Origin of the sequence: Streptomyces sp. NBRC 110028, assembly GCF_001417735.1 — a bacterium.
GTDB lineage: Bacteria > Actinomycetota > Actinomycetes > Streptomycetales > Streptomycetaceae > Streptomyces.
The window spans coordinates 57,672-115,342 of record NZ_BBUZ01000038.1 but is presented as its reverse complement, the minus strand read 5'-3'; the positions used below and the strand labels follow the sequence as shown (position 1 = coordinate 115,342).

The window sequence follows — 57,671 nt, the reverse complement described above, 5'->3', positions numbered from 1 at the left end:
CGCCGTGCACCTTCTCCACCACGCCCATCCGGGCCAGCGCGTCCAGATCGCGACGGACCGTCATGTCCGACACGTTGAGCTTGCGTGTCAGCTCGTTGACCCGCACTCCACCGCGCCGTCTGACCTCGTCGAGGATCAGGGCGCGCCGCTGCTCGGCGAGGAGGTTCTGGTTGTCGCTCACCCTGCCCGTTCCCTTCCGGTCGGCGCGTGTCGCCCGCGCGGCCATCTTCGCACGGGGGACGGACAGCAGGTCCCCGGAGGACCGGGGGTTACGATTTCGCCACGCCCGGCCTGTCATGGTCCTGGTCCCACCCCGCTGGGCACAATCCTGGAGCGAACACCGGGACGGAACGACCGCACGGACACCGGGATCGGGGGACACGGTGGCATCGACCACGGGTACCAGGGCATCGGCAGCGGGGGTGGAGCGGACGCTGGGGGTGTCGCCGCCGCCCCCGGACAGCGGACCGCCCCCCGATCTGGAGCTGCTGGTCCACGGCGTCGGCGGCGCCACCCCCCAGGAGATGCTCAGCGACCCGCGCACCACCCCGCTCACCGGCGACGAGACCGCCGCGGTCTACCGGCGCATCGACGACATGGACGCCGAGTCCCGGCCGGAGGACTACCAGGACGCCCCGGTCCGCGAGGCGTACGTCTGGTCCAACCTCACCTCCGGCAACGGCGCCCGCGCCCTGTGGCTGCTCCTGCTGCCCTTCATGGTCGTCAACCTGGCGCACTGGATGCGCCCTGCGGCCGACCGGCGGGAGCGGACCGTGCGCACCTACGGCCTGCTGGTGCGCCTGGTCGCGCTCAGCCTGACCGTGCTGCTGATCGCCGGGGCCTGCGAGGTGGCCCTCGACCTGGTCGCCTGGCAGTGCGCGGGCACGCCCGACTGCTCCGACGGCACCTGGCTCGGCTTCCTGTCCGCCGGTGACGACGGCTGGTGGAGCCAGCCCGGCCGCCGGCTCGCCCTCGCAGCCGTCGTACCGGCGGCCCTGGTCGGCCTGCTGTGGTACCTGTCCAACCGCACCTGGAGCGCGTACGAGTCGCAGGCGCCGCTGGAGCTGCCGGTGGACGAGACCTGCCCCGAGTCGGAAAACCGCCCCGCGCTGTGCCTGCCGGGCTTCTGGTACGGCCGCCGGATCGTCGCCCGGCTGCGCGCCGCCCACACCGCCGCCGGATTCCTGACGATCGCCGCGGCCGTCACCGCGGCCACCGCCGGGTACGACCGCGGAAGCGTCGGCGGCGCCCCGTCGGCCGCCCTGGGCGGGACGCTGCTGACCCTGGTGGTGGCCGGTGGCTGCGTGGTGGTGTACGTGGTGTGCCGCCGCGGCCGCAGCGAGACCAAGACCGACAGCGGACTGGACCGCCTCACCATCACCGCGCTGCCCGGCGCCGCGCTCGGCGTGCTGGTGCTCGCCCTGCTGTACGCGGGCTGGTCCCGCCCCCGCTGGGTCTCCCACGGAAGGCTCCCCGGGGACCAGACGTTCTCCGTGATCGCGATCGCGCAGGGCGCGCTCATCGTGGCCATCGCGGTGTGCGCCGTGGTCCTGTACCGGGAGGGGCCCACCCCGCGCACCCCGCTGCGCGGGCTGGCCGGTCCCGCCGTCGCCACGCTCGCCTGCGGACTCGGCTCGGTGCTCGCGGGCGGCCTCGCACAGCGCATCGCCGACTGGCTGGACGGCGGCGCCACCCCGGGCGAGGGCGGCACCATCGCGCCTCCCATCCTGCTGTCCTGGTGGGCCACGGCCATACCGGTGTTACTGCTGATGATCCTGCTGCTGGCCGTGATCTTCGCCCTGCGGGCCTGGCGGATCCGCGAACGCCTCATCCCCGACGTCCTGGACAGCTATCCGGGGGAAACGGCCGACGCGGTGCGCACCCGCCGGATCGCCGGCACGATCGCCCGCGCCGGGCTCACCGACTCCGCCCCCTGGCTCGTCGGCCCCGTCGCCCTGCTCGCCCTGCTGCTCGGAGGGCTCGCGGTCGCCGGGGCCCTGGCCACCAACGAGGTGCCGGGGCGGGCCGCCGACGACACCCCGAGCATCGTGGACGCGGCCACCCAGACCGCACAGGCGCTCGGCTCCTGGATGATGGGCTTCGCCGTACTGATGCTGGTCACCTGGGCCCGCCGCGCCTACCGCAGCCCGTCCGCCCGGCGCACCATCGGCATCCTGTGGGACGTCGGCACCTTCTGGCCGCGCGCCGCGCACCCCTTCGCCCCGCCCTGCTACGCCGAGCGCGCCGTCCCCGACCTGACCTGGCGGATGGAGACCTGGACCCGCACCTACGGCGGCCGCCTCGTCATCTCCGGGCACTCCCAGGGCAGCGTGCTGGCCGCCGCCGCGGTCTGGCAGGTCGACCTGCGCACCCGCGCCCAGATCGCGCTGCTCACCTACGGCTCACCGCTGGAGCGGCTGTACGGACGCTGGTTCCCCGCCTACTTCGGCCCCGCCCAACTCCGCTCGCTCCACGGCGAGGTGCGGTGCTGGCGCAACCTGTGGCGCCGCACCGACCCCATCGGCGGCCCGATCCGGCTGCCCGACGGCACCGGGCCCGAGGTGGACTGCGACGCCTTCAAGGACCCGCTCGCCTACGGCCGCACCGCCGAACACCCGCTGCCCGCACCGATCCTGGGGCACTCCGAGTACCAGGCGGACCCGGCCTTCGACCAGGAGCGGGCCGAACTGCTCGCCCGGATCCCCGAGGGAACACCCTGCGGCTGCGCGGCCGTACCGCAACCGGCCCGGAGCGATTCCGGACCGGCCCACGGCGACACCGAATCCGCTCAGAGCAGTTCGGGCAGATCCTCCGGGTAGAGCAGGGTGAGGTCATCGGTGGTCGGGTCGCTCAGCTGGGCGACCCGGCCCGCGTGCCGCTCCACCATCGCCTCGAAGGTCTGCCGGGCGGTGCGGCCGTTGCCGAACGCCGGGCCCTTCGGGAGCGCCGTGAAGTACTTCAGCAGCGCCTCCGAGGCGCCCTCGCCGATCCGGTACTCCTGGTCGTCGGCCTGCTGCTCCACGATCCGCAGCAGCTCCTCGGGCGCGTAGTCGCCGAAGGTGATGGTGCGGGAGAAGCGGGACGCCACCCCGGGGTTGACGGACAGGAAGCGCTCCATCTCCGCGGTGTACCCGGCGACGATGACCACCACCGAGTCCCGGTGGTCCTCCATCAGCTTCACCAGGGTGTCGATCGCCTCGCGCCCGAAGTCCCGGCCGGAGTCCTCGGGCGAGAGCGCGTACGCCTCGTCGATGAACAGCACCCCGCCGCGCGCCCGGTCGAACGCCTCCTGGGTGCGGATCGCCGTCGAGCCGATGTGCTCGCCGACCAGGTCCACCCGGGAGACCTCCACCAGGTGGCCGCGCTCCAGCACCCCCAGGGAGGCCAGGATCTCGCCGTAGAGCCGGGCGACCGTCGTCTTGCCGGTGCCGGGGGAGCCGGTGAAGACCAGGTGGCGGCGGACCGAGGCGGCCTTCAGCCCGGCCTCCTGCCGCCGCCGGCCGACCTCGATCATGTCGGTGAGGGCGCGCACCTCGCGCTTGACGCTCTCCAGACCGACCAGCGCGTCCAGTTCGCCCAGCACCGTCGTGGAGGGCCGCACCGACACCGGCTCGGCGGCGGGAGCGCCGGACGCGGCCGTCACGGCCGGGGGCTGGGTCGCGCGCTGCGCCGGGATGCCGCCCAGCAGCCCGCCCGTCGAGGCGGCGGTCTCCACGGCGGGCGCCGCCGGGAGGGCGGGGGCGGTCGCCGGGGTGGTGACGGCGGTGGTGGCGCTCTCGTCGCTCGTGCAGTCCTCGACGGCCGGGCCCGCCTCGGAGAACTCGTAACCGCCGCGCGCGCACCGCTCGGTGCGGCACCGGGTCAGGGTGGTGCGGCAGCCGTCGATGATGTGGAAGCCGTAGCCGCTGCTGCCCGTCACCCGGCAGCCGGTGAAGGTGCCGCGTCCCTCGGCGGACACATAGAACCCGGCCTCCGTCGGCGAGGAGACCGTGGTGCGCTCGACCGTCGGATCGGCGCCCTTGGTGACGATCACCCCGGTCGAGGCGCCGTCGATGGTGCAGTTCGCCAGGGTGCCGCCGCTGCCGTGGTCGCGGAACCAGGCGCCGGTGGCCGTCTCCCGGATCCGGCAGTCGTCCAGCTGCGCGGTCGCCCCGTCGCTCACCGACACCGCCGTGTTGCGCACCTGCGACAGATCGCTGTCGACGACGTCCACGCGCGAGCCGCGGTCCAGCACGAACAGCGCGTCCGGCACGTCCCGCACCCGGCACGAGTCGAGCACGGCCGTGGCGCCGTCGCTCACCCACACGGCCGGATAGTCGCCCGTGCTCTCGTGCAGCTCGCACTGGTTGGCGTCCACCCGGGTGCCCGGATCCCACACCGACAGTCCGTTGCGCCCGAACCGGCGCACCGTCGAGCGGGTCATCGTCAGCACCGAACGGGACCGCAGGTCGACCGCGTTCTCCGGGACGTCGTGGATCTCGCAGTCCGCGAGCGTGAGCACGGCGTCGGTGTCCAGGTTGACGCCGTCGCCCGTCGTGCGGTGCACCCGGCAGTCGGTGAGGTGCCCGGTCGCCCGCGAGGAGACCGTCACCCCGGCGCCCCGGATCTCGTACACCTCGCAGCCGACGGCCTCCAGCGAGCTGCCCTCGCCGGTGAGGGTGACCCCGGCGCCCGAGGAGTGGTGGATCCGGCACCGCTCCAGGCGCGGGCGGGCGCCGCCGCGCACCGCGACCCCGGACTGCCCGGCCGCCATCACCTCGCACTCCTCGAACACCCCGCCCGCGCCGTCCAGCACGCTCAGGCCCACGCCCGCCGGGTTGTCCACGGTGCAGCGCCGCACGGTCGGCCGGGCGCCGCCGCGCACCTCGATGCCGACGGCGGAGCGGGTCGCGACCCGTACGTCCGTCAGCTCCGGGGTGCCCTCCTCGACCAGCAGCGCGGGCGACGCCGAGTCCATGCCCTCGACATGCAGATCCTGGACCACCGCGGACGCGCGTATCGTCAGCGCGACGCCGTCGGCGGGAGCGATCCGCACCGAGCCGCGCGAGGAGCCCTCGGGGCCGCGCAGGGTGACGGCCCGCCCCACCACCAGATTCTCGCGGTAGGTGCCGGGCGAGATGGAGAGCACGTCACCGTCCCCGGCGGCCTCCAGGGCCGCGGCGAGGGAGGCGTACTCTCCGGTGCGGCGTCGCCACCGCGACGTTCCGCTGTGCGTCACCTGGACGACCGAGCCCTGTGCCATGGTGCTGCTGTGCCCCCACCTCGTGCGTATGCCGGATGTGCGCGACTGTGCCGCTGTTCACGTGAAGGCCCCACCGTAGCGTGCGCGGAGCACGCCGAGTTGACCTGCCCGGAAGGACCGGCGCACGAGGTGTTGTGGTGACACGGCGCGAGCCGGGACGATGCCCGGCTCGCGCCGTACTGTCCGCGTCAACTGCCCGCGTCGGCCCGGCCCCAGTCCTGACCGGCCCGCGCCCATGCGATGTCCCACTGGGCGTACCGCCGGCGCACCAGCCGCCATACGAACAGCCGCCGCACACCGTCGACCAGCCCGGCGATCGCCGCGCCCGCGCCGATCCCGGCCAGCACAGCGTGGGTGGTCGTGGTGGCCGAGTCCAGCGGACGGCTCCTCAGCCGGCCCTGGTCGTCCGTCCAGATACGGAACGTCTCGCCCGCGTCGGCGCCCGGGTGGGCGCCGAGCGTGCCCTGGTGCCTGCTGCCGTCCGGGCCCGTCCAGCTGGCGAGGACCCGGCGGTGGGCGTCACGCGCGGAGGCGGTCTCGGGGTCGGAGTCGATGGGTGGCTGCGGCAGCACCTTGGTCACGGTCGCCGTCACGACATGGCGCTCGGCGCGCTGCTCCTGCGCGGTTCTCTCCAGAGCCCCATGCGCCAGGGAACCCGCCGCCCAGCCCGTGGCCGGGGCCGCGAGCACGATCAGCACCGCGGCGACCAGCGCCGCGTACGCCTCCGCGACATCGGTCCTACGGCGCAGCGGGTTACGCCGCCAACGCCACAAGCCCTTGATCATTCGTATCATCCGCACGTCTTTCGACAACCCCCTTCCCCGTTCGTGGATACCGCATGGCAGGCCGGATATGCGCGAATTCGGTGAAGAGAGAGCCATATCACGGGCTGAACCCATTCGCCGCGCCCGCGGGGCCGGGCGCGGCCCGTGGCACGCGCCACACCACCCGGGTGCCGCCCGCCTCGGGCGCCTCGATGCTCGGCGTGCCGCCCAGCAGCTCGGCCCGCGACCGCGTGTTGACCAGCCCGCCGCTGGGGGCCGCGCCGCCGATGCCCACCCCATTGTCGGTGACGGTGAGAACGACATCCGCGCCGACCGTGAACCGTACGTCGACCCGCTGGGCGTGCGCGTGCCGGACGGTGTTGCTCAGCGCCTCGGCGAGCACCGCCGGCGCCTGATCGCCGGTCTCGTCCGGCACATCGGTGTCGACCGGTCCGTCCATCGGAAGCGACGGCGTGAAGCCTGTCCGACGCCGACCGCACGGCCTTCACCAGCCGCCGCCGCGGGGTGGCCGGTTCACCGTCCTCGTCCCCGACCGCCCGCAGCGCGAAGATCGTCGATCGGATGATCTTGATCGTCCCGTCCAGGTCGTCCACCGCCCTGCCGACCCGCTCACCCGCCTCCGGATGCTCGATCAGCCGACTCGCGCCCTGCAGCGTCAGACCCGTCGCGAACAGCCGCTGGATCGCCAGATCGTGCAGGTCACGGGCGATCCGGTCGCGGTCGTGCAGCAGCGCCAGATGCTCGGACTCGGCACGGTGCCGGGCCAGTTCGAGCGTGAGCGCCGCCTGCGCGGCGAAGCCCGACAGCAGCTCCACCTCGTGGTCGTCGAACGCGGGCCGCCCCGCCAGCCGGCACAGCCGCAGCGCCCCGGTGGACCGCTCGTGGGCGACCAGCGGTACGGCCACCAGCGGGCCGAACTCGCGCTCCTGGTCCGGCAGCGGCCGGGCCCGCGCCCGGGAATCGGTCCGTACGTCGCTCGCCACCGCGGGCCGCCCGGTGCGCACCGCGAGACCGGCCAGCGAGCCGCCGGACGGCACCACCAGACTGCTGATGCGCTCCGCGTCATGTCCCTCGGCGACCTCCACCATCAGGCTGTCCGTGCCCGGAGCGGGCAGCAGGATGGCCGCCGAATCGGCCAGCGAGACCTGGAGGGCCGGCCGGGCGACCAGACTCAGCACCTCGGCCGCCGGAGTGCCCGCCGACAGTGTGCGGGTGATCACCCCCAGCGCCTCCAGCCACTGCTCCCGGCGGCGGCTCTCGTGGTACAGCCGGGCGTTGTCGATGGCCACCCCGGCGGGGGCCGACAAGGTGGTCAGCACCGCCTCGTCATCGGGGTCGAACCGCGCGCCACCGCGCTTCTCCGTGAGGTACAGATTGCCGAACACCTGATCCCGGGACCCGGATCGGCACCCCCAGGGACGAGCGCGTCGGCGGATGGTGCGCCGGGAAGCCATGGCTCGCCGGATGCTCGGATAAATCGGTCAGCCGCAGCGGCTGCGGATGGCGGATCAGCTCGCCCAGCAGGCCGTGGCCGCTCGGCAGCGGGCCGATCCGGTGCGCGAGATCCTCCGCTGTGCCCACCGGCAGGAACTGCGACAGCCGGTGGCGGTCGACCACGCCCAGCGCCCCGTACTCCGCGTCCGCCAGCAGCACCGCCGCCTCCACGATCCTCCGCAGCACCTGCTTCAGGTCCCGCTCACGGCCCACGCTGAGCACGGCCTCCAGCAGGCTGTGCGTCCGCCCCCGCGTGGCCCGCGCGGCGTCCAGCCGCGCCTGCAGCTCGTCCAGGAGCTGATCCAGCCGGAGTTGAGGCAGCGCGGGATGACGCCCCTGATCCGCCGTGCCCGACACGCCGTTCCCCCCTTTGGTCCCCCACCGTCGTCACCGCGCGGCACAGCGTATCGAGGGGGGACCATCAGGGCTGCGGGACCACGGCCACCGGGCAGCGGGCGTGGTGCAGTACGGCGTGGTTGACCAGGCCCAGCTGCATGCCGAAGTGCCCCTGCCGCCGCCGGGCGCCCACCACCAGCAGATCGGCGAGGTCCGACGCCTCCAGCAGCGCCTTGCGGGCCGGGCCCTCGACCGCGCGGTAGGCCACGGGGACGGGCGGCCGTGCCATCTCCGTCACCCCGCCCAGCGCCTCGTCCAGCAGCTCGGCGGCGTGCCCGGCGTGGTCCTCGTGCGGCCCGTGGTCCTCCGGCCCCGCGCAGCGCCAGGCGTGCACCGCCGCCAGCTCACAGCCGCGCAGCCGGGCCTCCCGGAGCGCGAAGGCGACGGCGGGGGAGGGCGGCGTTTGGTCGTGCTCGCCCGGGCGCTCGCGCTCGGCGATGCCCACCGCGACGCGGTTCATCCGGCCCCGCACGCCCTCCGGACGGCCCCGGACGACGATCACCGGGCAGGACGCCCGGGCCGCGATGCCCAGCCCGACCGAGCCCAGCAGCAGGGACGCGAACTCGCCGCGCCCGCGCGACCCGACGACCACCGCCTCCGCGCTCTGCCCGGCGCGCAGCAGGGCGGTCACCGCGTCCTCGGCCGCGAGGTCGGTCATCACCTTCAGCGCCGGGGCGCGCCGCCCGGCCCGCTCGGCGGCGGTGGCCAGCACGGTCTCGCTGTACAGACGCTCGGTGGGGCGGTCGGCGGCCGTCGCGGGCACGTAGCCCTCGTACCGCTCCCACAGGGAGGCGTGCACGATGCGCAGGGGGAGCCGCCGCCGGGCCGCCATCTCGGCGGCCCAGTCCAGCGCGTCGGAGGCGGCGTCCGAACCGTCGACCCCGACGACCACGGGAAGCTCCACCGCGCCCACCGCCTCTCCTGCCCGCACCTGGCTGTATGCCCGCTCATTGTCCCGCCGAAGCGGTGGTCATGACGCGCTGTGCGGCGCGCCCGGGGGACCCGCTGGGCCGGCACGCCCTAGCGCAGCCGCATGGCCAGTGTCACGACGGCGCCCATGGCCCCGGCGCTGATCGCCAGCCGGTCGGTGACCAGGCGGGTCAGCCACAGTCCGCGGCCGCTGGTCGCGCCGTCCAGCCCCGGCAGGATCTGCGGGATGACGTCCTCGGAGAAGCCGGGGCCGGAATCGCTGATCCGGCACTCCAGCTCGTCGCCCACCCGCCGCAGCAGCAGGGAGCCCTTCCCGCCCGCGTGTTCGATCGCGTTGCTGGCGATCTCGTCGACGGCGAGGACGAAGTCACCGCGGCGGGTCTCGCTGAGCCCGGCCCAGGCGGCGCACTCCTCGACGAGTACGCGCAGCCGGGGCAGCTCCCCGGCGGTGAAGCGGCGGTGCAGGAGATGTTCCAGGTGTGCTCCGGCTCGGTTGGCGGACCGACGACGACAGTCGGCTGGCACCAGGGCCTCCCGTGTGACGAGGGTGAGCGACATCAGGGTCGGTGAAGCAGCCGAGGGTATGGGGTGTGGGGCGCCCATTGGGGGGTGTGACCACAAAAGGCATGTCATATCGGCAGCGCGACTGGAAATGACTAAGAGAGAGTCGGTACGTGCTCATCCACGTATCGCTTCGGATCGGCCGGCAGGGCGGTGGCCCCTCGCACGCACGGTCACCGCCGAGGGGCGAGGCGGGGGAGGAGACGGCAGAGTGAGGCCATGAAGGGACTTCTGGGCGCACTGAAGACCGAGCACCGCGAGCGGCTGATGGCGCTCGCCCACGATGTGTCCTTCCCCGCGGGCGGCCGCATCTTCGAGGAGGGCCGGAAGGCGGACCACTTCTGGGTCATCCGCACCGGCGCGATCACCCTCGACCTGCGGGTCCCGGGCCGCCGGGCCGCGGTGATCGAGACGCTGGGCCCGGGTGAGCTGATCGGCTGGTCGTGGCTGTTCCCGCCGGAGACCTGGCACCTGGGCGCGGAGGCGCTCAGCCCGGTGCGCGCGTACGAGTTCGACGCGGAGGCGGTGCGCCGACTGTGCGACGACGACCCGGAGCTGGGCTACGCGCTCGCGCTGGCTTGCGCACAGGTGATCGGACGGCGGCTGCAGGCCGCCCGGGGCCGGCTGCTGGACCTGTACGGGCCGTACGCGGGCGGCATGTCCCCCTGACGGGGCCGGGGCCGCCCGCTGACGCCGCCGGACGGGCCCGGACTGCGTAGGGTCGTCGTCCACACCGCTGACCGCTAAGAGGCGCGCCTGAGGGCCGAATGGCCCCTTACCCCTTCCCGCGGCAGGACGTAAGCGCGGGCAGCCGGATCACGACCGGCGCCCCGCGCGCCACGGAGGAGAGGCAGTGCCCGAGACAGCCGACACCGCCGATGCCGGGGGAGTCGTCGACCCGACCGCCGAGCCCATCGGGGTCTTCCTGCTCGACGACCACGAGGTGGTGCGACGGGGCTTGCGCGATCTGCTCGACGCGGAGCCCGATCTCGCGGTCGTCGGCGAGGCGGCGAGCGCCCGCGAGGCCATCGCCCGCGCCCCCGCCGTACGGCCCCATGTGGCGGTGCTCGACGTGCGGCTGGGCGGGTCGGGGGAGAACGCCGACCACGAAGGGATCGCGGTCTGCCGGGAGTTGCGGGCCCGGATGCCGGATCTCGCCTGCCTGATGCTCACGTCCTTCGACGACGACGAAGCGCTCTTCGACGCCATCATGGCGGGGGCCGCGGGCTATGTGCTCAAGCAGATCAACGGCTCCGACCTGGTGTCCGCCGTACGCACCGTGGCGGGCGGCCGGTCCATGCCCGACCCGGGGGCGACCGCCCGCGTCATGGCGCGGCTCCGCGGGACCCAGCCCAGCACGCCCGATGAGCTGGAGCGGCTGTCCCCGCGGGAACGGGAGATCCTGGAGCTGATCGGTGACGGGCTGACCAACCGGCAGCTCGCCGAGCGGCTGTTCCTCGCCGAGAAGACGGTCAAGAACCGGATCTCCTCGATCCTGTCCAAGCTGGGGGTGAGCCGGCGGATCCAGGCGGCGGTGATCGCCGAGCGGATCAGGGAGCGCGAGACGGGCCGGTGAGCCCCGGGCGGGGTGAGGCGCCGGGCGGGTGAGGCGGGCGCCGGTGCCGGAGTCGCGTGGGGCACGAGGCCGGCTCCCCATCCGGCCCCGCACCCCACGCCGAGCGGGGCCGGCCGGTCGTGGTCGCTCATCACCGCGGTGGAGTGAGAGCCCGGCCGCCCCGTGGTCAACCGGTTCACACCGCCCCCGTCAGAGTCCCGCGTCCCGCTCCGGCGGGCGAGGGCCGAACGGCCCTGGGCCCGGGGCCGGTTGGGCCGCCGAGCCGCCCGCCGCCCTGCCCCTCGCCGCCACGGCGCCCGTGGGACTACTCCAGGATCTCGACCGGATCGCCCGGCCGCAGCGTGCCCGTGCCCTCCGGCACCAGGTTCTGCCCGAAGAGCAGGGCGTCCCCCACCCGCCGGTGCCGCGCCAGGGTCCGCAGCGGCTCCTTGCCGCGCTCGCCGGTGCTCTGGTCGGTCGTGGTGATGACGCAGCGGGAGCACGGCTTGCACACCCGGAAGACGACCTCGCCGATCCTTATCCGCCGCCAGTCGTCCTCGGCCCACGGCGCGGTGCCGTCGATCACGACATTCGGCCGGAAACGGTTCATCGGCAAGGGACCCTCATCGGGGTGATCCCCCTGGGCGATGAGCGAGTTGAGCGCGTGCAGCGACGCGGTGGTGGTGAGCAGCAGCGGAAACTCGTCGGCGAGGCTCACGGTCTCCCCGTCGCGAGCGTACTCCGGGGTCAGGGGCCGCCGCCGCGCGGGATCGTCGAGGTGGACCAGCCGCGCCTCGGTGCCCAGGAAGTCGCTGAACCAGGCGTCGGCCTCGGCTCCCGCCGGCACCACCTCGACCTCCGTCCGCGCCATCATCACGGGGAAGGCGGCCGGCGACGGCGCCGACGGATCCCTGGGCCCGGGCGCGGTCACCCGCAGCGGCTCCCGGCCCTCGGCGCTGAGCCGGACACCGCCGCCCGGCAGCAGCTCGGCCGAGGCGAGCGCCAGCCTCGGCTGCTGGCGCTGGGTCACATAGCGCCCGCTGGGCTCGACGACCATCCATCTGCGGTCACCGGCCAGCCCCCACCGCTCCACGACCGCGGCACCGGGCGTCAGGCCCGCTATGGACTTGACGGGGTAGACGTGGAGGGCGCTCAGCTCTGGGTTGACCATGCCGAACATCCTGCCAGCAGGGTCCGACAGACCAAGATGGCCGCGGGGTGAACACCAGCCGGGGCCCGGCGTTCCGTGGAACGGAACGCCGGGCCCCGGCCGCGTTGCGAAGGGTGCGCGAGGAGAGCGCTGGGGTCAGTAGCCGCCCCCCGGCTGCTGGGGACGCCCCGGGTACTGCTGCTGGCGGCCGTACGGGTCGTCGTACGGGGACGGCGCGGGAGCCGCCGGGCGGGGCGCCGCGGGACGCGGCATCGCCGGGCGCATCGCCTCGTACCCGTTCGGCGCCGCCGGGCGCGGCTGCTGCGCCCCCGGGTAACCGCGCGGACCCGCCTGCGGCGGGATGTACGGGGAGGGCGCCTGCTGGAGTCCGCCCGGCTGCATGCCACCGGGCTGCATGCCGCCCTGCTGGGGCGCCTGCTGCTGGTAGCCCTGCTGCGGCGTCTGCTGCGAGGGGGCGGCCGGGAGCGCGGGAAGCGCCGAGGGCAGTGCCGGAAGGTGGCTTCCGCTGTCATACGCGGAAGGCACCCGGATGGGTGCGATCTGAGGCGTTCCCCGCTCGGCGACAAGGCTGTCGTAGATGGGGGTGTCCGGGAAGGACGGCGAGGAGTAGTAGCCGCCGCCGTAGGTGCTGCGGGGGGAGGTCATAGACCATAAGTTAAGCCCACCATGTGCTGATTGGGGAGCCCGGTAGGTGGGTTGTTTTCAGTGTTCGGAGCGGTCGTGGACCCCCAATCGGACCGAACTCGGGAAAAACGGTCGTCAGGGTACGTTGAGATCCTGTAAAGGGCGCGTTTTCAGAGGGTCACACGCCCGTCCAGAAGATGAAGCGAACAGAAAGACAGGGGGACCGCATGGCGATGCGCAAAGGCAGCAACATCCAGGTCGCGGCAGGGGCGGTGCGCGTCGAACTCGGCTGGCGCTCCGGCCCCGGAGTGCCGGACGTGGACGCCTCCGCGCTGCTGCTGATGGCCGGAAAGGTTCGCTCCGACGCGGACTTCGTGTTCTACAACCAGGCGGTGCACGCCTCGGGTGCCGTGCGGCACGAGGGCAAGCGGACGGCCGGTGACACCGTGACCGACACCCTCGCGGTCGATCTGGGCCGTGTGGAGCCCGCGATCGAGACCGTGGTGCTCGCCGCCTCCGCGGATGGCGGAACGTTTGGCCGGGTGCCCGGTCTGCACATCCGGGTCCTCGACGCGTCCGGCGGCGCGGAGATCGCCCGCTTCGACAGTGAAGACGCCTCCGTGGAGACCGCGTTCGTCCTCGGCGAGCTGTACCGCAGGCAGGGCGGCTGGAAGTTCCGCGCGGTCGGCCAGGGGTACGACAGCGGGCTCGCGGGCCTCGCCACCGACTTCGGCATCAGCGTCGACGAACCGCGGTACGCGCCCGCGCCCGCTCCCGCCTCCGTCCCCGCGCCCCCGCCCGCCCCGCCCGCCGCGCCCCCCGCCCCGCCGTCGGGGCCCCCGGTCGCCGGCTTCCCGCCGCCGCCCGCGGCCGTCCCCGCGCCCTTCCCGCCGCCCGCGCCCGCACCGGGTCCGGGCCCCGGCTCTCCGGGCGCGCCGGTGAGCCTCAGCAAGGTCACGCTGACCAAGGAGGCGCCCGCCGTCTCGCTCACCAAGCAGGGCGGCACCTCCGGCGCCCTGCGGGTCAACCTCAACTGGCAGGTGCACAAGCAGTTCCAGGGGTGGGGCCAGAAACTCGGCCGGGCCCTGGCCCTGCACGGCGACCTCGACCTCGACCTGGGCGCGCTGTTCGAACTCGCCGACGGCAGCAAGGGCGTGGTGCAGGCGCTCGGCAACTCGTTCGGGTCGCTGCACCAGCCGCCGTTCATCCAACTCGACGCCGACGACCGGACCGGTTCCCGGGCGGCCGGCGAAAACCTCACCGTCAACCTCGACCACAAGGACGCGTTCCGTCGCATCCTCGTCTTCGTCACCATTTACGAAGGTGCGCGCAGCTTCGCGAACCTGCACGCCACCGTCACTCTTCAGCCACAATTCGGCGCGCCGGTCGACTTCTCCCTCGACGAGTGCACCGTCCCGTCCACGGTCTGCGCGCTCGCGCTCATCACCAACAACGGCGGCGACCTCGTCGTCCAGCGCGAGGCCCGCTATCTGGTGCCGGACCGCGGCGTCAGCCCGCAGCGCACCCTCGACCACGCCTACGGCTGGGGCATGAACTGGACCCCCGGCCGCAAGTGAGAATCCGGCCGGCTTCTTGTCGGCCACACCCCTGTCAGGGCGTGGCGCTGGGGCGGGCGTAGGTGCGCCCCTTCCAGGCCGCGCCCCGCCCCATCCAGTGCCGCGCCGCCGAGTCGACGGTCATCAGCAGATAGAGAAACGCCGTCAGCGGCAGCAGCGGCGCCAGCCAGAGGGTCTGCCGGTAGTAGCACAGCATCGGGACGTACGTGGCGGCCATCAGCACCCACGCGGCGGCGCCCGCCGCGAGAAGAGCCGGGCGCCCGGTGGCCACGCCCGCGCACAGCGCGACGGGCGGCGTGAGATACACCACCGCGAGCCCCGCGACCGTCGCCGTCAGCAGCAGCGGATTGTGCCGCAGCTGGGCGTACGCGCTGCGCGACACCATCCGCCACAGCTCGCCGAGCCCCGGATACGGCCGCACGCTGTCGACCCGGTCGGCGAGCCCCAGCCAGATCGTCCCGCCGGAACGCTTGACCGCCCGGGCGAGCGCCACGTCGTCGATGACCGCCTGCCGGATGGCCTCCGGGACCCCGGCCCGCTCGGCCGCCTCCCGGCGCAGCAGCACACAGCCGCCCGCGGCGGCCGCCCAGCGCCCCCGGCGCCGGTTGACCCAGCGGAACGGATACAGCTGGGCGAAGAAGTACACGAACGCCGGGACGATCAGCCGCTCCCAGCCGGTGGCCACCCGCAGCCGCGCCATCTGCGACACCAGGTCCAGGCCGTGGGCCCGGGCGGCCCGCACCAACTCCCGCAGCGAATCCGGTTCATGGGCGATGTCGGCGTCCGTCAGCAGCAGGAACTCGGCCTTGTCGCCGGCCGTGGCGAGCGCGATGCCGTGCCGCACCGCCCACAGCTTCCCGGTCCAGCCGGGCTCCGGCTCGCCCGGCGAGCCGACGGTCAGCGGCAGCCCGCCGTAGGTGTCGGCGAGTTCACGGGCCAGCTTCCCGGTGCCGTCACGGCTGCCGTCGTCGACGAGGAAGACCTCGGCCCATCCCGGATAGTCCTGGGCGAGCAGCGACGGCAGGCTCGCCGGCAGGACGGCGGCCTCGTCCCGGGCGGGCACCACGATGGCCACCGAGGGCCAGTCGCCGGGCTCCTCACCGCCCGGAGCCCCGGGGGCGCCGGGCGGCGTCCGGGGCAACCGGATGTCCGTACGCCAGAAGAACCCCTGGCCCAGCAGCAGCCACAACCATGCCACCAGGGCCCCGACGGCGATCCACGTCAGCGCGCTCACCCGCCGCAGTCTGCCCGAACCCGCGCCCGGGTGCGGGGGACTCGGGGGCGATCCTCTAAAGTGACCGGGTGAAGATCGCGCTCATGGACTCCGGATTCGGCCTGCTGCCCGCCGCGGCCGCGATGCACCGCCTTCGACCCGACGCCGATCTCGTCCTCTCCTCCGACCCCGACGGCATGCCGTGGGGTCCGCGTACGTCCGAGGACGTCACCGAACACGCCCTGGCCTGCGCCCGCGCCGCCGCCGCGCACCGGCCCGACGCGCTGATCGTCGCCTGCAACACCGCCTCCGTGCACGCCCTGCCCGCGCTGCGGGCCGAGCTGGAGCCCGGTCTGCCGGTCATCGGGACCGTACCCGCGATCAAGCCCGCGGCGGCCGGCGGCGGCCCCATCGCGATCTGGGCGACGCCCGCCACCACCGGCAGTCCGTATCAGCGCGAGCTGATCCGGGACTTCGCGGACGGCGTCGAGGTGACGGCCGTGGCCTGCCCCGGTCTCGCCGACGCCGTCCAGCACGTCGACGACGCGGCGATCGACGCCGCGGTGGCCGCCGCGGCGGCCCGTACCCCGGACGACGTCCGGGCCGTCGTCCTCGGCTGCACCCACTACGAGCTGGTCGCCGAACGCATCCGGGCCGCCGTCCAGCCCGCCGGCGCCCCGCCCATCGCCCTCCACGGGTCGGCCGGGGCCGTCGCCGCGCAGGCCCTGCGCCGGATCGGCGCCGAGCCCTCCCTGCCGCCCGGCTCGGCCGCGTCCGCCCGCGGTACGCTCACGGTCATCCTCAGCGGCCGCGAGGGAGCGCTCCCGGAAGCCGCGCTCCGCTACGCCGAGGGCCATCTGCTGGCCCCCGCCGCCCCCGCGCGGGGCTGACCCGCACCCCTCCCACCGGCCCGAACGGTCCGTCGGCTGCCGTGGTACCGGATTCTGAGTACCCTGCCAGTCATGAGGCCCCACGCCGAGGACCCCGACCACCACGGCGAGCAGACCCCGGGCCAGGGCACGCCCGCGGTCTGGACCGGTCGTGCCCACAACCGGGTGCAGTGGGTGCTGGCGACCGTGGGCGCCGCCTGTGTGGCGCTCGGCATCGACCTCGCCGTCGCCTCCCCCTGGACCACGGGGCTCGCCCCGCTCCTGATGTCCGTCATCGGCTGCCTCGCCGCCGGACTGCTGATGCTCTTCGGCACCCTCGCCTTCGTCCACGTCGCGGTGCGGGTCGACGAGGAGTGCCTGGAGGTCCGCTGCGGCCACATGGGGCTGCCCCGCCGCCGTATCCCCCTCAGCGACGTGGTCCACGCCGATGTCGCCCCTCGCGTCACCCCTTGCCAGTGGGGCGGCTGGGGCTACCGGTGGCGCCCCGAGAAGGGCACCGCGGTGGTGGTGCGGCGCGGTGAGGGGCTGGTGCTGCGGCTGGGGGACGGGCGGGTCTTCACGGTGACGGTGGACGACGCGGAGGCGGCGGTCCGGGTCATCCGCGACCGGTTGCGGCTGATCGCGACCCGCACGTCCCAGGTCTAGTGCCGCGTCAGCCAAGGTTTGCCCGGTAGCGAGGCGTCCTGGTGCGGTCAGATGCAAGGCGCCGGATCGGCCTCGTAGTGGGCCTACTCGGTCGATTCGGCAACGCCGCAGATGGCCGTGCCAGGGCGGCGAGCGGGGTGAACCTTGGCTGACGCGGCACTAGCTAGCGGGACCCTCTCCCCGACCCCGCCCCTTCCCGGATCCGGGGACACCCCGGGCTCCGATGGCCGCCCCGCCCGGCGCGCGGGGCCGGGTCGCCGGGGTCGTCAGGCGGGGCGCGACGGGATGGGCGTACGGGCCCCTCGGCGGCGGCTCGTGCGGTGGTCACTGCCCCTTGACGCCGCGCGTGGCGTCAAGGGGCGGCTTGCGGGTGGCGGGCCGTCGCCAGGCCCGCCAGGAGGCCCGCTCCGGCCGTCACCTGCGGAAAGCTGAGCGCGTTGCCCAGGGAGGCCTCCACGGCCAGGGCCGTCAGCGCGGCCGCCGCCGTCAGGGCGACCGGTGTGGCGCGGGGTGAGCGCCACAGCGCGTACAGCATCCACGCGAAGGCCGCGCCCAGGAGGGCCACGCCCGGCAGGCCCTGACCGGCGGCCTGCTGGAGCGGGGCGGAGTGCGGCGTGATCTCCGGTTCCGGTGATGCGGCGGCCGCCGGGCTCAGCTCGGCGAAGAGGTCGGGCCCCGCGCCGCGCAGCGGGTCCGCCGCGGCGAGGTGGGCCGCGTCCTGCCACAGACGGATCCGGTGCTCGGTGAGGTGGGACCGCAGCGAGGACGGCACACCGCCGGGCACCGTGCCCGCCGCGACCGCCCAGCATCCGCCGGCGGCGATCGCGGCGACCAGGCCGAGCGCGGCCAGTCCCGCGAGCCGCCGCAGCCGGGCCGCGGCCAGGGAGCACAGCAGGACCGCGCCGCTCGCGGCGCCGCCCGCCGGTGGGCCGCTCACCACGGCGGTGAGCGTGATCGTCAGGGCCAGCAGCCACAGGGCCGACCGGAGCGCGGCCCCGCGGGCGGCCCACGCGGCGCAGCAGGCCGCGCCGGTGGCCAGGGTGAGCTGGGCCGCGTCCAGCCCCTGGTGGCCGCTCGGGCCCGTGCCGGTGGACAGGGCCAGGCCGAGCCCCGCGAGTCCGGCGGCGGCCGCGCAGGCGACCGGCAGGAGCGACCCGGCGATGCGGCCGCAGGCGTACCCGGCGGCCACGGCCAATACGGCGAGCAGCACCCCCTCGGGACGCGCGGTGCGCCCCATGCCGGAGACGAGCGCCCAGAGGGCGCAGGAAGCGAGGATCGCCACGCCCGCGACATCGGGCGCACTGCCCGGGGCCCGGCTTCGGTGTTCGCTGTCGTGGTCCCGGTCGTGTTCCTGTACGACCGGTCCCAGCGCTGATGACGTCATCCCGTCGACCCCCCGTCGTGACGGGCATCGCGCAGCGACGGTGAGCCGCGTCGCGAGCCATGCACCGGGAACGGTAGCGCTTGGCATGAGGTATGTGTATATGTTGCGCAGAAACGATGTGTCAGTGGTGAAACGCACCCTGAGCGCGCGGAACGGGCGCCCGGCGCGGGCCACCGGCGCACCCGCGGGCCCGGCCGATACCCTCACCGCATGGCGACCCCCGACTTCATCCGCGGCCTGCGGGCCTCCATCGGCCATGAACTTCTCTACCTGCCGGGCGTGAGCGCCGTCGTCTTCGACGACGAGGGCAGAGTGCTGCTGGGCCGTCGTGCCGACAACGGCCGCTGGGCGATCATCTGCGGCATCCCCGAACCGGGCGAGCAGCCCGCCACGGCGGTGGTGCGCGAGGTGCGGGAGGAGACGGCGGTGCGGTGCGTTCCGGAGCGCATCGTGCTCGTACGGACGTTGGCGCCGGTGACGTATCCCAACGACGACCGGTGCCAGTTCATGGACGTGTGCTTCCGCTGCCGCGCGGTGGGCGGCGAGGCGCGGGTGAACGACGACGAGTCGCTGGACGTGGGCTGGTTCCCGCTCGACGGGCTGCCGGAGCTGGAGGACTTCTCGCTCACCCGGATCAAGCAGGCGCTCGGCGAGGGGCCGACGTGGTTCGAACCCACCCCGGCGGAGTGAAGAGTGTGCCGGGGCCCCATGGGGCCGGGTGCGGGCGCCGCCTAGGGTGCCCCTCATGAGCGCGTCCCCTGTGCCCGGTCACACTCCGGGCTCCGCCCCCCGGCCCGCCGACGCCGGTCTCTCCGGCCGTACCGCAGTCGTCACCGGCGCCGCCGGGGGCATCGGGCGGGCGTGCACCCTGCGGCTGGCGGCCGCCGGGGCACGGGTCCGGGCGGTCGACCTGGACGCCGAGGGCCTGGCCGATCTGGTCGCCTCCGCCGAGCGGACGGCCCGCCCGCCGGGCGCCGTCGAGGCGTACGCCCTGGACCTGATGGACCTGGACGCGGCCGAACGGGCCGCCGAGGGCGCCGACATCCTGGTCAACAACGCGGGAATCCAGCTCGTCCGCCCGATCGAGGACTTCCCGCCGGAGGTGTTCTCCCGGGTGCTGACGGTGATGCTGGAGGCCCCGTTCCGGCTGGTGCGCGGCGCGCTGCCGGGGATGTACGAGCGGGGCTGGGGGCGGATCGTGAACATCTCCTCCGTGCACGGGCTGCGCGCCTCCGCGTACAAGTCCGCGTATGTGGCCGCCAAACACGGCCTTGAGGGGCTTTCCAAGGTCGCCGCCCTGGAGGGCGCGCCCCACGGGGTCACGTCCAACTGTGTCAACCCCGGCTATGTGCGCACCCCCCTGGTCGAGCGTCAGACCGCCGACCAGGCCGCCGCGCACGGCATCTCCCCGGAGCGCGTCGTCTCCGAGGTGCTGCTGGCCGATTCGGCGGTCAAGCGGCTCGTCGAACCGGAGGAGGTGGCGGAGGCCGTGGCGTATCTGTGCGGTCCGCACTCCTCGTTCATCACCGGTGCCTCGCTCACCATGGACGGCGGATGGACGGCCCACTGAACGGCCCGCTGAACTACCGACGGGACGGCCCGCTGAACGACCGGCCGGACGGTCCGCTGCCCGGCCGGCCCGCGGACCGCCCACCGCGCCGTACGACGCCCGGCGCCGCCGCGGCCGCTCCCGGCGATCCGCCGGAGACCCCGTACCTGGAACTGCTCGCGCGCGGCGCGCCTCCCGAGGCGTACGAGCGCCCTGGGCTGCTGGCGCGCGCCGAGAAGGCCCCGGCCGAGCGGCTGGCAGCCCTGGAGCGCGCCAAACTGCTCGCCCTGCGGGTGCGCGGCGAACTGGAGGGGCGCAGGCGCCGCGAGGCCGAGCTGTCCGCGCTCTTCGAGACCGCCCACGACCTCGCCGGGCTGCGCGATCTGGACGCGGTCCTCCAGGCCATCGTGCAGCGCGCCCGTTCGCTCCTGGGGACCGAGGTCGCGTATCTGACCCTCAACGACCCGACCGCCGGAGACACCCATATGCGGGTCACCGACGGTTCGGTCTCGGCGCGCTTCCAGCAACTGCGGCTCGGCATGGGGGAGGGGCTGGGCGGGCTCGTCGCCCAGACCGCGCGCCCCTATGTGACCGACAGCTACTTCGACGACCCCCGCTTCCAGCACACCCGGACCATCGACGCGGGCGTCAGCGACGAGGGCCTGGTCGCGATCCTCGGTGTGCCGCTGCTGCTCGGCAGCGGTGTCATCGGGGTGCTGTTCGCGGCCGACCGTCGGGTCCGCGTCTTCGAGCGCGAGCAGATCGCCCTGCTCGCCTCCTTCGCCGCGCACGCGGCCGTCGCCATCGACACGGCCAATCTGCTCGCCGAGACGCGGACGGCACTGGCCGAACTGGAGGCCGCCAACGAGATCATCCGCGACCGCAGCGGTGTCATCGAGCGCGCCTCCGAGGTCCATGACCGGCTCACCGAACTGGTGCTGCGCGGTGGCGGGGTGCGGGACGTGGCCGCCGCCGTGGCCGAGGTGCTGAGCGGTTCGGTGGAGTTCCTGGAGACGCACGAGGCGTCCGCGGACGCCCTCGACCGGTCGCGGGCCGACGGCCACGCCGTACGCCACGGCGACGACTGGATCGCGGCCGTCTCCGCGGGCGGCGAACTCCTCGGCGCGCTCGTCCTGCACGGCCACCCCCGGCTCGACCCCGTGGACCAGCGCACCCTGGAGCGCGCCGCCATGGTCACCTCGCTGCTGCAGCTCGCCCGCCGCTCGGCGGGCGAGGCCGAACAGCGGGTGCGCGGCGAGCTGCTGGACGATCTGCTCGACGCGCCCGACCGGGAGCCGCGGCTGCTGCGGGAGCGTGCCGCACGCCTGCGCGCGGACCTGGACGCGCCCCATGTGGTCCTCGCCGCGGGCATAGACGCGCCCCGCGCCGCGCCGGGCGGCGAGCCCGCGGCCGAAACCGCCGTCGCGCCGGGCCCGGGCGCCGCCGAGGACGCCGCCGACCGGATGCGCCTGTGGTCCGCCGCGTCCCATCTGGCCGCCACCCGGCAGGGTCTGGCCGCGGCGCGCGACGGCGGCACGGTGCTGCTGCTGCCGCTCGCCGAGGGGGACACCGCCGACGCCCTGGCCCGCCGCGCCGCCCGGCAGCTGGGCACCGCCGTGCACGCGCCCGTCACCGTCGGCGCCTCCGCACCCGTCGCCGCGCCCGCCGCCCGCCCCGCCGAGGTCGCCGCCTCGTACGCCGAGGCCCGGCGCTGCCTGGCCGCGCTGCGGGTGCTGGGCCGGGCCGGCGAGGGGGCCGCCGCCGAGGACTTCGGCTTCCTCGGCCTGCTCCTGGCCGGTACGCGGGACGGCGCCCCGGACGGCACCCGGGTGCGGGACTTCGTCACGCGCACCATCGGGGCGGTCGTGGAGTACGACGCCCGGCGCGGCACCGGGCTGGTGCGCACGCTGGACGCGTACTTCGCCGGCGGGATGAGCCCGGCGCGCACCAAGGACGAGCTGCATGTGCATGTGAACACGGTGGCGCAGCGGCTGGAGCGGGTGGGGCGGCTGCTCGGCGCCGACTGGCAGTCGCCCGCGCGGTCGCTGGAGATACAGCTCGCGCTGCGGCTGCACCGGCTGATGGGGGCCGTGGAGCGCTGACCCGGCCTCCTCCACACGATCAGGCCGAGGCGGAACGGGAGGACTCCCGGGCCTCATCGGCTTCGCCCGGCTCGATGGCCGCCAGGTCGCGTTCGCGGGTCTCCTTCGCCGCGCCGACCGCCACCACCGTGAGCAGCGCCGCCGCGATGACGTACAGGGCGATCGGGGTGGCGCTGCCGTAGTCGGCGAGCAGCGCGGTGGCGATCAGCGGTGCGGGCGCCCCGGCCGCGACCGAGGAGAACTGGGCGCCGATCGAGGCGCCCGAGTACCGCATCCGCGTCGCGAACATCTCCGAGAAGAACGCCGCCTGGGGCGCGTACATCGCGCCGTGGAAGACCAGCCCGACCGTGACCGCGAGGACCAGCGCCCCGAAGTGCTCCGAGTCGATGAGGGCGAAGAAGGGGAACGCCCACGCGCCGACGCCCACGGCGCCCAGCAGATAGACCGGGCGGCGGCCGACGCGGTCCGACAGCGCGCCCCAGGCCGGGATCGTCGCGAAGTGCACTGCGGAGGCGATGAGTACGGCGTTCAGCGCGGTCTGCTTGCCGAGGCCCACATGGTCGGAGGTGGCGTAGACGAGGACGAAGGCCGTGATGACGTAGTAGCTGATGTTCTCGGCCATCCGCGCGCCCATCGCGACCAGGACGTCCCGCCAGTGGTGGCGCAGGACGGCCACCAGCGGCATCCGCTCCGCCACATCGTCGGTCTTCCGCGCCTCGGCCCGGGCCAGCGCGGCCTTGAAGACGGGGGATTCATCGACGGACAGACGAATCCACAAGCCGACCAGCACCAGCACGCCCGAGAGCAGGAACGGCACCCGCCACCCCCAGGACTCGAACGCGCCCTCCGACAGCAGTCCGGTCAGCGCGGACAGCACGCCGGTGGCCAGCAACTGCCCGGCGGGGGCGCCGGTCTGCGGCCAGGACGCCCAGAATCCGCGCCGCCGGGCGTCCCCGTGCTCGGACACCAGCAGCACCGCCCCGCCCCATTCGCCGCCGAGCGCGAAGCCCTGCACCAGCCGCAGCGCGGTGAGCAGAACGGGCGCCGCCGAGCCGACGGTGGCGTGCGTCGGCAGCAGACCGATCGCACAGGTCGCCCCGCCCATCAGCAGCAGGCTCAGGATCAGCAGCTTCTTGCGGCCGAGCCGGTCGCCGTAGTGCCCGAACACCAGGGCGCCGATCGGCCGGGCGGCGAAGCCGACCGCGTACGTCAGGAACGACAGCAGGGTGCCGACGAGCGGATCGGAGTCGGGGAAGAAGAGCTTGTTGAAGACGAGCGCGGCGGCCGACCCGTAGAGGAAGAAGTCGTACCACTCGATGGTGGTGCCGATGAGGCTCGCCGCGACGATGCGGCGCAGCGATCCGGGACTGGTCGGAGGAGCCATGGTTACCACTTCCGAGCGGGTGCGGGGACGGATTCGTGTGCCACACCGTAGAAATGCGCACGTCAGCTCGGATATGTACGCGGGCTACACACTTCCGCCGCCCGCTGCGGGCTCCGCACCCATGCGCACGGGCCCGGGGGTTCCGGCGTCCCCGGGCCCGTGCGGACCGTTTCACACCTTGCGGTAGTCGTACGCCTCCGCCGCGGCTCCGGCGACCGTGTCCACGTCCGCTCCGGTGGACGCGGTGACCACGGCCGCCACCGCGCCCTCCACGAGCGGCGCGTCCACCAGCCGGGAGCCCTCCGGCAGCTCGTCCTCCTCGGCCAGCAGTGCCTTGACGGTCAGTACGGCGCTGCCGAGGTCGACCAGTATGGCCACCCCGGCGCCCTGGTCGACCGCGTACGCCGCGTCGCGTATCAGCTCCTCGCTGGTGCCGAATCCGCCGTCCGGGGTGCCGCCCGCGGCGCGCACGGGCGCGGTGCCGCCCCCGGCCAGCGCGGTGGCCAGCCGGGCGACCGACTCGGCGACCTCCCCGCTGTGCGACACGACGACGACCCCGACCAGCTTCTCGCCGCCGCTCCCGGTCATCGGAGGGCCTCCGCCAGCGCCGCGACGATCAGCGCGGACGAGGTGGCGCCGGGGTCCTGATGGCCGACGCTGCGCTCGCCCAGATAGCTGGCCCGGCCCTTGCGCGCGAGCATCGGTACGGTCGCCAGCGCGCCCTTGTCGGCGGCCTCGCCCGCCGCGGTGAACGAGGCGGTGTCGCCGCCCAGCGCCTCCACCGCGGGGAGCAGCGCGTCCAGCATGGTCTTGTCGCCCGGCGCGGCCCCGCCGAGCTGGGCCACCGCGTCCACCCCGGCCCGCAGCGCGTCCGCCAGCTGCCGGGGCGTGACCTCCGCCGCGTCCCCCAGCGCCTTGCCCGCGCGCCGCAGCAGCGTCCCGTACAGCGGCCCGGAGGCGCCGCCCACCTTCGAGATCAGCTGGCGCCCGGCCAGGATGAGCGCGGCGCCGGGCGATCCCGGTGGCTCCTTCTCCAGCGCGTCGGTGACGGCCGCGAAGCCGCGCTGCATGTTGATGCCGTGGTCGGCGTCGCCGATCGCGGAGTCCAGTTCGGTGAGCCGGGCCGCCTCGTGGTGCACGGACTCGGCCGCGGCGGTGAGCCAGCGTTGGAAGAAAGAGGTGTCGAGCGCGTGTTCGACTGCGGATTCACTGCTGGACACAGACGCCTCCTCATGACGGTAACCGACGGCGACAGCGTACGTATCGGGCCAGGTGGCGGGATGGTCCGGGTCAGCAGCCCCAGCGCAGCCCGGCGGTCCGTACGGGCGCGTCCCACAGCCGCAGCAGGTCCTCGTCGACCTGGCACAGCGTGACCGAGGCACCCGCCATGTCGAGTGATGTGACGTAGTTGCCGACGAGCGTACGTGCCACCGTCACACGGCGCTCGCCGAGCACCCGGTGCACCTCGGCCGCGAAGCCGTACAGCTCCAGCTGCGGGGTCGCGCCCATTCCGTTGACCAGGACGAGCACCGGACTGTCCGGGCGCAGGTCGTCCAGCACCGCGTCCACCGCGTAGTCGGCGATCTCGCGCGAGGTCATCATGGCCCGCCGCTCCCGCCCCGGCTCGCCGTGGATGCCCACACCCAACTCCAGCTCCCCGGCGGGCAGATCGAAGGTGGGGCCGCCCTTGGCGGGCGTCGTGCAGGGGGACAGCGCCACGCCGAAGCTGCGGGAGGACGCGTTGACCCGGCGGGCGATCGCCTCCACCCGCTCCAGTGGCGCCCCCTCCTCGGCCGCCGCGCCCGCGATCTTCTCCACGAACAGTGTCGCGCCGGTGCCGCGCCGGCCCGCCGTGTGGGTGCTGTCGGTCACCGCCACATCGTCGTCGACGAGCACCTTGGCGACCTGGATGCCCTCGTCCTCGGCCAGTTCGGCGGCCATCTCGAAGTTGAGCACGTCGCCGGTGTAGTTCTTGACGACGAACAGCACCCCCTTGCCGCTGTCCACGGCGGCCGCCGCCCGCACCATCTGGTCGGGCACGGGGGAGGTGAAGACCTCGCCGGGGCAGGCCGCGTCGAGCATGCCGACACCGACGAACCCGCCGTGCAGCGGCTCGTGGCCGGAGCCGCCGCCGGAGAGCAGGGCCACCTTGTCGGGCACCGGCGCGTCCCGCCGGACGATCACCCGGTTCTCGACATCCACCGTCAGTTCGGGGTGGGAGGCGGCCAGCCCGCGCAGTGCGTCGGCGACTACGGTCTCGGCCACGTTGATGAGCATCTTCATGGGAGTGTTCGTCCTCCACCGGGTGGGAGCTGTGCACCGCTGCAACAGCGTACGGATCCGGCGCGGTCATGGCACCCCTGGGGCGCTGAGCCGAACAGCCTAATAAGCAGAAAAAGGTACATAGGCATCATATGGTGCGCGCATGGAGAACACTGCCGCACCGGCGGCCGCCGCCGCGCGCCCGCGCCCGCATCCACCCCGGCCGCCGCTCCACCGGCGCCGCGCTCCGTGGCTCGCGGTGGTCGCCGTCGGCTATGCGATGGTCCAGCTCGCCGTGGTCGTCCCGCACGTCGGACACGCGCTGGGCTGGGACGAGTCCGTGTACGTCTCCCAGGTGGACCCGCGCACCCCGGCCGCGTACTTCAGCGCGCCGCGCTCGCGCGGCATCAGCATGCTCGTCTCCCCGGTGGTGGCCGCCACGTCCTCCATCACGGCGCTCCGGGTCGTCCTCACGGTGCTTTCCGCGGGCGCCCTCTACACCGCCTTCCGCGTCTGGAACAGGTTGCTGCCCCGCGGTCCCGTGGCGCTCGCCGCGCTGCTCTTCGCCGGGCTGTGGATCACCACGATCAGCGGCCCCGCCGTGATGCCCAACCTCTGGGTCGCGCTCGGCGCGGTGGCCGCGGTCGGCTGGTTCCTGCGCCTGCCCGCCGAGCCGGGCGCCCGCTGGTGGCTCGCCGCCCTCGTCGCCGGTGTCACGCTCGTCCGCACCCCCGACGGCGGCTGGCTGGCCGTTCCGCTGCTGGCCGTCGCCCTCCGGCTGCGGACGTGGCGGCCGGCTCTGCTCCCGCTGGTGGGCGGGCTCCTGCTGGGCGCCGCGCAGTGGATCGGCGAGGCCTACGACCGCTTCGGCGGCATCGGCGGGCGGCTGGACGTCTCCAGCGACGTCGAGGGCGGCATGGGCCTCCACTTCGCCGTGGGCGCCGCGCTGCGCAGCCTCAACGGGCCCCAGCTGTGCCGCCCGTGCGAGGTGCCGCTGCGCCATCCGGAGCTGACCCTGTGGTGGCTTTCGCTGCCGCTGCTGACCCTGGCCGCCGTCGCCCTCGTCCTGCGGGACCGTCAGGCACGGCGGAACCGGGTGCGCGTCGGGCTCGGCCGGCCGCACACCCACCGGGAGCCCGGTGTGCCGGTCACCGTGCTGCCCGTCGTCTGCGCTGCCTCCCTCGCCGTGCCCTACCTGCTGCTCATCGACTACTCCGCGCCGCGCTTCCTGATGCCGTCCTACGCGCTGCTCGCCCTGCCCATCGCCGCGCTGGGCTTCCGCGCCGTACGCGCCGCACGCTCGTCCCGCCACATGGCCACCGCGCTCGGGGTCGTCGTCCTGCTCCATCTGGGCAGCCAGTTCGCCGTCCTCGCCCACACCTCGGCGGTGTCCGAGAAGACCACCGGGCGCTACCGCACCGCCGCCGACGGGCTGAAGCGGCTGGGGCTGCGGCCGCCGTGCCTGGTGGCCGGCGACCGGGCCCTGCCCGTCGCGTACCACGCGGGCTGCGGCTCCGCCCAGACCAGCGGCAACAACCGCTCCACCACCGTGTCCGGGCTGCTGCGGCGGGCCGCGCGCGAACCCACCGCGCTGCTCGTCCGGCGCGCCCACGGCGCCCGACCGCCGTCCTATGCCCGCACCTGGATCGGGTTTCCGCTGGCGGGGACGGAGTGGAGCGCCTATCTGCCGCCGGACCAGGCGCGCCAGGCAGCGTCGCGGGGCGCGGAAGAGTTGCTTCAGTCCCGGAAATCCGGACAGGAGGCGTCGGGCAATCCCGCGAGCATGGGTGCCATGACGACGCGACCGATCACCAGTTGGGCCGGATTCCAGGCGGCGGAGCCCGGCTTCGCCACGGCCGTCCGGGAGCGCTTTGAGCGCTACCGCACCCATGTCCTGGCCACCGTGCGGCAGGACGGCTCCCCGCGGCTGACACCCCTGGAGGTCACCTTCCGCTTCGGGGAACTGTGGCTCGGCATGATGCCCGACTCGCGCAAGGCCATCGATCTGCGCCGCGACCAGCGCTTCTCGATCCAGGCCAACCCGGGCCCGGGCGACGGCACCCCCGGCGGCGACGTGCGGATCAGCGGCCGGGCCGTCGAGGTGACCGAGCCGGACTCGCTCGCCCGCTTCGCCGCCGAGGTCCATCCGCCCGAGCCCTTCCACCTCTTCCGCGCCGAGGTGACCGAGGTCGTGCACACCGAGGCCGGGGAATCCGGCCTGGTGCTGCGGACCTGGCGCCCCGGCCAACCGGTCCGGGTCGTACGGCCCGGACCGGACGACAGCCCGCCCCCGGTGGACGAGGCGGGTTGAGCCGCCGGGTGCTCCGCGGCCCTTCCGTATTTCTGGAACGCGTTCTACCGTGCCCCTCGATCCCAGGACGCTCCCAGACCGCCGTCGTGGCGCACGCGAGACTCCAGGAGGGGCCGTGGACCTCGAATACACCCATGAGCAGCGGCAGTTACGAACCGAGCTGCGCACCTACTTCGCCGAGCTGGTCCCCGATGACGCCTACGCCCGCTACGCCGACCCCGCCGGGCAGAAGCGGTTCTACCGCGAGACCATCCGCCGCCTCGGCACCGACGGCTGGCTGGGCGTGGGCTGGCCCCGGGAGTACGGCGGGCGGGGACTGGGCCCGGTCGAACAGTTCATCTTCTTCGACGAGGCCGCCCAGGCGGGAGTACCGCTGCCGCTGATGGCCCTCAACACGGTCGGCCCCACGCTCACGCGCCACGGCACCGACGAGCAGAAGCGGTACTTCCTGCCGCGCATCCTCTCCGGCGAGATCGACTTCGCGATCGGCTACAGCGAGCCCGACGCCGGAACCGACCTCGCCGCCCTCACGACCCGCGCCGTACGGGACGGCGACGACTACGTGGTGAACGGCCAGAAGACCTGGACCACCAACGGGGACACCGCCGACTGGGTCTGGCTCGCCGTCCGCACCGACCCCGACGCGAAGCCCCACCACGGCATCAGCATCCTGCTCGTCCCCACCACCGACCCCGGCTACTCCCGCACCGTCATCACCACTCTCGCCTCCCACGACACCACCGCCAGCTACTACGAGGACATCCGGGTCCCGGCCACCCGCCGCGTCGGCGCCGAGAACGAGGGCTGGCGCATGATCACCACCCAGCTCAACTACGAACGCGTCACCCTCGCCGCCCACGGCACCATGGCCATCCGCGCCCTGCGCGGCGTCCGGCAGTGGGCCGCCGAAACCAAGCTCCCGGACGGCCGCCGGGTCATCGACCTGGCGTGGGTACGCGCCCGGCTGGCCCGCACCCACGCCCGGCTGGACGCCATGAAGCTGCTCAACTGGCAGATGGTGGACGCCCTCCAGCGCGACACCCTGACCCCGCAGGACGCCTCCGCCGTCAAGGTCTACGGCTCCGAGGCGCGCCGCGACGCCTACGCCTGGCTCATGGAGGTCGTCGGCGCCGCGGGCCCGCTCAAGGAGGGCTCGGCCGGTGCGGTCCTCCACGGCGAGCTGGAACGCGGCTACCGCAGCGCGGTCGTCTTCACCTTCGGCGGCGGCAACAACGAGATCCAGCGGGAGATCATCTCCTGGATCGGCCTGGGCATGCCACGGGTGCGCCGCTGACCGGCTGGTTCTGGAATTGACCGACCCCATGGCCGGAAACTCCTTGCAGTCCGCCTCGGCTGTTGATGCCCTCGCGGCAGATTTTCCGGGCGAGGCGGGCCGGCCGGCTGTTGTCCGCGAGGGAAGCGGTCGCCGACAAGCAGTACCCGATGCGGAGGGGAACCGGCGCGGCAGTCATGTCAGGCGCCGCTTCCGGCGCGCTGGGCGAGGAGTTGCATCTCCCAGGCGAAGGCCACACCGGAGGCGCCGCCGTGCTGCGCTTGGACCTCGGCGGCGCCCGGCACGGTCTTCTCGCGGGCCCAGTCGCGCTGCCACTCGCCCATCACGGCCTGCCAGGTGATCGGAACCACGCCCGCCTGGATCATGCGGCGCACGGCCATGTCGTGCGCCTCCTTCGAGGCACTGCCCGAGGCGTCGGTGACGGCGAAGACCTCGAAGCCCTCGCCCGCTGCCTGTATGGCCGGCATCGCCAGGCAGATCTCCGTCCAGAGGCCAGCGATGATCAGCTTCTTGCGCCCGGTCGCCTTGACGGCATCCACGACGCGCTCGTCCTGCCAGGTGTTGATGAAGGTCCTGTTGATCGGCTTCTGCTCCGGGAACACGTCCCGCAGTCCCTGGATGAGGTGGCCGCCGCGCTCCTCCAGCACGGTGGTCAGGATGGTCGGCACGTCGAACACTTTGGCGATCTTGGCGAGTCCAACGACGTTGTTCACGATCATCGTCGGGTCGTGGCTGTTCAGGTTGGCGAACTGGAACGGCTGGTGGTCGATCAGTACGAGCACGCTCTCCTCGGGCGTCAGCAGGGCGTCGAGTCCGGCCTTGTTCTCGGTGCTCATGGGATTCCCCTTCCGGGGCTTCGTGTCCGGGGGTGCCGGGCGGTACGCCGAAGGCTCGTTGCCTGCGGCGTACCCCGTGCGGGCTGACCGCCTGACGGCCCCGCGGCATGTAGTTGATGTGACAACTAAGCTAAGCGCATGTGCTTGATGTGTCAACTAGCTGTCGTGGAAGGCGACTTCCGGGTACGTGCCGGGTGGGCGGACACCCGTCCGAGTCGCACCGTTACGCTCCCTCCATGAACGCAACGCCTCGCTGGCTGACGTCGCAGCAGAAGGCCGCCTGGGACAGCTTCATCCACATGCAGGAGAAGCTCATCGGACGGCTTTCCCGCCGAGTCCAGGCCGACTCCGGGATGTCCGCCTCCGACTACATCGTGTTGGCCAAGCTCACCGAAACCGGCGGCGGGCGGACGCGCTTCATGGACCTGGCGAAGCTGCTGGAGTGGGAGAAGAGCCGCATGTCCCACCAGGTCAGGCGGATGGCGAAGCGCGGACTGGTGACCAAGGAAGATTGTCCCGACGACGGGCGCGGGGCGTTCATCGTCGCCACCGCGGCCGGCTGCAAGGCGATCGAGGACGCCGCGCCCCTGCACGTCGAGCACGTTCGCCGACTGTTCATCGACGCCCTCACCCCTGAAGACCTCGACGCGCTCGCCCGGATCTCGAACCGTGTCCTCGCGCATATGGAGAAGCAGCCCGACTGACCGAGCGTGTGAAGTGAACTCACCGCACCGGGGAAGCCGCCCGTGTCCCGCGCGCCATGTCCCCGCAACGGGCCCGGCTGCTCGTGTGGTGCTGGTCGGGCTGTTCGGCGCGCACAGCGCCGCACCGATGGCGGCGGTCATGGCCGTCCGTCTCGTCCCGGCCACTCTCGCCCCGGCGGCCACCAGGGCCGCCTAGGCTGGCCGCAGGAGGTGGTCGGCCATGGCGGCGATCGTACGGCGGGGCATACCGGACCCCGACCCGGGGCTGTACGGTCCGGCATCCGTGACGTGGCAGATGCACGGCGACCCGATGATGTGGATCGCCGGGGTCCGCGCGCTCTATCTGCAGGCCCTGCATCCGCTCGCGGTGCGCGGTGTCCTCCAGAACTCCGACTTCCGCCAGGACGCCTGGGGCCGTCTGCTGCGCACCGCCCGGTTCGTCGCGACCATCACCTACGGCACCACCGAGGCCGCCGAGCGGGCCGGTGCCCGGGTGCGGGGCATTCACCGCGGGCTCTCCGTGACCGACCCCGGCACCGGCGCCCGGCACGCCGTGGACGAGCCCGGCCTGCTGCTGTGGGTGCACTGCGCCGAGGTCGCCTCGTACCTCCATGTCGTACGCCGCTCCGGCTATCCCCTCACCGACGCCCAGGCGGACGCCTATGTGGCCGAGAACCGGGAATCCGCCCGCCTGGTCGGGCTCGATCCCGCCGGGGTGCCTGCCGATACGGCGGAACTGCGCGCGTACTTCGCGACGGTGCGCCCCGGACTCGCCGTCACCCCCGAGGCCCGCGAGGTCGACGCCTTTCTGCGCAGGCCCCCGGTCCCGCCCCTGCTCGTCCCGGCGCGCGATCTGGTCTGGGGGCGCTTCGCCGCACTGGCCTACGCCTCCCTGCCGCGTTACGCCCACGCGCTGTACGGGCGGCCCGCGCCCGCCCCCGCGACCGTCACCCGGCGGCTGCGGGCGACGGGCCGGGCGCTGCGGCGCATCCCGGCCACGGTGCGCTGGCAGCTGCCGCCGAAGCACATCCTGCGGGCGGTGGAACGGCTCGGCCCGGGCACCCGCCCCTCGCCCCGCGCCCTCCGCCACGACACGGCCGCGGCCAGGAAGGCCGGGTAGCCGCGGCGATCACCCCGTGCTACGCAGGGGGCATGTCTGACAGCGATGCCTACGACGTCGTCATCGTCGGCGGCGGCCACAACGCCCTGGTCGCCGCCGCCTATCTGGGCCGGGCGGGCCGTAGCGTGCGGGTGCTGGAGCGGCTGGACCACATCGGCGGCGCGGCCGTGTCCGAGCGCACGTTCGCCGGGGTGGACGCCCGGCTCTCGCGCTATTCGTACCTGGTCAGCCTGTTGCCCCGGCGCATCGTCGACGACCTGGGGCTGCGGTTCGCGGTCCGCAAGCGGTCCGTCTCCTCGTACACCCCCACCGTCCGGGGCGGGCGGCCGGCCGGGCTGCTGGTGGAGACCGGCGGCGGGGCCCGGACCCGGGAGGCGTTCGCGCGGCTGACCGGCGGGGAGCGGGAGTACGCGGCCTGGGAGCGGTTCTACGGGATGACCGGGCGGGTCGCCGAGCGGGTGTTCCCGACGCTGACCGAGCCGCTGCCCGACCGGGAGGCGCTGCGGGCCCGGATCGGGGACGACGCGGCGTGGGAGGCGCTGTTCGAGCGGCCGCTGGGGGAGGCGGTCGAGGCGGCGTTCGAGGACGACCTGGTGCGGGGCGTGGTGCTCACCGACGCGCTGATCGGCACCTTCGCCTCCGCCCATGACCCCTCGCTGCGGCAGAACCGCTGCTTCCTCTACCACGTGATCGGCGGCGGCACCGGCGACTGGGACGTGCCCGTGGGCGGCATGGGCGCGTTCACCGACGCCCTCGCGCACGCGGCGGGCGTGGCGGGCGCGCGGATCGCGACCGGCTGCGAGGTCACGGGGATCGCCACCGACGGGACGGCGGCCGAGGTGCGTTACGAGGACCGGGACGGCGAGCATGTCGTGGGCGCCCGCCATGTGCTGGTCGGGGCCGCCCCGCGCGAGCTGGCGCGGCTGCTCGGCGAGGAGCCGCCCGCCCCGCCCGCCGAGGGCGCGCAGCTGAAGGTGAACATGCTGCTGCGGCGGCTGCCCGCGCTGCGGGACCCCGAGGCGGATCCGCGCGAGGCGTTCGCCGGGACGTTCCACATCGCCGAGGGCTACGGCGAGTTGGAGGCGGCGTACCGGCAGGCCGCCGCGGGGGAGCTGCCGCGGCGGCCACCGTCGGAGATCTACTGCCACTCGCTGACCGACCCGTCGATCCTCGGCCCGGACCTGGCCGCGCGCGGCTACCAGACCCTCACCCTGTTCGGGCTGCACACCCCCGCCCGGCTGTTCGCCGACGACCCCGAGGGGACCCGCGAGACCCTGCTGGGGGACACCCTCGCCCAGCTCGACGCCCACCTCGCCGAACCGATCGCCGACTGCCTCGCGTACGACGCCGACGGCAGGCCGTGCGTCGAGGCCAAGAGCCCGCTGGACCTGGACCGCGAACTGCGGCTGCCCGGGGGGAACATCTTCCACCGCGAGCTGGCCTTCCCGTACGCCCAGGAGGGCACCGGCCGCTGGGGCGTGGAGACGCGCCACGCCAATGTGCTGCTGTGCGGCGCGGGCGCGGTGCGGGGCGGCGGGGTCAGCGGAATCCCCGGCCACAACGCGGCGATGGCGGTGCTGGGGAAGTAGCCGGGTCGATGCCCGAAAGAATCTGACGAGACGTCAGAAAAACTCTTCCGCTCCCCGGCCCCCTGCGGCATCCTGCCCCGCATGAAGACGGAGCTGAGCACAAGGCTGGGTGTCGAGCACGCCATCTTCGGCTTCACGCCGTTCCCCGCCGTGGCCGCGGCGATCACCCGGGCCGGGGGGTTCGGCGTGCTCGGCGCGGTCCGCTACGCCGCGGGCGAGGATCTGGCCCGTGACCTGGACTGGATGCAGGAGCACACCGACGGCAAACCGTACGGCCTCGACGTCGTGATGCCCGCGAAGAAGGTCGAGGGGGTGAGCGAGGCCGACATCGAGGCGATGATCCCGCAGGAGCACCGCGCGTTCGTGGCGGAGACCCTGGCCAAGCACGGGGTGCCCGAACTGGCCGAGGGCGAGGCGTCCGGCTGGCGCATCACCGGCTGGCTGGAGCAGGTCGCCCGCAGCCAGCTCGACGTCGCCTTCGACTACCCCGTCAAGCTGCTGGCCAACGCGCTCGGCTCGCCGCCCGCCGATGTCGTCGCCCGCGCCCATGACCGCGGCATCCTGGTCGCCGCGCTGGCCGGGAGCGCGCGCCACGCCCTGCACCACAAGAACGCGGGCCTGGACGTCGTCGTCGCGCAGGGCTACGAGGCCGGCGGCCACACCGGCGAGATCGCCTCCATGGTGCTCACCCCCGAGGTCGTCGAGGCCGTCGACCCGCTGCCCGTGCTCGCCGCGGGCGGCATCGGCAGCGGCGAACAGATCGCCGCCGGGCTCGCGCTCGGCGCCCAGGGGGTGTGGCTCGGCTCGATCTGGCTCACCACCGAGGAGGCCGAACTGCATTCGGCCGCGCTCACCGCCAAGCTCCTCGCCGCCGGATCCGGCGACACGGTGCGCTCCCGCGCCCTCACCGGCAAGCCCGCCCGCCAGCTGCGCACCGCCTGGACGGACGCCTGGGACGATCCGCAGGGCCCGGGGCCGCTGCCGATGCCGCTCCAGGGGCTGCTGGTCGCCGAGGCCGTCTCGCGCATCCAGAAGTACGAGGTGGAACCGCTGCTCGGCACGCCGGTCGGGCAGATCGTCGGCCGGATGACCTCCACGCGCAGCGTGCGGGCCGTCTTCGACGATCTGACCAGGGGCTTCGAACGTGCCATCGACCGCGTCAACCGTATCGCCGGACGGGACTGAGGAGGACGACGACCGATGACCGCCACCACCGACCCCACCCCCACGATCCCCGTCGGTTTCTGGGCGCAGGCCGGACACGAACCCGACCGTGTCGTCCTGATCGCCCCCGACGGCGAGGAGTGGACCGCCGCCCGGCTGCACGCCGCGTGCAACCAGCTCGTCGGCGGACTGCGCGCCGCCGGGCTCCGGCGCGGCGACGCCTTCGCCGTCGTCCTGCCCAACGGGGTCGAGTTCTTCACCGCCGCGCTCGCCGCCACCCAGGCCGGGTTCTACCTCGTGCCCGTCAACCACCACCTGGTCGGCCCCGAGATCGCCTGGATCGTCTCCGACTCGGGCGCCAAGGTGCTGATCGCCCACGAACGCTTCGGCACCCAGGCCGCCCTGGCCGCCGACGAGGCCGGGCTGCCCGCCACCCACCGCTACGCGGTCGGCGCCGTCGAGGCTTTTCGCCCGTACGCCGAACTCCTCCGGGGACAGTCACCGGAGCCGCCCGCCGACCGCGAACTGGGCTGGGTCATGAACTACACCTCCGGTACGACGGGACGCCCGCGCGGCATCCGGCGCCCGCTGACCGGAAGGCTCCCCGAGGAAGGCCACCTCGGCGGCTTCCTGCGCTTCTTCGGCATCCGGCCCCGCGCCGAGGAACCCGACAACGTCCACCTGGTGTGCTCACCGCTCTACCACACGGCCGTCCTGCAGTTCGCGTCCTCGTCCCTGCACATCGGCCACCCCCTGGTGCTCATGGACAAGTGGACGCCCCAGGAGATGCTGCGGCTCATCGACACCCACCGCTGCACCCACACCCATATGGTGCCCACGCAGTTCCACCGGCTGCTCGCCCTCCCCGAGGAGGTGCGGGCGTCCTACGACGTCTCCTCGATGCGCCACGCCATCCACGGCGCCGCGCCCTGCCCCGACCACGTGAAACGCGCCATGATCGACTGGTGGGGCGGCTGCGTCGAGGAGTACTACGCGGCCAGCGAGGGCGGCGGCGCCTTCGCCACCGCCGAGGACTGGCTGAAGAAGCCGGGAACCGTCGGCAAGCCCTGGCCCATCAGTGAGATCGCCATCTTCGACGACGACGGGAACAAGCTGCCGCCCGGCGAACTCGGCACCGTCTACATGAAGATGAGCACCGGCGGCTTCAGCTACCACAAGGACGAGGGAAAGACCCGCAAGAACCGCATCGGGGACTACTTCACCGTCGGCGACCTCGGCATCCTCGACGACGACGGCTATCTCTACCTCCGCGACCGCAAGATCGACATGATCATCTCGGGCGGGGTCAACATCTACCCGGCCGAGATCGAGTCCGCGCTGCTCACCCACCCCGCCGTCGCCGACGCCGCCGCCTTCGGCATCCCGCACGACGACTGGGGCGAGCAGGTCAAGGCGGTCGTGGAACCCGCCCCGGGCCACACACCCGGCCCGGAGCTGGCGGCCGCCATCCTCGGCCACTGCGAGCAGCGGCTCGCGGGCTACAAGCGCCCCAAGTCCGTCGACTTCATCGCCGAGATGCCCCGCGACCCCAACGGCAAGCTCTACAAGCGGCGGCTGCGCGAACCCTACTGGGACGGGCATGAGCGACCCGTGTGACGGGGGTGACGTCAGCGGTTCCGGCCGTATCCTCGGCCCTATGCACACACTTGACAGTGTCGAGGTGGACGGGGTCGAGCTGACGTACCGGGTGTGGGGCGCGGCGGGCGCCCCGCCCGTCCTGCTGCTGCACGGCCTCGGTGAGGACGGCGTCGACTGGATCGCCATAGCGCCGCGCCTCGCCCCGGGCCGCCGGGTGTACGCGCTGGACCTGCGCGGACACGGATCCAGCGACTGGCCGGGCGAGTACGCCCTGGAGCAACTGCGGGACGAGGTCGCCGGGTTCCTCGCGGCGGTCGGTCTCGAGCGCGTCACGCTCATCGGGCACTCCTACGGCGGCGTGGTCGCCTACCTCGTCGCCCAGCGCTTCCCGCATCTGACGGAGCGACTGGTGATCGAGGACGCCCCGCCGCTGCTGCCCCAGGACCCGCCGCTGGAGGTGCCGCCGCGCCCGACCGGGCGGATGGCCTTCGACTGGGCGGTGAGGACGCAGTTCACCGAGCAGCGCAACGCCCCGGACCCGCGCTGGACCGAGGGGCTTTCGGACATCACCGCGCCCACGCTGGTGATAGGCGGCGGCCCGGCCAGCCATATCCCGCAGGAACTGCTGGCCGACATGGCGGAGCGCATCCCCGACTGCCGTCTGGTCACCATCGACGCCGGCCACTGCGTCCACCAGAACCGGCCCGAGGAGTTCCTCGCCGCCATAGGGGAGTTCCTGGACGCGTAGGGGGTGTCCGGATCACCGCGTACGCTCCCGCTGGGCGCGCACCGCTCGTGCCGCCCGCGCCGCCGAGAGAGGGGTCCCCGCCGTGCGACCGACCGATGTCCTGCGCCCTGTCCTCACCGTCGCCACGGCCGCCGCCGTGCTGGCCGCGGGAGCGGGAGGAGCCGCCGCTGAGCCTGGTGCGCAGCCGTCCCACGGTCAACTGCGTGCGCTGGCCGGGCTGTCCGCCGACCGGGTGCTGGTCGCGGACCGGGTCGCCGCCGCCAAGTGGGGCACCGACAGTCCGATCGACGATCCGGCCCGGGAGAAGCAGGTGCTGGACGCGGTGGCGGAGCAGGCCCGGGAGGTCGGCGGCGACCCGGCGGCGACGTCGAGGATCTTCCGTGACCAGATCGAGGCCAGCAAGGTCGTCCAGCGCGGTCTGTACCGGCGGTGGCAGGCCGACCCGTCCTCGGCCCCCACCGAACGCCCCGACCTCGGAAAGGTCCGGCTGGAGATCAACCGGATCAACGGCGAACTGGTCCGGGCGATCGCGGCCGCCACGGACGCCCGTACCGCCCCCTCGTGCCCGCCCCGGCTGCTGGCCGGGGCCCTGGCCACGGGTCACCAGAAGCGGCTGGACGGGCTGCACGCGGTGGCGCTGACCCGCGCGCTGCCGTCGGTGTGCGAGACGCCGTGGACACCCGCTGGCTAGTGCCGCGTCAGCCAAGGTTCGCCCCGCTCGCCGCCCTGGCACGGCCATCTGCGGCGTTGCCGAATCAGCCGAGTAGGCCCACTACGAGGCCGATCCGGCGCCTTGCAGCTGACCGCACCAGGACGCCTCGCTACCGGGCAAACCCTGACTGACGCGGCACTAGGGACGGTCCCCGGCCGCGACCGCGCGGGCCCAGCGGTAGTCCGCCTTGCCGCTGGGGGAGCGCTGGATGTGGTCGGTGAAGACGACCGTACGGGGGATCTTGTACCCGGCGAGCCGGCCGCGGCAGTGGTCCCGCACCGCGTCGGCGGTGAGCGCCCCGGCCCCCTCCCGGGGCTGGACGACGGCCGCGACCCGGTTGCCCCAGCGCTCGTCCGGGACGCCCGCCACCAGCGCGTCGTACACGTCCGGATGGGCCTTCAGGGCCTGTTCCACCTCCTCCGGGTACACCTTCTCGCCGCCGGTGTTGATGCACTGGGAGCCCCGGCCGAGGACCGTGATCACGCCGTCCTCGTCGACCGTCCCCATGTCGCCGAGGAGCACCCAGCGGTCGCCGTCCGCCTCGAAGAAGGTCTCGGCGGATTTCTTCGGGTCGTTGTAGTAGCCGAGCGGCACATGGCCGCGCTGGGCGATCCGGCCCGGTTCGCCGGGCGCCACGGGCCGGTGGGTCGCCGGGTCGACCACCGTCGTACGGGTGTGGACGCTCACCCGGAACCCCTTCTCGGGGCCCGAGTCCGCGGTGGCGGTGCCGTTGAACCCGGACTCCGAGGAGCCGAAGTTGTTGAGCAGCAGGGTGTGCGGCGCGAGCGCGGTGAACTGGGCGCGCACGGTGTCCGAGAGGATCGCCCCGGAGCTGCTGACGCTGAGCAGCGGTGACAGGTCGATGTCCTTGAGGGGCCCGCTGAGGGCGTCCACCAGGGGGCGCAGCATCGCGTCGCCGACCAGGGAGACCGTACTGACCTTCTCCTTCTCGATCGTCCTCAGCACCTCTTCGGGCACGAACTTCCGGTGCAGGACCACCTTCTGGCCGAAGTTGAGCCCGATGAACGCCGTGAGGGTCGAGGTACCGTGCATCAGCGGCGCGGTGGGGAAGAAGACCAGGCCGTCGCCGGAGGCCGCCACCCGCTCGGCCAGCTCCTCGGGACGGCCGACCGGGACGCCGGTCGGCGCGCCGCCGCCGAGCCCGGAGAAGAAGAGGTCCTCCTGCCGCCACACCACGCCCTTGGGCATGCCGGTGGTTCCGCCGGTGTAGATGATGAAGCGATCGTCCGGGGAGCGGGGCGGGAAGCCGCGCGCGTCGGGGCCCGACGCCTCGGCCTCGGCGAACGGGACGGCCCCGGGCGCCCCCGCCCCGTCGCCGACCTGGACGAGATGGCGCAGGACGTCCGTACGCGGCAGCGCCGCGGCCACCCGGTCGCCGAACTCGGCGTCGTAGACCAGGGCGGCCAGATCGGCGTCGCGGTAGAGGTAGACCAGCTCGTCTTCCACGTAGCGGTAGTTGACGTTCACCGGCACGGCCCGGATCTTCAGGCAGGCGAGGACGGTCTGCAGGTACTCCACGCCGTTGCAGAGGTGGAGACCCACATGTTCGCCCGGTGCGATCCCGCTGCCTTCGAGGTGGTGGGCGAGCCGGTTGGCGGCGGCGTCGAGCTGGGCGTAGGTCAGCCGCCGCTCGGCTCCGGTGCCCGGGTGGTCCGCGTACACCAGCGCCTCTCTGCCGGGCACGGTGTCCACGATCGACTCGAACAGGTCGGCAAGGTTGTACTCCACGGCTCCTCCTGACCTGACATCGGGCGGGCTCGGCGCTCATGACAGCACCGCCGGGGAGAGGTGGGAAGGGCCGCGCCGAATAAATCTGACTGAGCATCAGATTTCTCTTGAAGTCGCTCCCGCCCTCCTGCAACCTGTTCTAGGTCTGAGACGGGAGGACTGCCGTGCCGCACGGGACCGAACACCTCATCGTCGAGCGCATGGGCGCCACGCTGGTGCTCACGCTCAACCGGCCAGAGGCCAAGAACGCGCTCTCGCTGCCCATGCTGGTCGGGCTGTACGACGGCTGGATCGAGGCCGACGAGGACGACTCCGTACGGTCCGTCGTGCTCACCGGCGCCGGCGGCGTCTTCTGCGCCGGGATGGACCTCAAGGCGCTCGCGGGCGGCGGCCGGATGGCGGGACAGCACCACCGGGACCGGCTCGAGGCCGACCCCGACCTTCACTGGAAGGCCATGCTCCGCCACCACCGGCCGCGCAAACCGGTGATCGCCGCGGTCGAGGGCCACTGCGTCGCGGGCGGCACCGAGATCCTGCAGGGCACCGACATCCGGGTGGCGGGCCGCGGCGCGACCTTCGGACTGTACGAGGTCCGGCGCGGGCTCTTCCCCATCGGCGGCTCCACGGTGCGGCTGGCCCGCCAGGTGCCGCGCACCCACGCCCTGGAGATGCTGCTCACCGGCCGCCCCTACGCCGCCGAGGAGGCCGAGCGGATCGGGCTGATCGGCCATGTCGTGCCCGACGGGACCGCGCTGAAGAAGGCCCTGGAGATCGCCGAACTCATCAACGCCAACGGCCCGCTCGCCGTCGAGGCGGTCAAGGCATCCGTCTACGACACCGCCGAGATGACTGAAACCGACGGCCTCGCGTCCGAACTCGAACGCGGCTGGCCGATCTTCGCCACCGCCGACGCCAAAGAGGGATCGAAGGCCTTCGCGGAGAAACGCCCACCGGTCTACCGCCGGGCATGATCCGCCACCCCCATGTCACCGGCCGCAGAAGGAGACGCCCCCATGACACCGGCTCCCGCCCCCGAGGTGCTGCAGGCCCCTCTGGTCGTCGAGTTCCCCTTCACCCGCTCCCTCGGCCCCGTCCAGAGCGCCTTCCTCACGGGACTGCGCGAGCGCACCGTGCTCGGCGTGCGGACCTCCGACGGCCGGGTGCTCGTCCCGCCCGTCGAATACGACCCGGTCACCGCCGGCGAACTGCGCGACCTCGTCCAGGTCGCCCCCACCGGCACCGTCACCACCTGGGCCTGGAACCCGGCCCCGCGCCGCGGCCAGCCCCTGACCACCCCCTTCGCCTGGGCGCTGGTACGGCTCGACGGCGCCGACACCGCCCTGCTGCACGCCCTCGACGCGCCGGGGCCGGAAGCCGTGCACACCGGCATGCGCGTACGGGTCCGCTGGGCCGGGGAGCGCGAGGGAGCCATCACCGACATCGCCTGCTTCGAACCGTACGCCGACGCCGACGCCGACGCCGACGCCGACGACGCCGCCGACGCCGACGCCGACGACGCCGCGCACCTCCCCGAACCCGCCCCGCACGACGGGCGGTTCGACGCCCCCGTCACCGGCATCGTCGCCCCCGCCCGCCTCGACTACACCTACGCGCCCGGCCGCGCCCAGTCCCGCTACCTCGCCGCCCTCGCCGGGCGGAAGACGCTCGCCGAGCGCTGCCCGTCCTGCCGCAAGGTGTACGTACCGCCCCGCGGCGCCTGCCCCACCTGCGGCGTCGCCACCGACGAACAGGTCGAGGTCGGCCCGGGCGGCACCGTCACCACCTTCTGCATCGTCAACATCAAGGCCCGCAACCTCGACATCGAAGTGCCGTACGTCTACGCCCACATCGCCCTCGACGGCGCCGACCTCGCCCTCCACGGCCGCATCGGCGGCATCCCGTACGACCAGGTGCGGATGGGGCTGCGGGTCACGCCCGTATGGGCCGAGGGCGGCCGCTACCCCGACCACTACCGGCCCACCGGCGAACCCGACGCCGACTACGACACCTACAAGGAGCTGTTGTAGATGCGAGACGTCGCCATCGTCGCCTTCGGGCAGAGCGGAACCCGGCGCACCACCGCGGAGGTCTCCGAGGTCGAGATGCTGATGCCCGTCCTCCACCAGGTGCTCGACGCGGTGGACTTGCGCGCCGGCGAGATCGGCTTCACCTGCTCCGGCTCCTCCGACTACCTCGCGGGCCGCGCCTTCTCCTTCACCATGGCGCTGGACGGCGTCGGCGCCTGGCCGCCCATCTCCGAGTCCCACGTCGAGATGGACGGCGCCTGGGCGCTGTACGAGGCCTGGGTCAAGCTGCTCACCGGCGAGGCCGACACCGCGCTCGTCTACTCCTACGGCAAGTCCTCGCCCGGCGATCTGCCCGAGGTCCTGACCCGCCAGCTCGACCCGTACTACGTCGCCCCCCTGTGGCCCGACTCGGTCTCCCTGGCCGCCCTCCAGGCCCAGGCCCTCCTCGACGCGGGCGGCACCGACGAACGCGCCCTCGCCGAGGTCGCCGCGCGCGGCCGCACCGCCGCCGCGGACAACCCGCACGCGCAGGTGACCGGCTCCGCCCCGCCCGCCGCCCTCCTCGAAGCCCCGTACCTGGTGCGGCCGCTGCGCCGCCACGACTGCCCGCCCATCGGCGACGGCGCCGCCGCCGTGGTGCTCGCCGCCGGGGACACCGCGCGGCGGCTGTGCGCCCGCCCCGCCTGGATCCGCGGCATGGACCACCGCATCGAACCGCACTCCCTGGGCGTACGGGACCTCACCCGCTCCCCGTCGACCCGGCTCGCCGCGACCCGCGCCGGGGCCTTCGAGGCGCCCGCCGACCTCGCCGAACTCCACGCCCCCTTCACCTCTCAGGAGATCATCCTGCGCCGCGAACTGGACCTGGGCGACGGCGTACGCCTCAACCCCTCCGGCGGGGCGCCGGCCGCCCACCCCATGATGGCCGCCGGGCTCATCCGGCTCGGCGAGGCCGCCGCCGCCATCCACCGCGGCGCGAGCGACCGGGCGCTGGCCCACGCCACCTCCGGTCCCTGCCTGCAACAGAACCTGGTCGCCGTCCTGGAAGGGGACGTCCGGTGAGCAAAGAACCCGTGGCCGTCGTCGGCGTCGGCCAGACCAAGCACACCGCCGCCCGGCGCGACGTCTCCCTCGCCGGGCTGGTCCGGGAGGCCGCCGTACGGGCCCTCGACGACGCCGAACTGGCCTGGGCGGACATCGACGCCGTGGTCATCGGCAAGGCGCCCGACTTCTTCGAGGGCGTCATGATGCCCGAGCTGTACCTCGCCGACGCGCTCGGCGCGGTCGGCAAACCCATGCTGCGCGTGCACACCGCCGGCTCGGTCGGCGGCTCCACCGCGCTCGTCGCCGCCAACCTGGTCGCCGCCCGCGTCCACCGCACCGTGCTCACCCTGGCGTTCGAGAAGCAGTCCGAGTCCAACGCCATGTGGGGGCTCTCCCTACCCGTCCCGTTCCAGCAGCCGCTGCTGGCCGGGGCCGGCGGATTCTTCGCGCCCCACGTCCGCGCGTACATGCGGCGCACCGGCGCGCCCCCGGCCGTCGGCGCGCTCGTCGCCTACAAGGACCGCCGCAACGCCCTGCGCAACCCCTACGCCCACCTCCACGAGCACGATCTGACGCTGGAGAAGGTGCGGTCCTCGCCGATGCTGTGGGACCCCATCCGCTACTCCGAGACCTGCCCCTCCTCCGACGGCGCGTGCGCCATGGTGCTCACCGACCGCACCGGCGCCGCCCGCGCCCTGCGGCCACCCGCCTGGATGCACGGCGGCGCCATGCGCAGCGAGCCGACCCTCTTCGCGGGCAAGGACTGCGTCTCGCCCCGGGCCGGACGCGACTGCGCCGCCGACGTCTACCGGCAGGCCGGCATCACCGAACCGCGCCGCGAGATCGACGCGGTCGAGATGTACGTGCCCTTCAGCTGGTACGAGCCGATGTGGCTGGAGAACCTGGGCTTCGCGGCCGAGGGGGAGGGCTGGAAACTCACCGAGTCCGGGGTGACCGAGATCGGCGGCGAGCTGCCCGTCAACCCCTCGGGCGGCGTGCTGTCCACCAACCCCATCGGCGCGTCCGGCATGCTCCGCTTCGCCGAAGCGGCCCTCCAGGTCCGCGGCCTGGCGGGCGAGCACCAGGTCGAGGGAGCCCGCACGGCGCTCGGCCACGCCTACGGCGGCGGCTCGCAGTTCTTCGCCATGTGGGTGGTCGGATCGGCCCCTCCCACGACATGAGCCGTGCACCCGGACGACGTCCGCCGGAGCGCTCACATCCTCCTTTCGTGGCCTGTCCGGCACCGGCCGCGATCGCTAGGGTGGGGCCGGGACGACGATCCGGGAGGAGCCGACACGTGGCAGACACCACCACGACCGCACAGCCGCTCAGGGGCAACGGTGAGAAGCCCGACCTCGACCTCACGGGCGCCCAGTGGCAGTCGAGCAGCCAGGGGGTGGGCGATGTCGAGATCGCCTTCGTCGAGGGCTTCATCGCGATGCGCCACGGCCGCCGTCCCGAAGGCCCGGCCCTGATCTTCACCCCCGCCGAATGGCGCGCCTTCGTCCTGGGCGCGCGCGAGGGCGAGTTCGACCTCACCTGAGCGCCAACGGGTGGCGGCGGCCCGCTTCGGCTTCATCCGAGCACGACGCAGCCCCGCTCGACGAGCGCCCGGACGGCCGGGCCGTCATCGACGCCGTCGTCGAGCGGGTTCCAGCGCAGGTCGAGCTTCTCCAGGGCGGGCAGCTCGGTCAGCCAGTCGGGGAGCGTCCGGATCCGGTTGCCGCGCAGATCGAGTTGGCGCAGGTGCGGAAGCCCCCGCAGCGGCTCGGGTACGCCGGGCAGCGCGTTCTCCCGCAGCTCCAGTTGGCGCAGCTGACCGAGCGCGGCCACCCCGGCGGGCAGGGCGGTGATCCTGTTGCCGCGCAGCCACAGCTCCCGCAAGCCGCCGAGCCGCCCGATCGAGCCCGGCAGCCCGGTCAGTCCGGCGTGCTGGGCGCGCAGCTCCACCAGCCCCGCCATGCCGCCCAGTTCCTCCGGCAGCCGGCCGAGCGGGTTCTCGCCGACGTTGAGATAGCCCAGCCGCTCGAGCCGGCCGAGGAGGCGCGGCAGCCGGGTGAGCCGGTTGTCGTGCAGATAGAGGCAGCGGGTCAGCCCCGACAGCTCGCCGATCTCCTCCGGGATCTCGGTGAGCCGGTTGTGGCCGAGGTCCAGCGTGTGCAGCCGCCGCAGCTGTCCGAGGGCGGGCGGGAGGCGGGTGAGCGCGTTGCCGGCCAGGATCAGGACGCGCAGACCGGTGTGCTGCCAGACCTCGTCGGGGACCTCGGTCAGCCCCGCCTTCCACAGGTCGAGTGTGTCGTTCACATGCCCTTGATACCCGAACGGCCCGCCGCGGCGGGCCGTTCGGGCGTAGCGGACCCGGTCAGGCGGGACCGGGTCCGCTGAGTCCGGCCCACGGTCGTTGGCGGCCGTCGCTGACCGCCGCTATGCCCCGCTCGTCGTAGCGGGCCGTCCGCAGGGACCAGCCCAGGTTGCCGCACATCACGTGGCGCATTCCGTCCACGTAGTGGTCCACGTCCCGGCGCAGTTGCGCCCCCGCGCCCGTCTCGGCGAGCAGCCGCGGCAGCCTCTCCGCGGTCTCCTCGAACCAGCGGTAGCGGGCGTTGGCGAGGCCCGCGATGTGCTCGACCGCGTCCTCCAGGGTGCCGCCGTGCCGCTGGTGGCGGACGATGACGGTGTTGTGGACGTCCCCGGCGGCCAGCTCCTTGTCCAGGGAGGCGATGTCGTTGGTGAAGACGACCACGTCGTCCGTGGCCTCCCGCATCCGGGCCAGCGGATGGCCGCCGTGGAGGGTGGCGGGCAGGGCGTAGCCGCCGAAGCGCTCGCCGAGGTCGAGGCACGGCTGCACGCCGATCGAGTGGCGGCGCAGCGCCAGCACGGCGTCCACCGAGGGCGGGGGCCCCTGGGAGCCGGTGCGGTCCAGCGCCTCGCGGTGGTACGAGTGCAGATACTCCAGCCAGTGGTGGCGGAAACGTTCCCGCCATACCGGCGGCCGGCCCGCGTGGATGCGCCGCCACAGATCGCGGAAGCTCTCCAGCAGGGGCCCGCCGCCCCGGCCCGGCGCGTCGTCCGGCTCCTCGGTGACCCGTATGACGTCCCGCACCATCCGGGCCACCGCCTCCGGGCGGCACCCGAGTTCGCCGTCGAACTGATCGTCGAAGACGAAGTACCAGCCGACGAGATCGTTGCCGACGGCCAGCTCCGCACCGGTCGTCCGGGGGTAGAACAGTCCCGTCAGCAGGTCGAAGCGGAGCGCGTCGTACTCGGCGACCGCGCCGTCGGCCCCGAACACGCCGTACTGCGACAGCCATTGGACGGTGTGCACTCTGGCGGCCCCGGTTCCGGGGCTGGGGTCGGCCGAGGCCGGAAAGTCGAGCAGGGCCGCCCGGCTCAGCAGCGCCGCGTGCCGGGCCTGCGGGCGCGACGTGGTCGTGTACGTCGGGTTCATGGCGGTATCGCCCCCCTTCGGGTTCCGGGGAAGGCCATGCCGCCCGTACCACAAGCCCCCGCGGCGACGGACCGACCCGATGAATCCGGTCATCCTCGCGCGGTGAACGTGCCATCGATAGAGCACGCGTTGAATTGGCGTGTGCCAGTGGCAATGTCAGAAGGAAATACCCGCATACCGGGCTACGGAGCGTGCCAGACAGGCTACGCTCGGAGTGAAGTGCCGAAGGGGAACGAAACGTGGCGGACATGATGGGCCGACAGGACCGGACACGTCGGGCACTGCTGGAGCGTGAGGCGGAACTCGCGGCGCTCGACGCCGCGTTGTCCGATCTGTGCGGATCCGATCCCGGTGATCCGTCCGGCACCCGCACCGGCGGAGTCATCGCCTTCGCCGGACCGGGCGGCGTCGGCAAGACCGCGGTACTGAGCGAGATGCGCCGCCGGGCCGCCCACCGCGGCTGCACCGTGATGTCGGCGCGTGGCGGCGAGCACGAGCAGGGCGCCGCGTTCCACGTCGTGCGGCAGCTCTTCCAGCCCGTGCTCGCGACGACCGGCGAGGAGGAGCACCGCAGGATCCTGGGCAGCTGGTACGACATCGTCGCGCCCGCCGTGGGCCTGGTGGTCTCCGGGAGCGGCGGCTCACCCGACCCGCAGGGCGTGCGCGACGGCCTGGACTGGCTGGTCACCCGGTTCGCGGTGGAGCACGCCCCGGTCGTGATGATCCTGGACGACGTCCACTGGGCCGACCCCGAATCCCTGGACTGGCTCATCCGGTTCGCCGCCCGCGTCGTGGACCTGCCCCTGCTGGTCGCCATCGGCTACCGCCCGGAGGACCTGACCGCCGACGCCGCCGCGGTCCGCGGCCTCACCGAGCGGCAGGGCTCGCGGCCGCACGTGCTCGCCCCGCTCACCCCGGCCGGGGTCGGCAGGATCGTGCGGGACGCCCTCGGCGAGGAGGCCGACGAGGCGTTCTGCCGCGAGTGCTGGGCGGTGACCGGCGGCAACCCCTTCGAGGTCGTCGAGCTGACCGCCAAGGTCCGCGACCGCGACCTGAAACCGCAGACGGTGAACCTCAGCGCGCTGCGCGAGCTGGTCGCCGCCGCCAAGGACAGCGGTCTCGGCGACCGGCTGACCCGGCTCGGCACCGCCGCCGTCCGCCTCGCCTGGGCCGTCGCCGTCCTCGGCATCGAGGCCACCCCGTCGCTGACCGCCAACGTCGCCGGGCTCAGCGAGACCGAGACCACCGAGCAGGTGGCGCGGCTCGCGGACGCCCGCATCCTCGCCCCGCCGCGGCAGGGCGCCCGCGGTGCCCAGCCGCTGGAATTCCTCCACCCGCTCATCGCCACCGCCGTCTACCAGGCGATCCCCGGCGCCCTGCGCGTGGCCATGCACGGCCAGGCCGCCTCCGTGGTGCTCGCCGCGGGCCTGGGGTCCGCGGCCGCCGGACGCCATCTGCTGGAGATGTACCCCGAGGGCGACTCCTGGGTGGTGCACCACCTCAGAGAGGCGGCCCGGGAGTATCTGCGGGCCGGTGCCCCCGACGCCGGGCGCCGCTGCCTCGCCCGCGCCCTGCGCGAACCGCCCGCTCCGGAGGAGCGCGCCGCCGTCCTGTACGAGCTGGGCTGCTCCGCCCAGCTCACCGAGCCCTCCGTCACCGTCAACCATTTACTGGCCGCCCTGGAGGAGCCGGACCTCGGCTCCGACCTGCGCGAAGCGATCATCTACCGGCTCGCCCAGGCGTACGGCCACAGCGGCCGCATGGAGGAGGCCGCGCAGGTCGTCGCGGCCGAGGTGGGCCGGGCCACCAGCGCCCGCGCCCGGCTGCGGATGCAGGCCGAACAGTTCATGTGGAACATGTTCCGCGCCGACGAGAAGGAGTCCCCCGCCCGCTCCCGCCGCCTCGCCCGGCTGGCCGACCACCTCACCGGCCGCGGCATGGCCGAGCGCTATCTGCTGGGCCTGCGCGCCTGGGACGCGATGACGCGCGGAGAACCGGCGGCCACCGCCCTGCACTACGCCGAAGAGGCCCTGGGCGACGGCCTGAGCTGGACCGACGACGACTGGGGCTTCGAGGTGCCGATCCTGGTCGCCCTGATCTTCCTCCACTGTGACCAGCCCGGACGCGCCGAGGCGCTGTTCAACACCGGCATAGCGGAATGCGAGCGCAAGGGCTGGCGCGGCTCCCACCTGGCGTTCGGCATCACCCTCCTCGGATACGCCCGGCTGCGCCGCGGAGCCCTCGTCGAGGCGGAGGAACTGGCCCGCGAGGGCATGCGCATCGCCGACCTCGTCGGCTCCTCCACCCCGGCGCACTGGACCGCCGTCGGCACCCTCATCGAAACCCTGATCAGCCGCGGCCGGATCCGGGAGGCGCAGGAGTTCGCGGCCGGCCACCGCGGCGAGATCCTTCCGCAGGCCGTGCTCTGCCCCGACGTGCCCACCGTCCGCGGCGAACTGCTGCTCGCCTCCAACCTGCACGGCGAGGCCCGGCAGCAGCTCGCCGAAGTCGGCCGCCGGATGGACGGCCGCGGCATGCGCAACCCCGCCTGGTGCCCCTGGCAGCTCCACATGGCCCAGGCCCTCGCGCTGACCGACCCCCGCCAGGCCGCCGAGGTCGCCGACGACGCGGTGTGCCGCGCCCGCCAGTTCGGCACCCACTCGGCCATCGGCCGGGCGCTGCACAGCGCCGCCGCCGTGGCCCAGGGCTCGGAGCGGATCAAGCTGCTGGCCGAGGCCGTCAGCCATCTGGAGCGCTCGCCGTCCGCCTACGACCTGGCCGTGGCGCTGGTCGACCACGGCGCCGCGCTGCGCCGCGTCGGTCTGCCCCAGGAGGCCGGGGACCGGCTCTACCGCGGGCTGGAGGGCGCGGTCCAGTGCGGCGCGGACACCCTCGCCTCCCGGGCCCGCGACGAGCTGTCCGCCGCCGGGCTGCGCCCCATGCAGCTGCGGGTCGACCACACCAGCCCGCTCACCTCGCAGGAGCAGGCCGTCGCCGAGCGGGCCGCCGAGGGCTGGCCGGACGACCGGATCGGCGAGGAGATGGGCCTCGCCGAGCGCGAGGTGGCCCGGCTGCTGTCGGCCGTCTACCGCAAGGTCGGCACCGACCGAGGCGGCCTCGCCACGCTCCTCGGCACCCCCCGCCCCGACCGGACCCGCAGCGCCCTGCCGACCGAACCCGGTGCACCCGCCGACTGAGCCCGGCGGCGGTCTCGTGACCGGATCCACGGCGCCGGGGGCAGGGGGTTTTCGGGGCGGGAAAGACGGTGCTCCCGGGCAGGGGGACCGGTCGCGGGCCACGTACCATGTCCGCATGTCCTTCCTCCGCCGCCGCAGCGCCGCCACGCCCACCGGGCCGGACTTCGATGTCCTGGCCATGGATCCGGGGGACTGGCCCGGCGATCTGGGCGCGGGGCTGCTGCCCGCCCCGGACGGCACCTGCCAGGGCGTCTTCCTGCGCTACGACCTCTTCGGCGGCCGCGGCCCGGCGATGATCATCGGGAATCTGCCCGAGGGCTCCCCGGCCCGCGAGGTGGCCGAGGACCAGGCCCCGTTCGAGGTGACCCAGCTGCTGGCCGCCCTCGGCAACGAGGAGCCGGTGCAGGTCGTGGACACCGAGGACACCCCGGTCATGCACGACGACAACCTCCTCATCGTGCGCCGGATCAAGCTGTCCGAAGGACGGATCTCCTGCGCCCAGTTCGACCGCAGCGACGGCGTCCTCGTCACCATCGCCAGCTGGGACCGGCCGATCACCGACGATCTGTACCGGCTGCTCAAGCCGCTGCCCGCGGAGATGTTCCAGCAGGGCTGACGGGACGATCCCGATGGCCCGCCGGACGCTCTGGTACGACACCCCCGCGGCGGACTGGGAGCGCGAGGCGCTGCCCATCGGCAACGGCACGCTCGGCGCCATGGTCTTCGGCGGGGTCGCCCGGGAGCGGATCCAGTTCAACGAGAAGTCGTTATGGACCGGCGGCCCCGGCGGCCCCGGCGGCCCGGACGCCCCGCCCTACGACCACGGCAACTGGCGTGAGCCGCGCCCGGGCGCCCTCGCGGCCGTCCAGCGGCTGATCGACGCGCACGGCACGGCCGCCCCCGAGGACGTGGCGGCCCGGCTCGGACAGCCCCGCATCCGCTACGGCGCCTACCAGACCTTCGGCGATCTGTGGCTGGAGATCCCCGGCGCGCCCGAAACCCCGGACAGCTACCGCCGACGGCTCGACATCGCCCGGGGCGTGGCCCTCGTGGAGTACACCGCCCACGGCGCGCGGCACCGGCGCGAGTTCTTCGCCTCGTACCCCGATCGGGTGATCGCCGGACGGCTGAGCACGGTCCCCGGCCCCGTCGCCTTCACCCTGCGCCACACCTCCCCGCGCCCCGGCGACCACCACGTCACCGCCCACGACGGGCGGCTGACGATCCGCGGCGCGCTGGCGGACAACGGGCTGCGCTTCGAGGCCCAGGTGCGGGTGGTGTGCGACGGCGGCACCGTGACGGCCGGGGCGGACGGCACGCTCACCGTCACCGGCGCCCGCGGCGCCTGGTTCGTCCTCGCCGCCGGGACCGACTACGCCGACAGCCACCCCGACTACCGCGGCGAGGACCCCCACCGGGCGCGCCCGTACGCCCTCCACGACGGCGCCACGGGCCACGAGGCGGCCGTACGCGACAACACCCGTGACGGTGCCCGTACGGTCACGCTCGCGGCCCGCGGCGGCCGCACCTACCGCTTCACAGCACGCGGCTGACGTATCGGCTCAGTGCCCCGAATGCCGCACCCGCACATCCGCGGCCCGGACGAACGCCACCCGGTGCCCGAACTGGATCTGGTAGTAGATGTCCTGACCGCGCACCACGATGTGACCGGATTCGTCGAAGGTGGTCGCCCACAGATACTCACCCTGGGTCTTGAGCCCCAGCGCGTACCGCTGCCCGGCGAGCAGCTTGTACGGCAGCGGCGAGACCGCCTGCACCGGTACGCCCTCCGGGTACGCCTCCTTCTCCGGGTAGGCGCGCCCGTACACCGGGACCTCCGTCAGGCCCGCCTTCGGCGTGACCACGAGGCCCTTGCCGTGGACGGCCGTGGGCCGCCGCCGGGGGTTGTGGAACCACGCCCGCCCGCCGAGGTACCAGATCGCCGTCCAGTCGCCCTGCCGCCCCGCGACCGCGAACTGCTGGCCGGTGGTGGCGCGGGCGCCGGTGTCGTTGACGCCGGTGGTCGAGTCGGCGCCGTCCGGCCGCAGCCCGATGTCCTTCACCAGCGGGGCGTCGTCGCTCGGCGCCGTGTGCAGCCGCACCGCGGACGAACCGTGCGGGACGCACTCCTGGCCCGCCTGCTCGCAGCCGGTGTAGACGGGCTCGTTCGTGTCGTAGTCCGGGCGGATGGTGACCAGCCCCCCGGAGGCGCCCGCGGTGCGGTGGAAGGGGGCGCCGAGAAGGGTGAAGTAGTGCGCCCAGTCCCAGTACGGGCCCGGGTCGGTGTGCATGCCCTTGATGGTGGTGGCGGTCGTGCCGGGCACATTGTCGTGACCCAGGATGTGCTGACGGTCCAGCGGAATGCCGTACCGCCGGGCCAGCCACTTCACCAGCCGGGCCGACGAACGGTACATCGCCTCCGTGTACCAGGCGTCGGGCGCGGTGAGGAAGCCCTCGTGCTCCAGACCGATGGACTTGGCGTTGACGTACCAGTTGCCCGCGTGCCAGGCGACGTCCTTGAGCGGCACATGCTGGGCGATATGGCCGTCGGAGGAGCGCAGGGTGTACTGCCAGGAGACATACGTCGGGTCCTGGACCAGCTTGATGGTGGTGTCCCAGGAGCCCTCGGTGTCATGGATGACGATGTAGTCGATCATCTGGGACAGGGGGCGGTTGCCCAGGTCGTGGTTGCCGTAGTCGTTGTCCCCGAACTGCTCGTAGGGGGCCGGGATCCACTCGCACGACACGTTGTCAGGGGCCTCGACGTGCGGATCCCGCTTGGGGTCCGGCAGGCCGAGCGACCGCAGCTGCCGCCGGTCCGGGGTGACCTGGGGGGCGGCGTCGAGGGTGACCCGCTCACCGTCGCCCGTGGTGCGCGCCGCGCCGCCGCGGATCACGTCGTAGACGTCGTCGGCGAACACGGCGGCCGCCGTGGCGCTGTCGGCACCCGAATAGGCCGCCACCGCCGCGTACCAGTCCGCCGGGTCCTCGCTCGGCGGTAGCCCCAGCTTCTTCTGCTCGGCGGCCAGCAGCGCCGCCCCGCCGCGCACATTGGCCGCCGCGTCGCCGCGCAGCGCGGCGGCGGACAGCCCCGTCAGCTCCGCGGCCCGGTCCAGCGTGCGCAGCCGCGCGGGCAGCTGCCTCGGCTCGGGCACCGAGGCCTCCGGCACCCGCAGGGGCCGTGCCTGGTCGCCGCGGGCGTCCTCCGTGCCCTGGCTGTGGTGCGGGGCCGCGGAGAGGGCGGTGAAGGCGTCGGTGAGGTGCATGGGCCCGTAGCCGCCGGTGACGCTGGGCGCGCCGCGATGGCCGTCCCAGCGCGACTGCAGATACGACACGCCCAGCAGCACGCTCAGCGGCACCCGGTGCTCCTTCGCCGCCGCCGCGAAGGCCCGTTGCAGCGCCCCGGACCCGTCCGGGGACGGGTCCGGGGCGCCGCCCGAGGGCGGCTGGTCGGCCCGGGCGGCCGGGGACGCGGCGACGACCGGGAGCAGAAAGGCGGCGGACGCGGCGGCGGACGCGGTCCGCAGCGCCGTCCTCCGGCTGGGGCCGGGGCCGGGTCTGTCCGCGTCCCTGTCCGTGCCCTTGTCCGTGCCCCTGTCCGGGTCGTGGGCGTTGTCCTGTGCGGATCCTGGCATTGCAGCCTCCTCGAGGTGGGCTGAGCCGAACCGTTGGCCGTGCCTCGCCTCCCAGGAGGCAGGAGCACGGCTAACAGCTATCCGCTGCCGGGCGATCCGTCAATCACCGTCGCGCGAACGAGGGTTCGCACGTCAGCGCGTGCCCACCGCGGCGCGCACGGCGCGCCGGGCCAGGCCGCAGTCGTCATGCAGCCGCCGCAGCAGCAGCCGCTGCTCCTCACCGGCGGCCATCACGCCCGGCACCACCGGCGCCGGATCCTGCATGGTGCGCTGCACGGCGGTCTCGTACCGGCGGATCTCCTGGGTGAGGACGAGCATCAGGTTCACCAGGAAGGCGTCCCGCGCGACCGGGCCCGCAGCCTGCGCGAGCTGGCTGATCTGACGCCGGGCCACCGGGGCGTCGCCCAGCACCGCCCACAGCGTCGCCAGGTCGTAGCCGGGCAGATACCAGCCCGCGTGGTCCCAGTCGATGAGCACCGCGCCCGAGGGGGACAGCAGCACGTTGTTCAACAGGGCGTCGCCGTGGCAGAACTGGGTCGGCAACTGCCGCCCCGCCGTATGCGAGATACCGCGCAGCAGCTTGCGCACATCGCCCATGTCCCGGTCGGTCAGCAGCCCCAGATCGTGGTAGCGGGACAGCCGGGCGGCGTAGTCGACGGGGGCGTCGAAGAGGTCCCCCGGCGGCCGCCACTGATTGATCCGGCAGATCGCGCCGAGCGCGGCGCGCACATCGGCGCGCGGCGGCGCCTCGGCGGGATGGCGCTGCGCGGCCGCGACCCGCCCGGGCATCCGCTCGATGACCAGCGCGCAGTTGTCGGGATCGGCGGCGATCAGCCGCGGCACCCGGACCGGGGGACGCTGTCGTACGAACGTCCGGTACATCGCTATCTCGCGGCGGAACCGCTCGGCCCACGCAGGGGAGTGGTCCAGCAGGCATTTCGCGACCGCCGTGGTGCGGCCCGTCGAACCGAGCAGGAGGACGGACCGCCCGCTGCGCCGGAGCACCTGAACGGGGTTGAACTCCGGGCAGATGCGATGGACCGAGGCGATGGCGGTGCGCAACTGGGCACCCTGAGGACCGGACACGTCGAGTCTTCCGCCGGGCGGCACGGAGCCGGGGGCGGCGGTCCGCCGCGCGCGGCCGCCGGAAGCGGGATCGAGGTACGGCCCATTGCCGGGCAGCTGCCGCCGGTACGGCCGAGGCGGGGCGGACACGGAGGACGACGCTGCGTACATGGGCGAGACAGATCCCTTCGTGTGCCGACGATGTGCGTACGCTCCCGGCCCCGGGGCGGGGCCGCACCCTGGGGAATGCGGCTGGCATTTTCCAACTGGCTTTTCCGGCTGGCATTTTCCAACCGCCACCGGGCCGGGGAGCGCGCTTCTACATCACACCCGTGCGCGGGTGGCACACCATCTGGCGGACCCTGGCGAACCCTGGCGAATAGTCGCACCGCACGTGACGGGCCCGTTACTGTCAAGCCAGCCGAGGACCCTGGGGGCTTGACGTGACGAGGGAACCCAACACCCGTCTTGCGGACCTTTTCGGCCTGGCCGGCTGGTCCAAGGGAGAGCTCGCGAGGCTCGTGAACCGGCGCGCGGCGGCCATGGGCCACCCGCAGCTGGCGACCGACACCTCGCGGGTGCGGCGTTGGATCGACACCGGCGAGACGCCGCGCGATCCGGTGCCCAAGGTGCTGGCGGTCCTGTTCACCGAGCGCCTCGGTCGAGTCGTGACCATCGAGGACCTCGGATTCGGACGGGGTGGCCGCGCGGGGAAGGGACAGTCCGCCGACGGGCTGCTCTGGCCGCCCGAGTCCACGGCCGCGGTCCTCACCGAATTCACGGGAATGGACCTTATGTTCAACCGACGCGGCTTGGTGGGTGCGGGCGCCGCGCTCGCCGCAGGATCCGCCATCACCGGTGCCATGAGCGAATGGCTGCTCTCCGATCCCACCCTCTCCCTCGACGCGCCCCGTTCCGACAACCCCCTCTCCGCCGAGCCCGTGGGATTCGACCGCTACGAGGCCGCCCCCGTGGGCTCCCAGGAGATCGACGCACTGGAGACGTCGGTCGAGGTCTTCCGCGCCTGGGACGCGGCCCGCGGCGGCGGGCTGCAGCGCAAGGCCGTGGTGGGCCAGCTCAACGAGGTGGGCGGGATGCTCGCCTACCGCCATCCCGAGGCGCTGCAGCGCAGACTGTGGGGCGTCGCGGCGAACCTGGCCGTGCTGGCCGGCTGGATGTCCCACGACGTGGGGTTGGAGCCCACCGCCCAGAAGTACTTCCTGATCGCCGCGCACGCGGCCCGGGAGGGCGGCGACCGGCCGCGGGCGAGCGAGGCGCTGTCCCGCGCCGCCCGGCAGATGGTGCACATCGGCCGCCCGGACGACGCGCTCGAGCTGATGAAGCTGGCGTCGTCCGGTGCGGGGGACGAGGCACTGCCACGCACCCGGGCCATGTTCCGCGCCATCGAGGCCTGGGCGCACGCCTCGAAGGGGCACGGCCAGGCGGTGCGCCGCACCCTGGGGGAGGCGGAGGAGCTGTTCGTCTCCGACCAGGACCGGGGCCCCGCGCCCAGCTGGATGCAGCTGTTCAACGAGGCTGATCTGCACGGGATGCAGGGGCTGGTCTACCGCACCCTGGCCGAGCACGAACCGGGCGTCGCGGGCGTCTCGCAGCAGCACGCCATGGAGGCGCTGCGGATGCGGGAGGGCGGCCGGCAGCGGTCGCAGATCTTCGACCACATCTCCATCGCCTCGGCCTGCTTCATCGGCGGCGACCCGGAGCAGGGGGCCGCCTCCGCCCGGCAGGCGCTGGCCACGATCGAGCAGAACTCCTCGCACCGCACCTGGGACCGGCTGCGCGAGATGTACCGGCTCACCGCGCCGTACGCCTCGTCCGCCGCGGTCCGCGAGCTACGGGCGGAGATCCAGCAGACCATGCACAGGGGGCTGGGCCACCAGAAGGGAGCCGGAGGCGGGACGAAGGGGGCGGGCGGGGCGGCGAAGAGCACGGTCGTCTAGCGGCGGCGGCCCGCCCTATCGGCTCGTGTCCGCTTGTGTCCGCTGGTATCAGCTTGTGTCCGCTCGTGTCAGCCGATCATCGCGAGCAGTACGCAGGCGTCGCCCTCACGCCGCTCGTCGTCGAACTCCTCGGCCACCACCCGTACGCATTCCTGCGTGCCGCGGGCGGCGGCGAACCGTGGCGCGAGCCCGAGCAGCCGCTCGGCCGTCACCGAGGGGTCCCCGGCGTCCGCGGTCAGCCCGCCCGCGTGCAGCAGGAGCAGATCGCCCGGCTCCAGCCGCTCCTCGGCCTGGGCGTACGTGGCGCCCGTGGTGCCGCCGAGCAGCACACCGGCCGGGGGCCGCAGGGCGCGCCCCGCCCCGTCGCGGAACAGCAGCGGGGCGGGGTGCCCGGCCTGCGACCACACCAGGGTGCGGGTGGCCGGGTCGTACCGGCCGCAGACGGCGCTGCCCAGGGCGGGCTGGGAGGAGACGTCGAGCAGCTGGTTGAGCCGCCCCATGAGCGGGCCCGGTTCGATCCCGGCCACCGCCATGCCGCGCACCGCGCCCAGCACCATCGCCATGCCGGAGGTCGCGGCGACACCGTGGCCGGTGAGGTCGCCGACGCTGAGCAGGGTCCCGCCGTCGGGCAGTTCGAGCGCGTCGTACCAGTCGCCGCCGATCAGCGCGCTGTTCGCGGCGGGGAAGTAGTGGGAGGCGATGTCGAGGGCGGTGCCCGCGGGCCGCCCGCCGCGCGCGAGGGGCGCGGAGCCGCGCCACGGCGGCAGGACCGCCTCGTGCAGCTCGACCGCCAGCCTGCGCTCGCTGCGGGCGAGGTGCCGCTGGCGCTGGAGCGAGTCGCGGGACTCGCGCACCGCCCGCTCGCTGCGGCGCAGCTCGCTCACATCGCGGAGCACTGCCCACATGGAGGCGGTGCTGCCGCCGGCGTCCAGCACGGGCTCGCCCGCCATGTGCACCGTACGGACGGCGTTGTCCGCGCGGACGACCCGGAACTCGCCGTCGATCGGCTTTCCGTCCACCAGGCAGTCCGTGACCATCGCGGTCAGCACCGCCTGATCGTCCCCGACGACCCAGGAGGGCAACTCGTCCAGGGACAGCCCGCCCTCCTCGGGGGCGCGGCCGAAGATCTGGCACAGCTCGTCGGACCAGGTCACCTCGTCGGTGAGGAGATTCCACTCGGCGCTGCCGACGCGGTGGAGCAGCGAGCCGGTGCCGTGGCCGGGGCCCTGCTGGGGAGCGACCTGCTCCGGGGCTTCCCGCCCGGCCGCGTCCCGCCCCGTCGCGTACTCGTCCGGAGGCTTCTCCTCCGCAGCCGCCTCACCCGCTTCCTCCGGCCGCTCGGACGGCAGCCCCTCGCGCAGCTGGTCCAGATGCCGGCCGAGATCGTCCAGATGGTGGACGGCGAGATCGCACAGGGCGCGCTGCCAGCGCAGCTGGGTCTCGTCCGCCGTGCCGCTCAGGTCCGCCGTGGTGTCGCGCCGCACGGCGGCGACGCCGCCGCGGAGCCGCCGGGTCTGCGTGATGAGCGCTTCGACCGTGCCGCGCTGGGGCGACGGGGCGGCGGGATGGTCCGCGGAGCGGGGGGACGGCATATGTTCTCCGATACGGGCCGGTACGGCGCGGCGCTGCCGGGTCTGATGGGGTAAGGACCGGTAACGACTTTCGCACAGGCCGCGACGTCACGTAAGTCGTTTGGCCATACCCGAT

General features: G+C 73.7%; 47 protein-coding genes and 1 pseudogene (1 of these 48 only partly in view). 27 read left to right on the top strand and 21 right to left on the bottom strand.

Annotation, left to right across the window (positions count from 1 at the left end):
* Positions 1-181, bottom strand: partial view of a DeoR/GlpR family DNA-binding transcription regulator gene (locus tag ASC60_RS30445; protein ID WP_055556572.1) — the 5' end (the start) only. Its footprint begins 668 nt before the window's first position; 181 of the gene's 849 nt are visible here — the first part of the coding sequence; the start codon lies at positions 179-181; the stop codon falls past the left edge of the window.
* Between the two features lie 535 nt (positions 182-716).
* Between ASC60_RS30445 and ASC60_RS30440 the strand changes: the two genes are divergently transcribed.
* Positions 717-2,819: a hypothetical protein gene (locus ASC60_RS30440; protein WP_370592982.1), complete on the top strand. Its 2,103-nt coding sequence runs from the start codon at positions 717-719 to the stop codon at positions 2,817-2,819.
* Here the strand turns inward: ASC60_RS30440 and ASC60_RS30435 are convergent.
* The 5 genes and pseudogenes from ASC60_RS30435 to ASC60_RS30415 all read right to left on the bottom strand — a co-directional run bounded on the left by ASC60_RS30435 (position 2,789) and on the right by ASC60_RS30415 (position 9,372).
* A complete protein-coding gene (locus tag ASC60_RS30435; RefSeq protein WP_055556570.1) occupies positions 2,789-5,242 on the bottom strand; it encodes a right-handed parallel beta-helix repeat-containing protein in 2,454 nt (817 codons plus the stop codon). The two genes, ASC60_RS30440 and ASC60_RS30435, sit on opposite strands and share 31 nt — an antisense overlap.
* 188 nt (positions 5,243-5,430) lie before the next feature.
* Positions 5,431-6,033 carry a hypothetical protein gene (locus ASC60_RS30430; protein WP_055556627.1) on the bottom strand — a complete coding sequence of 201 codons (603 nt, stop codon included), beginning with the start codon at positions 6,031-6,033 and terminating at the stop codon, positions 5,431-5,433.
* A gap of 91 nt (positions 6,034-6,124) precedes the next feature.
* Positions 6,125-7,878 (bottom strand): annotated as a pseudogene (locus tag ASC60_RS30425) (GAF domain-containing protein).
* Positions 7,879-7,942: 64 nt separating this feature from the next.
* Entirely contained in the window at positions 7,943-8,830 is an 888-nt protein-coding gene (locus ASC60_RS30420) for a universal stress protein (protein ID WP_079038719.1), read from the bottom strand.
* Between the two features lie 107 nt (positions 8,831-8,937).
* Entirely contained in the window at positions 8,938-9,372 is a 435-nt protein-coding gene (locus tag ASC60_RS30415; RefSeq protein WP_055556623.1) for an ATP-binding protein, read from the bottom strand.
* A gap of 255 nt (positions 9,373-9,627) precedes the next feature.
* Here ASC60_RS30415 and ASC60_RS30410 point away from each other — a divergent pair, with 255 nt between their 5' ends.
* Positions 9,628-10,077, top strand: coding sequence for a Crp/Fnr family transcriptional regulator (locus tag ASC60_RS30410; protein ID WP_055556568.1), 450 nt, complete (start codon positions 9,628-9,630; stop codon positions 10,075-10,077).
* A gap of 184 nt (positions 10,078-10,261) precedes the next feature.
* Complete coding sequence (locus ASC60_RS30405) at positions 10,262-10,984, top strand: response regulator transcription factor (RefSeq protein ID WP_055556566.1); 723 nt, start codon at positions 10,262-10,264, stop codon at positions 10,982-10,984.
* A gap of 304 nt (positions 10,985-11,288) precedes the next feature.
* Here the strand turns inward: ASC60_RS30405 and ASC60_RS30400 are convergent, their stop codons facing one another.
* Together ASC60_RS30400 and ASC60_RS30395 are read right to left on the bottom strand one after the other, a co-directional pair.
* A complete protein-coding gene (locus ASC60_RS30400) occupies positions 11,289-12,134 on the bottom strand; it encodes an MOSC domain-containing protein (RefSeq protein ID WP_055556564.1) in 846 nt (281 codons plus the stop codon).
* 135 nt (positions 12,135-12,269) lie between these two features.
* Positions 12,270-12,779 carry a DUF6643 family protein gene (locus tag ASC60_RS30395; protein ID WP_055556562.1) on the bottom strand — a complete coding sequence of 170 codons (510 nt, stop codon included), beginning with the start codon at positions 12,777-12,779 and terminating at the stop codon, positions 12,270-12,272.
* A 212-nt stretch (positions 12,780-12,991) separates the two neighbouring features.
* Between ASC60_RS30395 and ASC60_RS30390 the strand changes: the two genes are divergently transcribed.
* Positions 12,992-14,335: a TerD family protein gene (locus ASC60_RS30390; RefSeq protein ID WP_055556621.1), complete on the top strand. Its 1,344-nt coding sequence runs from the start codon at positions 12,992-12,994 to the stop codon at positions 14,333-14,335.
* A 34-nt stretch (positions 14,336-14,369) separates the two neighbouring features.
* Here the strand turns inward: ASC60_RS30390 and ASC60_RS30385 are convergent, their stop codons facing one another.
* A complete protein-coding gene (locus tag ASC60_RS30385) occupies positions 14,370-15,569 on the bottom strand; it encodes a glycosyltransferase (RefSeq protein WP_055556560.1) in 1,200 nt (399 codons plus the stop codon).
* Between the two features lie 68 nt (positions 15,570-15,637).
* Between ASC60_RS30385 and ASC60_RS30380 the strand changes: the two genes are divergently transcribed.
* Positions 15,638-16,438 carry a glutamate racemase gene (locus ASC60_RS30380; RefSeq protein ID WP_055556558.1) on the top strand — a complete coding sequence of 267 codons (801 nt, stop codon included), beginning with the start codon at positions 15,638-15,640 and terminating at the stop codon, positions 16,436-16,438.
* 72 nt (positions 16,439-16,510) lie between these two features.
* Complete coding sequence (locus tag ASC60_RS30375; protein ID WP_055556556.1) at positions 16,511-17,083, top strand: hypothetical protein; 573 nt, start codon at positions 16,511-16,513, stop codon at positions 17,081-17,083.
* Between the two features lie 352 nt (positions 17,084-17,435).
* On the opposite strand, the gene ASC60_RS30370 is transcribed toward ASC60_RS30375, so the two are convergent.
* Positions 17,436-18,467, bottom strand: a complete 1,032-nt coding sequence (locus tag ASC60_RS30370; RefSeq protein ID WP_234357201.1) for an O-antigen ligase — start codon at positions 18,465-18,467, stop codon at positions 17,436-17,438.
* 210 nt (positions 18,468-18,677) lie between these two features.
* On the opposite strand from ASC60_RS30370, the gene ASC60_RS30365 reads away from it, so the two are divergent.
* Genes ASC60_RS30365 through ASC60_RS30355 form a run of 3 tightly spaced genes read left to right on the top strand, consistent with a single transcriptional unit; the run spans position 18,678 to position 22,118 of the window.
* A complete protein-coding gene (locus ASC60_RS30365) occupies positions 18,678-19,157 on the top strand; it encodes an NUDIX domain-containing protein (RefSeq protein ID WP_055556554.1) in 480 nt (159 codons plus the stop codon).
* Between the two features lie 55 nt (positions 19,158-19,212).
* Positions 19,213-20,037 (top strand): 3-hydroxybutyrate dehydrogenase, encoded by an 825-nt coding sequence (locus ASC60_RS30360; protein WP_107097199.1) that lies wholly within the window; start codon positions 19,213-19,215, stop codon positions 20,035-20,037.
* Positions 20,022-22,118 (top strand): GAF domain-containing protein, encoded by a 2,097-nt coding sequence (locus tag ASC60_RS30355; protein WP_234357200.1) that lies wholly within the window; start codon positions 20,022-20,024, stop codon positions 22,116-22,118. Before ASC60_RS30360 ends, ASC60_RS30355 begins: the two co-directional genes overlap by 16 nt.
* A gap of 19 nt (positions 22,119-22,137) precedes the next feature.
* Here ASC60_RS30355 and ASC60_RS30350 read toward each other — a convergent pair whose 3' ends face one another.
* From ASC60_RS30350 to dhaK, 4 genes are all read right to left on the bottom strand, one after another.
* Positions 22,138-23,502 (bottom strand): MFS transporter, encoded by a 1,365-nt coding sequence (locus ASC60_RS30350; RefSeq protein ID WP_055556550.1) that lies wholly within the window; start codon positions 23,500-23,502, stop codon positions 22,138-22,140.
* A 171-nt stretch (positions 23,503-23,673) separates the two neighbouring features.
* Positions 23,674-24,090: a PTS-dependent dihydroxyacetone kinase phosphotransferase subunit DhaM gene (locus ASC60_RS30345; protein ID WP_055556548.1), complete on the bottom strand. Its 417-nt coding sequence runs from the start codon at positions 24,088-24,090 to the stop codon at positions 23,674-23,676.
* Positions 24,087-24,722 (bottom strand): dihydroxyacetone kinase subunit DhaL, encoded by a 636-nt coding sequence (dhaL, locus tag ASC60_RS30340; protein WP_055556546.1) that lies wholly within the window; start codon positions 24,720-24,722, stop codon positions 24,087-24,089. Before dhaL ends, ASC60_RS30345 begins: the two co-directional genes overlap by 4 nt.
* Before the next feature lie 70 nt (positions 24,723-24,792).
* The gene (dhaK, locus tag ASC60_RS30335) at positions 24,793-25,785 is read right to left on the bottom strand and encodes a dihydroxyacetone kinase subunit DhaK (RefSeq protein WP_055556544.1); all 993 of its coding nucleotides are present in this window, start codon (positions 25,783-25,785) and stop codon (positions 24,793-24,795) included.
* 142 nt (positions 25,786-25,927) lie between these two features.
* Between dhaK and ASC60_RS30330 the strand changes: the two genes are divergently transcribed.
* On the top strand, positions 25,928-28,075 hold the full coding sequence (locus ASC60_RS30330; RefSeq protein ID WP_055556542.1) for a pyridoxamine 5'-phosphate oxidase family protein: 2,148 nt from the start codon (positions 25,928-25,930) through the stop codon (positions 28,073-28,075).
* Positions 28,076-28,190: 115 nt separating this feature from the next.
* A complete protein-coding gene (locus tag ASC60_RS30325) occupies positions 28,191-29,369 on the top strand; it encodes an acyl-CoA dehydrogenase family protein (protein WP_055556541.1) in 1,179 nt (392 codons plus the stop codon).
* A gap of 179 nt (positions 29,370-29,548) precedes the next feature.
* On the opposite strand, the gene ASC60_RS30320 is transcribed toward ASC60_RS30325, so the two are convergent.
* A complete protein-coding gene (locus ASC60_RS30320; RefSeq protein ID WP_055556539.1) occupies positions 29,549-30,205 on the bottom strand; it encodes a hydrolase in 657 nt (218 codons plus the stop codon).
* A 236-nt stretch (positions 30,206-30,441) separates the two neighbouring features.
* Here ASC60_RS30320 and ASC60_RS30315 point away from each other — a divergent pair, with 236 nt between their 5' ends.
* The 7 genes from ASC60_RS30315 to ASC60_RS30285 all read left to right on the top strand — a co-directional run bounded on the left by ASC60_RS30315 (position 30,442) and on the right by ASC60_RS30285 (position 37,820).
* Positions 30,442-30,909, top strand: coding sequence for a MarR family winged helix-turn-helix transcriptional regulator (locus ASC60_RS30315; RefSeq protein WP_055556537.1), 468 nt, complete (start codon positions 30,442-30,444; stop codon positions 30,907-30,909).
* A 220-nt stretch (positions 30,910-31,129) separates the two neighbouring features.
* Positions 31,130-32,029, top strand: coding sequence for an oxygenase MpaB family protein (locus ASC60_RS30310; protein ID WP_055556535.1), 900 nt, complete (start codon positions 31,130-31,132; stop codon positions 32,027-32,029).
* Positions 32,030-32,061: 32 nt separating this feature from the next.
* Positions 32,062-33,618 carry an NAD(P)/FAD-dependent oxidoreductase gene (locus ASC60_RS30305; protein ID WP_055556533.1) on the top strand — a complete coding sequence of 519 codons (1,557 nt, stop codon included), beginning with the start codon at positions 32,062-32,064 and terminating at the stop codon, positions 33,616-33,618.
* An 81-nt stretch (positions 33,619-33,699) separates the two neighbouring features.
* Positions 33,700-34,803 (top strand): nitronate monooxygenase family protein, encoded by a 1,104-nt coding sequence (locus ASC60_RS30300; protein WP_055556531.1) that lies wholly within the window; start codon positions 33,700-33,702, stop codon positions 34,801-34,803.
* Between the two features lie 15 nt (positions 34,804-34,818).
* Positions 34,819-36,399: an acyl-CoA synthetase gene (locus tag ASC60_RS30295; protein WP_055556529.1), complete on the top strand. Its 1,581-nt coding sequence runs from the start codon at positions 34,819-34,821 to the stop codon at positions 36,397-36,399.
* 40 nt (positions 36,400-36,439) lie between these two features.
* Positions 36,440-37,129 (top strand): alpha/beta fold hydrolase, encoded by a 690-nt coding sequence (locus tag ASC60_RS30290; protein WP_055556527.1) that lies wholly within the window; start codon positions 36,440-36,442, stop codon positions 37,127-37,129.
* An 82-nt stretch (positions 37,130-37,211) separates the two neighbouring features.
* The gene (locus ASC60_RS30285) at positions 37,212-37,820 is read left to right on the top strand and encodes a chorismate mutase (RefSeq protein WP_234357199.1); all 609 of its coding nucleotides are present in this window, start codon (positions 37,212-37,214) and stop codon (positions 37,818-37,820) included.
* Positions 37,821-37,979: 159 nt separating this feature from the next.
* On the opposite strand, the gene ASC60_RS30280 is transcribed toward ASC60_RS30285, so the two are convergent.
* Positions 37,980-39,590, bottom strand: coding sequence for an acyl-CoA synthetase (locus tag ASC60_RS30280; protein ID WP_055556525.1), 1,611 nt, complete (start codon positions 39,588-39,590; stop codon positions 37,980-37,982).
* Positions 39,591-39,754: 164 nt separating this feature from the next.
* Here ASC60_RS30280 and ASC60_RS30275 point away from each other — a divergent pair, with 164 nt between their 5' ends.
* From ASC60_RS30275 to ASC60_RS30255, 5 genes are all read left to right on the top strand, one after another.
* Entirely contained in the window at positions 39,755-40,561 is an 807-nt protein-coding gene (locus ASC60_RS30275; protein ID WP_079038717.1) for a crotonase/enoyl-CoA hydratase family protein, read from the top strand.
* Between the two features lie 42 nt (positions 40,562-40,603).
* On the top strand, positions 40,604-41,617 hold the full coding sequence (locus ASC60_RS30270; RefSeq protein WP_055556523.1) for a Zn-ribbon domain-containing OB-fold protein: 1,014 nt from the start codon (positions 40,604-40,606) through the stop codon (positions 41,615-41,617).
* Positions 41,618-42,679: a thiolase domain-containing protein gene (locus tag ASC60_RS30265; protein ID WP_055556521.1), complete on the top strand. Its 1,062-nt coding sequence runs from the start codon at positions 41,618-41,620 to the stop codon at positions 42,677-42,679.
* Positions 42,676-43,842: a thiolase domain-containing protein gene (locus tag ASC60_RS30260; RefSeq protein WP_055556520.1), complete on the top strand. Its 1,167-nt coding sequence runs from the start codon at positions 42,676-42,678 to the stop codon at positions 43,840-43,842. Before ASC60_RS30265 ends, ASC60_RS30260 begins: the two co-directional genes overlap by 4 nt.
* Positions 43,843-43,958: 116 nt before the next feature.
* Positions 43,959-44,204 carry a DUF397 domain-containing protein gene (locus ASC60_RS30255; protein ID WP_055556519.1) on the top strand — a complete coding sequence of 82 codons (246 nt, stop codon included), beginning with the start codon at positions 43,959-43,961 and terminating at the stop codon, positions 44,202-44,204.
* 32 nt (positions 44,205-44,236) lie between these two features.
* Here ASC60_RS30255 and ASC60_RS30250 read toward each other — a convergent pair whose 3' ends face one another.
* The gene (locus ASC60_RS30250) at positions 44,237-44,965 is read right to left on the bottom strand and encodes a leucine-rich repeat domain-containing protein (RefSeq protein WP_055556518.1); all 729 of its coding nucleotides are present in this window, start codon (positions 44,963-44,965) and stop codon (positions 44,237-44,239) included.
* A 58-nt stretch (positions 44,966-45,023) separates the two neighbouring features.
* Positions 45,024-46,109, bottom strand: a complete 1,086-nt coding sequence (locus tag ASC60_RS30245; RefSeq protein WP_055556517.1) for an isoafricanol synthase — start codon at positions 46,107-46,109, stop codon at positions 45,024-45,026.
* Between the two features lie 251 nt (positions 46,110-46,360).
* On the opposite strand from ASC60_RS30245, the gene ASC60_RS30240 reads away from it, so the two are divergent.
* From ASC60_RS30240 to ASC60_RS30230, 3 genes are all read left to right on the top strand, one after another.
* Positions 46,361-49,306 (top strand): AAA family ATPase, encoded by a 2,946-nt coding sequence (locus ASC60_RS30240; RefSeq protein ID WP_055556611.1) that lies wholly within the window; start codon positions 46,361-46,363, stop codon positions 49,304-49,306.
* Between the two features lie 115 nt (positions 49,307-49,421).
* On the top strand, positions 49,422-49,922 hold the full coding sequence (locus ASC60_RS30235) for a hypothetical protein (RefSeq protein WP_055556516.1): 501 nt from the start codon (positions 49,422-49,424) through the stop codon (positions 49,920-49,922).
* Between the two features lie 13 nt (positions 49,923-49,935).
* Positions 49,936-50,859: a glycoside hydrolase N-terminal domain-containing protein gene (locus ASC60_RS30230; protein WP_370592980.1), complete on the top strand. Its 924-nt coding sequence runs from the start codon at positions 49,936-49,938 to the stop codon at positions 50,857-50,859.
* A 9-nt stretch (positions 50,860-50,868) separates the two neighbouring features.
* Here ASC60_RS30230 and ASC60_RS30225 read toward each other — a convergent pair whose 3' ends face one another.
* Positions 50,869-52,941, bottom strand: coding sequence for an N-acetylmuramoyl-L-alanine amidase (locus ASC60_RS30225; protein WP_055556515.1), 2,073 nt, complete (start codon positions 52,939-52,941; stop codon positions 50,869-50,871).
* Positions 52,942-53,073: 132 nt separating this feature from the next.
* Positions 53,074-54,177: an aminoglycoside phosphotransferase family protein gene (locus ASC60_RS30220; RefSeq protein WP_055556513.1), complete on the bottom strand. Its 1,104-nt coding sequence runs from the start codon at positions 54,175-54,177 to the stop codon at positions 53,074-53,076.
* A 272-nt stretch (positions 54,178-54,449) separates the two neighbouring features.
* Here ASC60_RS30220 and ASC60_RS30215 point away from each other — a divergent pair, with 272 nt between their 5' ends.
* Entirely contained in the window at positions 54,450-55,964 is a 1,515-nt protein-coding gene (locus ASC60_RS30215) for a hypothetical protein (RefSeq protein ID WP_055556511.1), read from the top strand.
* Positions 55,965-56,032: 68 nt separating this feature from the next.
* On the opposite strand, the gene ASC60_RS30210 is transcribed toward ASC60_RS30215, so the two are convergent.
* Entirely contained in the window at positions 56,033-57,556 is a 1,524-nt protein-coding gene (locus tag ASC60_RS30210; protein ID WP_055556509.1) for a PP2C family protein-serine/threonine phosphatase, read from the bottom strand.
* Positions 57,557-57,671: the final 115 nt, after the last annotated feature.

Excerpts from the sequence above, each read along its gene's own strand:
- ASC60_RS30355 (WP_234357200.1), top strand. The coding sequence starts at position 20,022 with ATGGACGGCCCACTGAACGGCCCGCTGAACTACCGACGGGACGGCCCG.
- ASC60_RS30375 (WP_055556556.1), top strand. The coding sequence starts at position 16,511 with ATGAGGCCCCACGCCGAGGACCCCGACCACCACGGCGAGCAGACCCCG.
- ASC60_RS30440 (WP_370592982.1), top strand. The coding sequence starts at position 717 with ATGGTCGTCAACCTGGCGCACTGGATGCGCCCTGCGGCCGACCGGCGG.
- ASC60_RS30435 (WP_055556570.1), bottom strand. The coding sequence starts at position 5,242 with ATGGCACAGGGCTCGGTCGTCCAGGTGACGCACAGCGGAACGTCGCGG.
- ASC60_RS30220 (WP_055556513.1), bottom strand. The coding sequence starts at position 54,177 with ATGTACGCAGCGTCGTCCTCCGTGTCCGCCCCGCCTCGGCCGTACCGG.
- ASC60_RS30225 (WP_055556515.1), bottom strand. The coding sequence starts at position 52,941 with ATGCCAGGATCCGCACAGGACAACGCCCACGACCCGGACAGGGGCACG.
- ASC60_RS30350 (WP_055556550.1), bottom strand. The coding sequence starts at position 23,502 with ATGGCTCCTCCGACCAGTCCCGGATCGCTGCGCCGCATCGTCGCGGCG.
- dhaK (WP_055556544.1), bottom strand. The coding sequence starts at position 25,785 with ATGAAGATGCTCATCAACGTGGCCGAGACCGTAGTCGCCGACGCACTG.
- ASC60_RS30345 (WP_055556548.1), bottom strand. The coding sequence starts at position 24,090 with ATGACCGGGAGCGGCGGCGAGAAGCTGGTCGGGGTCGTCGTCGTGTCG.
- ASC60_RS30245 (WP_055556517.1), bottom strand. The coding sequence starts at position 46,109 with ATGAACCCGACGTACACGACCACGTCGCGCCCGCAGGCCCGGCACGCG.
- ASC60_RS30360 (WP_107097199.1), top strand. The coding sequence starts at position 19,213 with ATGAGCGCGTCCCCTGTGCCCGGTCACACTCCGGGCTCCGCCCCCCGG.
- ASC60_RS30230 (WP_370592980.1), top strand. The coding sequence starts at position 49,936 with ATGGCCCGCCGGACGCTCTGGTACGACACCCCCGCGGCGGACTGGGAG.
- ASC60_RS30310 (WP_055556535.1), top strand. The coding sequence starts at position 31,130 with ATGGCGGCGATCGTACGGCGGGGCATACCGGACCCCGACCCGGGGCTG.
- ASC60_RS30365 (WP_055556554.1), top strand. The coding sequence starts at position 18,678 with ATGGCGACCCCCGACTTCATCCGCGGCCTGCGGGCCTCCATCGGCCAT.
- ASC60_RS30265 (WP_055556521.1), top strand. The coding sequence starts at position 41,618 with ATGCGAGACGTCGCCATCGTCGCCTTCGGGCAGAGCGGAACCCGGCGC.
- ASC60_RS30370 (WP_234357201.1), bottom strand. The coding sequence starts at position 18,467 with ATGACGTCATCAGCGCTGGGACCGGTCGTACAGGAACACGACCGGGAC.
- ASC60_RS30315 (WP_055556537.1), top strand. The coding sequence starts at position 30,442 with ATGAACGCAACGCCTCGCTGGCTGACGTCGCAGCAGAAGGCCGCCTGG.
- ASC60_RS30235 (WP_055556516.1), top strand. The coding sequence starts at position 49,422 with ATGTCCTTCCTCCGCCGCCGCAGCGCCGCCACGCCCACCGGGCCGGAC.
- ASC60_RS30240 (WP_055556611.1), top strand. The coding sequence starts at position 46,361 with ATGGGCCGACAGGACCGGACACGTCGGGCACTGCTGGAGCGTGAGGCG.
- ASC60_RS30270 (WP_055556523.1), top strand. The coding sequence starts at position 40,604 with ATGACACCGGCTCCCGCCCCCGAGGTGCTGCAGGCCCCTCTGGTCGTC.
- ASC60_RS30320 (WP_055556539.1), bottom strand. The coding sequence starts at position 30,205 with ATGAGCACCGAGAACAAGGCCGGACTCGACGCCCTGCTGACGCCCGAG.
- ASC60_RS30400 (WP_055556564.1), bottom strand. The coding sequence starts at position 12,134 with ATGGTCAACCCAGAGCTGAGCGCCCTCCACGTCTACCCCGTCAAGTCC.
- ASC60_RS30410 (WP_055556568.1), top strand. The coding sequence starts at position 9,628 with ATGAAGGGACTTCTGGGCGCACTGAAGACCGAGCACCGCGAGCGGCTG.
- ASC60_RS30305 (WP_055556533.1), top strand. The coding sequence starts at position 32,062 with ATGTCTGACAGCGATGCCTACGACGTCGTCATCGTCGGCGGCGGCCAC.
- ASC60_RS30300 (WP_055556531.1), top strand. The coding sequence starts at position 33,700 with ATGAAGACGGAGCTGAGCACAAGGCTGGGTGTCGAGCACGCCATCTTC.
- ASC60_RS30395 (WP_055556562.1), bottom strand. The coding sequence starts at position 12,779 with ATGACCTCCCCCCGCAGCACCTACGGCGGCGGCTACTACTCCTCGCCG.
- ASC60_RS30330 (WP_055556542.1), top strand. The coding sequence starts at position 25,928 with ATGGAGAACACTGCCGCACCGGCGGCCGCCGCCGCGCGCCCGCGCCCG.
- ASC60_RS30390 (WP_055556621.1), top strand. The coding sequence starts at position 12,992 with ATGCGCAAAGGCAGCAACATCCAGGTCGCGGCAGGGGCGGTGCGCGTC.
- ASC60_RS30210 (WP_055556509.1), bottom strand. The coding sequence starts at position 57,556 with ATGCCGTCCCCCCGCTCCGCGGACCATCCCGCCGCCCCGTCGCCCCAG.
- ASC60_RS30290 (WP_055556527.1), top strand. The coding sequence starts at position 36,440 with ATGCACACACTTGACAGTGTCGAGGTGGACGGGGTCGAGCTGACGTAC.
- ASC60_RS30295 (WP_055556529.1), top strand. The coding sequence starts at position 34,819 with ATGACCGCCACCACCGACCCCACCCCCACGATCCCCGTCGGTTTCTGG.